General features: G+C 63.7%; 45 protein-coding genes (2 of these 45 only partly in view). 30 read left to right on the plus strand and 15 right to left on the minus strand.

What is annotated here, in order from left to right:
* Together AUL39_RS07630 and AUL39_RS07635 are read left to right on the plus strand one after the other, a co-directional pair.
* Positions 1-1,916 carry the 3' portion of an excinuclease ABC subunit UvrA gene (locus tag AUL39_RS07630; RefSeq protein WP_153001592.1) on the plus strand. Its footprint begins 628 nt before the window's first position, so 1,916 of the gene's 2,544 nt are visible here — the last part of the coding sequence; the start codon falls outside the window, past its left edge; its stop codon occupies positions 1,914-1,916.
* Positions 1,917-2,208: 292 nt separating this feature from the next.
* Positions 2,209-4,035, plus strand: coding sequence for a glycoside hydrolase family 2 protein (locus tag AUL39_RS07635; protein WP_059055004.1), 1,827 nt, complete (start codon positions 2,209-2,211; stop codon positions 4,033-4,035).
* A 179-nt stretch (positions 4,036-4,214) separates the two neighbouring features.
* On the opposite strand, the gene pflB is transcribed toward AUL39_RS07635, so the two are convergent.
* The 5 genes from pflB to AUL39_RS07660 form a co-directional block, all read right to left on the minus strand.
* Positions 4,215-6,485: a formate C-acetyltransferase gene (pflB, locus tag AUL39_RS07640; protein ID WP_059055005.1), complete on the minus strand. Its 2,271-nt coding sequence runs from the start codon at positions 6,483-6,485 to the stop codon at positions 4,215-4,217.
* Positions 6,486-6,503: 18 nt separating this feature from the next.
* Entirely contained in the window at positions 6,504-7,250 is a 747-nt protein-coding gene (gene pflA / locus AUL39_RS07645) for a pyruvate formate-lyase-activating protein (RefSeq protein WP_059055006.1), read from the minus strand.
* A gap of 499 nt (positions 7,251-7,749) precedes the next feature.
* Positions 7,750-8,460 carry a Crp/Fnr family transcriptional regulator gene (locus AUL39_RS07650; RefSeq protein WP_235810802.1) on the minus strand — a complete coding sequence of 237 codons (711 nt, stop codon included), beginning with the start codon at positions 8,458-8,460 and terminating at the stop codon, positions 7,750-7,752.
* Positions 8,461-8,471: 11 nt separating this feature from the next.
* Positions 8,472-8,951 (minus strand): cupin domain-containing protein, encoded by a 480-nt coding sequence (locus AUL39_RS07655; protein WP_059055007.1) that lies wholly within the window; start codon positions 8,949-8,951, stop codon positions 8,472-8,474.
* Positions 8,938-9,840, minus strand: coding sequence for a helix-turn-helix transcriptional regulator (locus AUL39_RS07660; RefSeq protein ID WP_059055008.1), 903 nt, complete (start codon positions 9,838-9,840; stop codon positions 8,938-8,940). The genes AUL39_RS07655 and AUL39_RS07660 overlap by 14 nt, the downstream gene beginning before the upstream one ends.
* Before the next feature lie 215 nt (positions 9,841-10,055).
* On the opposite strand from AUL39_RS07660, the gene AUL39_RS07665 reads away from it, so the two are divergent.
* Together AUL39_RS07665 and AUL39_RS07670 are read left to right on the plus strand one after the other, a co-directional pair.
* The gene (locus AUL39_RS07665; protein WP_059055009.1) at positions 10,056-11,801 is read left to right on the plus strand and encodes an ABC transporter ATP-binding protein; all 1,746 of its coding nucleotides are present in this window, start codon (positions 10,056-10,058) and stop codon (positions 11,799-11,801) included.
* 217 nt (positions 11,802-12,018) lie between these two features.
* Positions 12,019-12,927: a CPBP family intramembrane glutamic endopeptidase gene (locus AUL39_RS07670; protein ID WP_160327052.1), complete on the plus strand. Its 909-nt coding sequence runs from the start codon at positions 12,019-12,021 to the stop codon at positions 12,925-12,927.
* Here AUL39_RS07670 and AUL39_RS07675 read toward each other — a convergent pair.
* Entirely contained in the window at positions 12,920-13,276 is a 357-nt protein-coding gene (locus AUL39_RS07675; RefSeq protein ID WP_059055011.1) for a DUF1304 domain-containing protein, read from the minus strand. The two genes, AUL39_RS07670 and AUL39_RS07675, sit on opposite strands and share 8 nt — an antisense overlap.
* Positions 13,277-13,608: 332 nt before the next feature.
* On the opposite strand from AUL39_RS07675, the gene AUL39_RS07680 reads away from it, so the two are divergent.
* Complete coding sequence (locus tag AUL39_RS07680; RefSeq protein WP_059055012.1) at positions 13,609-14,358, plus strand: nitroreductase family protein; 750 nt, start codon at positions 13,609-13,611, stop codon at positions 14,356-14,358.
* A gap of 49 nt (positions 14,359-14,407) precedes the next feature.
* Here the strand turns inward: AUL39_RS07680 and AUL39_RS07685 are convergent, their stop codons facing one another.
* Both AUL39_RS07685 and AUL39_RS07690 read right to left on the minus strand, forming a co-directional pair.
* Positions 14,408-14,887 (minus strand): GNAT family N-acetyltransferase, encoded by a 480-nt coding sequence (locus tag AUL39_RS07685; RefSeq protein WP_059055013.1) that lies wholly within the window; start codon positions 14,885-14,887, stop codon positions 14,408-14,410.
* Positions 14,888-14,897: 10 nt separating this feature from the next.
* Entirely contained in the window at positions 14,898-16,157 is a 1,260-nt protein-coding gene (locus AUL39_RS07690) for an ATP-grasp domain-containing protein (RefSeq protein ID WP_059055014.1), read from the minus strand.
* Positions 16,158-16,702: 545 nt separating this feature from the next.
* Between AUL39_RS07690 and AUL39_RS07695 the strand changes: the two genes are divergently transcribed.
* The 8 genes from AUL39_RS07695 to AUL39_RS07730 all read left to right on the plus strand — a co-directional run bounded on the left by AUL39_RS07695 (position 16,703) and on the right by AUL39_RS07730 (position 27,208).
* Positions 16,703-18,250, plus strand: a complete 1,548-nt coding sequence (locus AUL39_RS07695; protein WP_235810803.1) for an MBOAT family O-acyltransferase — start codon at positions 16,703-16,705, stop codon at positions 18,248-18,250.
* Positions 18,237-19,718: a hypothetical protein gene (locus AUL39_RS07700; RefSeq protein ID WP_059055016.1), complete on the plus strand. Its 1,482-nt coding sequence runs from the start codon at positions 18,237-18,239 to the stop codon at positions 19,716-19,718. Before AUL39_RS07695 ends, AUL39_RS07700 begins: the two co-directional genes overlap by 14 nt.
* Positions 19,719-19,745: 27 nt before the next feature.
* Positions 19,746-21,257 carry an amino acid adenylation domain-containing protein gene (locus tag AUL39_RS07705; RefSeq protein WP_059055017.1) on the plus strand — a complete coding sequence of 504 codons (1,512 nt, stop codon included), beginning with the start codon at positions 19,746-19,748 and terminating at the stop codon, positions 21,255-21,257.
* Positions 21,258-21,259: 2 nt separating this feature from the next.
* The gene (locus AUL39_RS07710; protein ID WP_059055018.1) at positions 21,260-22,447 is read left to right on the plus strand and encodes a diaminopimelate decarboxylase family protein; all 1,188 of its coding nucleotides are present in this window, start codon (positions 21,260-21,262) and stop codon (positions 22,445-22,447) included.
* 74 nt (positions 22,448-22,521) lie between these two features.
* Positions 22,522-22,773 carry a hypothetical protein gene (locus AUL39_RS07715; RefSeq protein ID WP_059055019.1) on the plus strand — a complete coding sequence of 84 codons (252 nt, stop codon included), beginning with the start codon at positions 22,522-22,524 and terminating at the stop codon, positions 22,771-22,773.
* 11 nt (positions 22,774-22,784) lie between these two features.
* Positions 22,785-24,368: an MBOAT family O-acyltransferase gene (locus tag AUL39_RS07720; RefSeq protein ID WP_059055020.1), complete on the plus strand. Its 1,584-nt coding sequence runs from the start codon at positions 22,785-22,787 to the stop codon at positions 24,366-24,368.
* Complete coding sequence (locus tag AUL39_RS07725) at positions 24,355-25,758, plus strand: hypothetical protein (protein ID WP_059055021.1); 1,404 nt, start codon at positions 24,355-24,357, stop codon at positions 25,756-25,758. Before AUL39_RS07720 ends, AUL39_RS07725 begins: the two co-directional genes overlap by 14 nt.
* 52 nt (positions 25,759-25,810) lie before the next feature.
* Positions 25,811-27,208, plus strand: coding sequence for a hypothetical protein (locus AUL39_RS07730; protein WP_059055022.1), 1,398 nt, complete (start codon positions 25,811-25,813; stop codon positions 27,206-27,208).
* 511 nt (positions 27,209-27,719) lie between these two features.
* Here AUL39_RS07730 and AUL39_RS10785 read toward each other — a convergent pair.
* The gene (locus AUL39_RS10785; protein WP_070807592.1) at positions 27,720-29,030 is read right to left on the minus strand and encodes an esterase family protein; all 1,311 of its coding nucleotides are present in this window, start codon (positions 29,028-29,030) and stop codon (positions 27,720-27,722) included.
* Between the two features lie 290 nt (positions 29,031-29,320).
* Between AUL39_RS10785 and AUL39_RS07740 the strand changes: the two genes are divergently transcribed.
* From AUL39_RS07740 to AUL39_RS07775, 8 genes are all read left to right on the plus strand, one after another.
* The gene (locus AUL39_RS07740) at positions 29,321-30,763 is read left to right on the plus strand and encodes a CHAD domain-containing protein (protein ID WP_059055023.1); all 1,443 of its coding nucleotides are present in this window, start codon (positions 29,321-29,323) and stop codon (positions 30,761-30,763) included.
* A gap of 12 nt (positions 30,764-30,775) precedes the next feature.
* Positions 30,776-32,140, plus strand: a complete 1,365-nt coding sequence (fumC, locus tag AUL39_RS07745) for a class II fumarate hydratase (RefSeq protein ID WP_059055024.1) — start codon at positions 30,776-30,778, stop codon at positions 32,138-32,140.
* A gap of 40 nt (positions 32,141-32,180) precedes the next feature.
* Complete coding sequence (locus AUL39_RS07750; RefSeq protein WP_059055025.1) at positions 32,181-33,464, plus strand: O-acetylhomoserine aminocarboxypropyltransferase/cysteine synthase family protein; 1,284 nt, start codon at positions 32,181-32,183, stop codon at positions 33,462-33,464.
* Between the two features lie 214 nt (positions 33,465-33,678).
* Positions 33,679-35,499 carry an NAD(P)-binding protein gene (locus AUL39_RS07755; RefSeq protein WP_059055026.1) on the plus strand — a complete coding sequence of 607 codons (1,821 nt, stop codon included), beginning with the start codon at positions 33,679-33,681 and terminating at the stop codon, positions 35,497-35,499.
* On the plus strand, positions 35,493-37,226 hold the full coding sequence (locus AUL39_RS07760; protein ID WP_059055027.1) for a [FeFe] hydrogenase, group A: 1,734 nt from the start codon (positions 35,493-35,495) through the stop codon (positions 37,224-37,226). Before AUL39_RS07755 ends, AUL39_RS07760 begins: the two co-directional genes overlap by 7 nt.
* A gap of 333 nt (positions 37,227-37,559) precedes the next feature.
* Positions 37,560-38,582 carry a FecCD family ABC transporter permease gene (locus AUL39_RS07765; RefSeq protein ID WP_059055028.1) on the plus strand — a complete coding sequence of 341 codons (1,023 nt, stop codon included), beginning with the start codon at positions 37,560-37,562 and terminating at the stop codon, positions 38,580-38,582.
* Positions 38,583-38,589: 7 nt separating this feature from the next.
* Positions 38,590-39,426, plus strand: a complete 837-nt coding sequence (locus AUL39_RS07770; protein WP_059055029.1) for an ABC transporter ATP-binding protein — start codon at positions 38,590-38,592, stop codon at positions 39,424-39,426.
* 5 nt (positions 39,427-39,431) lie between these two features.
* The gene (locus tag AUL39_RS07775; RefSeq protein ID WP_059055349.1) at positions 39,432-40,556 is read left to right on the plus strand and encodes an ABC transporter substrate-binding protein; all 1,125 of its coding nucleotides are present in this window, start codon (positions 39,432-39,434) and stop codon (positions 40,554-40,556) included.
* A 797-nt stretch (positions 40,557-41,353) separates the two neighbouring features.
* Here the strand turns inward: AUL39_RS07775 and AUL39_RS07785 are convergent.
* Complete coding sequence (locus AUL39_RS07785) at positions 41,354-41,782, minus strand: FKBP-type peptidyl-prolyl cis-trans isomerase (RefSeq protein ID WP_059055031.1); 429 nt, start codon at positions 41,780-41,782, stop codon at positions 41,354-41,356.
* A 122-nt stretch (positions 41,783-41,904) separates the two neighbouring features.
* On the opposite strand from AUL39_RS07785, the gene murI reads away from it, so the two are divergent.
* Positions 41,905-42,684 carry a glutamate racemase gene (murI, locus tag AUL39_RS07790; RefSeq protein ID WP_059055032.1) on the plus strand — a complete coding sequence of 260 codons (780 nt, stop codon included), beginning with the start codon at positions 41,905-41,907 and terminating at the stop codon, positions 42,682-42,684.
* A 726-nt stretch (positions 42,685-43,410) separates the two neighbouring features.
* Here the strand turns inward: murI and larD are convergent.
* From larD to AUL39_RS07805, 3 genes are all read right to left on the minus strand, one after another.
* The gene (larD, locus tag AUL39_RS07795) at positions 43,411-44,136 is read right to left on the minus strand and encodes a D/L-lactic acid transporter LarD (RefSeq protein ID WP_059055033.1); all 726 of its coding nucleotides are present in this window, start codon (positions 44,134-44,136) and stop codon (positions 43,411-43,413) included.
* 248 nt (positions 44,137-44,384) lie between these two features.
* On the minus strand, positions 44,385-45,401 hold the full coding sequence (locus AUL39_RS07800) for a GGGtGRT protein (RefSeq protein WP_032110298.1): 1,017 nt from the start codon (positions 45,399-45,401) through the stop codon (positions 44,385-44,387).
* 29 nt (positions 45,402-45,430) lie between these two features.
* Entirely contained in the window at positions 45,431-46,165 is a 735-nt protein-coding gene (locus AUL39_RS07805) for an iron-sulfur cluster assembly scaffold protein (RefSeq protein ID WP_032110297.1), read from the minus strand.
* A 198-nt stretch (positions 46,166-46,363) separates the two neighbouring features.
* On the opposite strand from AUL39_RS07805, the gene AUL39_RS07810 reads away from it, so the two are divergent.
* Positions 46,364-47,287, plus strand: coding sequence for a DMT family transporter (locus AUL39_RS07810; RefSeq protein WP_082667321.1), 924 nt, complete (start codon positions 46,364-46,366; stop codon positions 47,285-47,287).
* 44 nt (positions 47,288-47,331) lie between these two features.
* On the opposite strand, the gene AUL39_RS07815 is transcribed toward AUL39_RS07810, so the two are convergent.
* A complete protein-coding gene (locus tag AUL39_RS07815) occupies positions 47,332-48,192 on the minus strand; it encodes a DegV family protein (protein ID WP_059055035.1) in 861 nt (286 codons plus the stop codon).
* A gap of 162 nt (positions 48,193-48,354) precedes the next feature.
* Here AUL39_RS07815 and nudC point away from each other — a divergent pair, with 162 nt between their 5' ends.
* The 5 genes from nudC (at position 48,355) to leuB (ending at position 54,830) form a co-directional block, all read left to right on the plus strand.
* Positions 48,355-49,233, plus strand: a complete 879-nt coding sequence (gene nudC / locus AUL39_RS07820; protein WP_059055036.1) for an NAD(+) diphosphatase — start codon at positions 48,355-48,357, stop codon at positions 49,231-49,233.
* Positions 49,234-50,044: 811 nt separating this feature from the next.
* Positions 50,045-51,580 carry a 2-isopropylmalate synthase gene (locus AUL39_RS07825; RefSeq protein ID WP_059055037.1) on the plus strand — a complete coding sequence of 512 codons (1,536 nt, stop codon included), beginning with the start codon at positions 50,045-50,047 and terminating at the stop codon, positions 51,578-51,580.
* Positions 51,581-52,843 (plus strand): 3-isopropylmalate dehydratase large subunit, encoded by a 1,263-nt coding sequence (gene leuC / locus AUL39_RS07830; protein ID WP_059055038.1) that lies wholly within the window; start codon positions 51,581-51,583, stop codon positions 52,841-52,843. It abuts the gene before it with no gap.
* A gap of 365 nt (positions 52,844-53,208) precedes the next feature.
* Positions 53,209-53,715 carry a 3-isopropylmalate dehydratase small subunit gene (leuD, locus tag AUL39_RS07835; protein ID WP_059055039.1) on the plus strand — a complete coding sequence of 169 codons (507 nt, stop codon included), beginning with the start codon at positions 53,209-53,211 and terminating at the stop codon, positions 53,713-53,715.
* Positions 53,716-53,717: 2 nt separating this feature from the next.
* Positions 53,718-54,830, plus strand: a complete 1,113-nt coding sequence (gene leuB / locus AUL39_RS07840; protein ID WP_059055040.1) for a 3-isopropylmalate dehydrogenase — start codon at positions 53,718-53,720, stop codon at positions 54,828-54,830.
* Positions 54,831-54,958: 128 nt separating this feature from the next.
* Here leuB and ilvA read toward each other — a convergent pair whose 3' ends face one another.
* Positions 54,959-56,179, minus strand: a complete 1,221-nt coding sequence (ilvA, locus tag AUL39_RS07845; RefSeq protein WP_059055041.1) for a threonine ammonia-lyase — start codon at positions 56,177-56,179, stop codon at positions 54,959-54,961.
* 154 nt (positions 56,180-56,333) lie between these two features.
* Here ilvA and AUL39_RS07850 point away from each other — a divergent pair, with 154 nt between their 5' ends.
* Both AUL39_RS07850 and AUL39_RS07855 read left to right on the plus strand, forming a co-directional pair.
* Positions 56,334-57,152: an ABC transporter ATP-binding protein gene (locus AUL39_RS07850; RefSeq protein WP_059055042.1), complete on the plus strand. Its 819-nt coding sequence runs from the start codon at positions 56,334-56,336 to the stop codon at positions 57,150-57,152.
* A 6-nt stretch (positions 57,153-57,158) separates the two neighbouring features.
* On the plus strand, positions 57,159-57,671 hold the 5' portion of the coding sequence (locus AUL39_RS07855) for a class I SAM-dependent methyltransferase (RefSeq protein ID WP_235810804.1). It continues 234 nt past the right edge of the window; the window shows 513 of its 747 coding nt (coding positions 1-513); the start codon lies at positions 57,159-57,161; the stop codon falls past the right edge of the window.

Below are 57,671 nucleotides of genomic sequence, written 5' to 3' on the forward strand. Positions count from 1 at the left end.
TCATGGCGGACATCGCTCGGGACTCGGGGGTTCGCACGGACGTCCCCTTCCGCGACCTCACGCCCAAGGAGCGCGAGTTTGTCCTGCATGGCCCCGCCGAGAAGCACCACCTTCTCTACCACAACGAGAAGACCAATACCGCAGGCGAGATGGACTTCACCTACTACAGTGCCGTCTACTCCGTGGAGAACGCGCTCGCCCGCGTGAAGGACGAGAAGGGCATGAAGCGCGTTGCCAAGTTCCTGCGCGAGGGGCCGTGCCCGGACTGCCATGGTACGCGCCTCTCGGCCGCGGCGAGAGACCCGCAGGTACGTGGCATCAACCTGGCCGAGGCCACGGCGATGACGCTGGACGAGCTTGCGGCATGGCTGCCCGGCGTGGCCGCTACGCTGCCGGCCGAGGTCGCGCCCATGGCCGAGCAGATCGTGGCATCCATGGCCGAGCCCATCGCGCGCCTGCGCCAGCTGGGCCTGGGCTACCTGGCACTCGACCGCGCCAGCTCCACGCTCTCCAACGGCGAGCGCCAGCGCGTGCAGCTTGCCCGTGCCGTGCGCAACCGCACGACGGGCGTGCTCTACGTGCTTGACGAGCCATCCATCGGCCTGCATCCCTCGAACGTCGAGGGGCTTCTCGGCGTGGTGGACGACCTTCTCGCCGACGGTAACTCCGTTGTGGTGGTCGACCACGACGTGCGGGTGCTGCGCCATGCGGACCACCTCATCGAGGTGGGGCCGGGCTCGGGCAAGAACGGCGGCACCATCATCTGCCAGGGAAGCGTCTGCGAGGTCGAGAAGGACGGGGCCTCTCGCATAGCGCCTTTCCTCTCTGGCGATCGCGTGATTCGCACCCGGCAGCGCGCCGAGAGTAGCACCATGTTTGACCTGGGGCGCATTCACCTTGAGACCGGGCAGATCCACACCGTGCGGCCGCTCTCCGTGGACGTGCCGCAGGGTCGGATGGTGGCTGTGACCGGCGTCTCTGGCTCCGGCAAGACGACGATGGTGCTCGAGAGCCTGGTGCCGGCGCTTAGGGCGGGCATCGAGGGCGAGGCTCTGCCCGCGCACGTGCGCACCTGCGAGGCGCCCGGCATCCGGCGCGTGTGCCTCATCGACTCCACGCCCATCGGCGCAAACGTTCGCTCGACGGTGGCCACGTACTCCGGCGTGATGGATGACCTGCGGCGCGCCTTTGCGCAGACCACCGACGCCAAGGCCCGCGGCCTTCATGCGGGGGACTTCTCGTACAACACGGGGTCGTTGAGGTGCCCCACCTGCGACGGAACCGGAACCATATCGCTCGACGTGCAGTTTCTCCCCGATGTCGAGATTGACTGCCCAGACTGCCACGGCTCTCGCTATGCGCAGGCGGCATGGGAGGTCCGCCGGCACACCACGCGGGGTGCAAGTGGCGAGAAGGGCGACTATGTGAGCCTGCCGCAGCTCATGGAGATGACCGTGGACGAGGCGCTGGGGCGGCTTGGTCGGCTGCACCGCGTGGCAGCCAAGCTGCAGACGCTCTCGGACATTGGCCTGGGCTACCTCACGCTGGGCGAGGCCACGCCGGCGCTCTCCGGCGGCGAGGCGCAGCGCCTCAAGCTCTCGAGCGAGATTGACCGCAGCCAGGAGGGCACGCTCTTCGTCTTTGACGAGCCCACGATTGGTCTGCATCCGCTGGACGTGGAGGTGCTTCTCGGCGTGCTGCAGGGGTTGGTGGAGCATGGCGCCACCGTGGTGGTGATCGAGCACGACCTGGACATGATCGCCAACGCCGACTACGTGATCGACATGGGGCCGGGTGGCGGTGAGGCTGGCGGGCGCATCGTGTGCGCCGGCACGCCGGAGGACGTGGCCGTGTGCGAGGCCTCGGTGACGGGGCGGTACCTGGCCGAGGAGCTGGGGGCGTCTTCTCGTAGTTGAGTGCGCACCCGCACGATACACATTCGAGACGCGATTGTGTATCGACCTGCGCGCGATACACGTTCGCACCCGAATCTGTAGCGGGGTTGGCCTGCCGCGGATACACGTTCGCGCCCGAATCTGTGACGCGCGCAGGATGCAACACATTCGGGCAACGAATCTGTAGCGGCCGCCGGCGAGAAGCGCGTGCTGTCGCCGGTCGCGGAGGCGCTACGGACGTAAGCGGCATTGCTGCTAAACTCTCCGCAGGTATAGGGCACCCGGTACGTGGCCAACCCAGGACGGAGGGGCTATGGACATCCGGCGCATGCTTGCGGGCAGGCTTCGCACGCACGAGCGGCAAGACCCGCTGCCCCTCTGGACACCTTGGGGAGAAGAACTGCGCGCTGGCGACAAAGACGCGCCGACCACCCACCCACACCCCCAGTTTGCCCGCGATGCGTGGGGGAGCCTCAACGGCTGGTGGGAGTGCGCGTTTGCCTCCAACCCCGGCGGGTCCACGCCGGAGCGCACTGCTGCCGTTCCCGCGGCGTTCCCCCTGCGCATCCGCGTGCCCTTCTCGCCGGAGGCCCCGCTCTCTGGCGTGGGACGCCAGCTCAAGCCGGACGAGCTGTTGTGGTATCGGCGCACGTTCGAAGCTCCTGCGCTTGGGGCCGGCGAGCGGCTGCTTCTCCACTTTGACGCCGTGGACTACGCCTGCGTCTGCTACGTGAACGGACGCCTGGCAGGCTCGCATGCCGGCGGCTACCTGCCCTTCTCGTTCGACGTGACAGACCTTCTACTGCCTGGCGAGAAAAACGAGCTTGCCCTATGCGTTCGCGACCCCAGCGACACCGAGCCGCATCCGCGCGGCAAGCAGCTGCTTCAGTGCGGGACCATCTGGTACACCGCGCAGAGCGGCATCTGGCAGGACGTGTGGTGGGAGTGCGTGCCTGAGAACCGTGTGGAGGAGCTGCTTGTCGACGCCAGCCCGGATGCCGGCGACGTCACGGTGTGCGCGCGAGTTGTGCGGCCGGGCGAGGAGCTGCGCGTGTCGCTCCTCTCGGCAGAGGGTGCGCTGCTTGCTCGCGGTGCGGCGGTGACGGCCGAGAAGAGCGTGGCCGTGCACATTCCCGTCGAGGCGCCGCACCTGTGGAGCCCGGAAGACCCCTATCTTTACGGTCTGCGCATCGAGTACGGTGCGGACGTGGTGACGAGCTACTGCGCCTTTCGTGCTGTTTCCGTAGAGCCGGACGCCGAAGGCGTGCCGCGCTTCTGCCTCAACCACCAGCCGCTCTTCCTGCGAGGCCTTCTGGACCAAGGCTACTGGTCGGATGGCCTTCTCACGGCGCCCTCGGCAGGCGCGCTGGAAGCAGACATCAAGGCTGCAAGGGACCTTGGCTTTAACATGCTGCGCAAGCACATCAAAGTTGAGCAGGACCGCTGGTATTGGCTCTGCGACCGCTTGGGCATGCTTGTCTGGCAGGATATGGTGAGCGGGGGCACGGCTCCCTACAACATGTGGCAGGTCAACCAGAAGCCCACGATTTCACGCTTTGCCTGCGGACACTTCCGCGACGATACCGCCGCACACCAGGTACGCCTCTCCTCGGCAGACCCTGTCTTCCAAGAGGAGTGGACGCGAGACTGCGAGGGCACGGTTCGCTACCTGCGCAATCACCCCAGCATTGTGACGTGGGTCCTCTTCAACGAGGGCTGGGGGCAGTTCAACGCGCGCGATGCCGTTTGCCGCGTGCGTGCGATCGACCCCACGAGGCCCATAGACGCCACCAGCGGTTGGTTTGACCAGGGCTGCGGTGACTTTGCAAGCGAGCACAACTACTTCCGTAAGCTTCGCGTGCACCTGTCGCGCGGCTCCTCTCGCGCCTTTGTGATCTCTGAGTTTGGCGGGCTTACCTGGTACGTTGAGGGTCACAGCTCTTTTCTGGAGCCGTATGGCTACGCCGGGTTTGCTAGCCAGGGGGAGTGGCGTCGCGCGGTGCGGGCGCTTCTCGACGAGGCAAACGCGCTCGAGGCAAAGGGGCTTGCCGGCTACGTGTACACGCAGCTCTCGGACGTGGAGGAGGAGACCAACGGCCTTCTCAGCTTTGATCGCCAGGTGAACAAGCTGCTGCCGTAGACGGCAGGTTGCCTCACGCGCGTTGTTGAGAAGAAATTCGCCAGAATGGCGCCCCCAGGCGGCCAAAAACATCGTATTAGTTCTCAACAGCACCCAATGAGGCCCGGACCGCTCGATATAGAAAGAGGGACGGCCGCCAGGCAGCCGTCCCCCGTACGTGCGTCTTTCTTGCAAGCACCCTACATGTGGTCGTGGCAGGTGCGCGCAATGACGTCGAGCTGCTGCTCGCGCGTGAGGTCGATGAACTTCACGGCATAGCCGGAGACGCGAATCGTGAAGTTGGCATACTCGGGCTTCTCGGGATGCTCCATCGCGTCCTTGAGCTTCTCGACGCCAAACACGTTGACGTTCAAGTGGTGCGCGCCGTTGGCAAAGTAGCCGTCAAGCACGTTGACCAGGTTGCTCACGCGCTGCGTCTCGTCGGTGCCAAGCGCGCCGGGGTTGATGGTCTGCGTGTTGGAGATGCCGTCCAGGGCGTACTCGTAGGGCAGCTTCGCCACGGAGTTAAGGCTTGCGAGCAGGCCGTTCTTCTCGGCGCCGTAGCTGGGGTTTGCGCCGGGCGAGAAGGGCGTGTAGGCCGGGCGGCCGTCAGGCAGGGCGCCGGTGGCCTTGCCGTACACCACGTTGGACGTGATGGTGAGGATGGACGTCGTGGCCTCGGAGTTGCGGTAGGTGTGGTGCTTCTTGATCTTGGTCATGAAGGTCTTGAGCAGCCACACGGCGATGTCGTCGGCGCGGTCGTCGTCGTTGCCGTAGCGGGGGAAGTCCCCCTCGGGCACGTAGTCGACTACCAGGCCAGACTCGTCGCGCACGGTGCGAACGCGGGCGTACTTGATGGCCGAGAGCGAGTCGACCACGTGGCTGAAGCCCGCGATGCCGGTGGCGAAGGTGCGGCGCACGTCAGTGTCGATGAGGGCCATCTCGGCGGCCTCGTAGTAGTACTTGTCGTGCATGTACTGGATGAGGTCGAGGATGTTCACGTACAGGCCTGCCAGCCAGTCCATCATGATGTCGAACTTGTGCATGACCTCGTCGTAGTCGAGGTACTCGCTCGTGATGGGGGCGAGCTCGGGGCCAACCTGCATGTGGTTGCCCTGCTTGTCGGTGTACTTGAGGTCCTTGCCGCCGTTGATGGCGTAGTTCAGGCACTTGGCGAGGTTCGCGCGGGCGCCAAAGAACTGCATCTCCTTGCCGGTCTGGGTGGCCGAGACGCAGCAGCAGATGCTGTAGTCGTCGCCCCACACCGGGCGCATGACGTCGTCGTTCTCGTACTGGATCGAGCTGGTGGTGATGGAGATCTTGGCCGCGTAGCGACGGAAGGCCTCGGGCAGGCGCTTGGAGTAGAGTACCGTGAGGTTGGGCTCGGGCGCGGGGCCCATGTTCTCAAGCGTGTGCAGGAAGCGGAAATCGTTTTTGGTCACCATGTGGCGGCCGTCCTGGCCGAGACCCGCCATCTCGAGCGTTGCCCACACGGGATCGCCGGAGAACAGCTCGTTGTAGCTGGGGATGCGTGCGAACTTGACCATGCGGAACTTGAGGACCAGGTGGTCGATGAGCTCCTGCGCCTGCGTCTCGTCGAGCTTGCCGGCCTCGAGGTCGCGCTGGATGTAGATGTCCAGGAACGTGGAGATGCGGCCCACGGACATGGCGGCGCCGTTCTGAGTCTTGATGGCGGCCAGGTAGCCAAAGTAGAGCCACTGCACGGCCTCGTGCGCGTCGCGAGCGGGTTGCGAGATGTCGTAGCCGTAGAGCTTGGCCATCTCCTTCATGCCCTTGAGCGCGCGGATCTGCTCGGCAATCTCCTCGCGCAGGCGGATGACGTCGTCGGTCATGGTGCCGTCGCCGCAGTTGAGGAGGTCTTCCTGCTTCTTGGCGATGAGGAAGTCGATGCCGTAGAGCGCAACGCGGCGGTAGTCGCCCACAATCCGGCCGCGGCCGTAGGTGTCGGGCAGGCCGGTGATTACGTGGCTGTGGCGGGCAGCGCGCATCTCGGGGGTGTAGGCGTCAAAGACGGCCTGGTTGTGGGTCTTGCGATACTCGTTGAAGATCTGGTTGTACTTGGGGTTGATCTTGTAGCCGTAGCTCTCGGCCGCCTGCTGAGCCATCTTGATGCCGCCGTAGGGCATGAATGCGCGCTTGAGGGGCTTGTCGGTCTGCAGGCCAACGACCTTCTCCAGGTCCTTGAGCTCGGGGTCGATGTAGCCGGGGCCGTACGCAGTGAGGCCCGAGACGACCTCGGTCTCGCAGTCGAGAACACCGCCGTTTGCGCGCTCCTGCTTCTGGAGTTCCTGGACCTTGCCCCAGAGCTTGTCAGTGGCCTCGGTGGGGCCGGCGAGGAACGACTCGTCGCCGTCGTACTGGGTGTAGTTGCGCTGGATAAAGTCGCGGACGTTCACGTCGTCCGTCCAGTGACCCGCCGAGAAGCCCTGCCATTCCTCACGTAGTGCCATGCGTTCCTCCTGTAGTTGCTATGCCTGCGGAAGCCCCGACACGGCTGCGCCGAGGATTCGTTCCGCGTTTTCCACGCGTTCCTTGCTGGGTGGCTGGGTGTCGCGCAGCGTGTAAGGTATCCCGAGCTCGTCCCACTTGTAGACGCCCAGGCTGTGGTAGGGGAGCACGTCGACGCGGCGGACGTTCGAGAGCGTCTTGATGAAGTCCGCGGTGCGACGGAGGTGCTCGTCGTTGTCGGTGATGCCGGGGACCAGCACGTGGCGGATCCACACGGGAAAGCCTGCGTCAGAGAGCCAGCGCAGGGCGTCGAGGATGTTCTCGTTGGAGTGGCCGGTGAGGGCGCGGTGCTCGGCGGGGTCGATGTGCTTGATGTCCGCGAGGACCAGGTCACAGGCCGCCATGATGCGCTCCCATGCCTGATAGAAGGGCTGCTGGCGGGTGAAGGGCGCAAGCGAGGTGTCCAAGCACGTGTTGATGCCGCGGGCATGGGCGGCCTCGAAGAGCTCTGCCACAAACTCCGGCTGGAGCAGCGCCTCCCCACCAGAGACGGTGATGCCACCCTCACGCCCCCAGTAGCTGCGATAACGCTCCGCTTGGTCAAGCAGCTCGGCCGGCTCCATGAGGGTGCCTCGGTCGAGAGCCCAGGTATCGGGGTTGTGGCAGTAGCGGCAGCGCATGGGGCATCCCTGGAGGAAGACAATGAAGCGCACGCCCGGGCCATCCGCCGACCCAAACGACTCCGTCGAGTGAACGCGTCCCTGCATGGCTTGCCTCCGCCCCTGAGCTAGTCCCAACCGACTCTGCGCGCTTAAATGTAAGGTGGCTGTGCAGATGTTTCCTTGATTGAAATCAAGTAAATGAGAAATCACGTGATTTGAACAGCCGCATGGAGCCGGCGGCGGCACGACGAGAGAGAGGACGGGGAGCCCTGGCGCATCGAAGTGCCCCTCGTTACACAGAAATGCCTGCGGCTGCGCCGAAGTGCCCTTCGTTACACCTGCTTTTCGTGCCTGATCGGACTTTTAATTATAGTTAAAGAGTTGATAACGCTCCTACCTGCGCTTTTTCAGCCTCGCAATGGTTCGCTACTTTAGGTGAATCATCAACTACGTGTAACGAAGGGCACTTCAGCGCAGCGGAGAAAAAATTGTGTAACGAAGGGCACTTCGATGCACCGCTGGCGCCTGAAGGGGCCTTTCGGCAGCCTCAAAGGCCTGTGGTGCTCGAATTAGCGTGCAAATGCCGGCTTGTCTGCTTGTCCGTTTATCTGAGACAGCGCATCCTGTTCCGGTTGACAATGCGTAGCCGTCCGCGACCCACGCGCTCGACCAGCCCCTCCTTGGCCAACGAGGAAATGGCGCGAGAGACGGTCTCGGGCCGCAGCCCTACCGAAGCAGCGATGTCCTCCAGCCCCAGGTGAATCTCTGCGCCAATGCAGCGCTCGTCTCGAAGCAGCAGGTACTGTGCCACGCGTCGCCGTGGGTCGCGAATGCCCAGCATCATGGCCTTCTCCTCCGCGTCATCTAGCTCGGTGCACACCATGCGGATGAGCCCCATGGCGGCGTCGGGGTGCTCCGAGAGCATGGCCTCGAAGTCCGTACGGTGAATGGAGCACAGCTCAACGCGGGTAAGGCAGCCCACGGAGTAGTGGTAGACGTTGTCCTCGAGGAACATCCCATGCCAGATTGCCTGCCCGTCGTGCAGCACGTCGAGCACGTACTCCACACCATCTGGGTCGATGCGGAAGGTCTTGATTCGTCCAGACCGCACGATGAGGACCGAGTCGATGGGGTCGCCTTCGTGCACCAGGATGTCACCGCGCCGGTGGGTGGAGCGCACGGAGCGGGCGAGAAGATCGTGCTTCGCGTTGTCGGGCAGGCCCGCGAACAGGCGAATCCTGTTTACGCAGGTACCGTTTGCTGCCTTGAAGCTGCAGTCCTCGCACTGCTGGCAGGGGATGTCATCCTCGCGCACCACGTATGCCCCTAGTCCTGAGACGCCAGCTTGAAGCCGTCGAAGGTAAAGCCCGGGCTCACCACGCAGGAGACAAGCGCATCCTCGCTGGAGGGTATCGTGCGCTGCCAGACCCCGGCGGGAACGATCAGCTCGCCACAGGCACCGTGCTTGTCTACGCGCAGCGTCACGCGCCGGGCGTCGTGCTCGTTGGGCTTCTCGCCGTTACCGCCCAGCTCGAGCGTTACGGCACCGGGGCCGTGCCAGAGCCATAGCTCGTCCGCGTCGACAACGTGCCACGCACTGGCATCGCCTGCCGGCAGCAGAAAGTAGATGCACGACGCAAGCGGGCGATCTTGGCCAGCATCTACCGCCAGCGCCGACTGCCACGTGCGGCGATACCAACCGCCCTCGGGATGCGGCGCCAGCCCAAGCTCGGCAATAACGTGCCGCGCGTAGTCGCTGAGCTGCGGCGTGCCATCTGCCGCCGCACTGCTGTCATCCTTGGTCATCGCGCGCCTCCTGTGGGTGGTCGTTACGAGCACGGGTCTCCATCATAGCCGCGTCGTGTGCCCCACGCCCGGCTCGCACCTGCGCGGGAGTCTCGCCAAAGCGCTCGCGAAACAGCCGATGAAAGTTGCTGGTTCCTTCATACCCAACCATTGCCGCGACCTTTACCACCGGAAGCCCCGTGTCCGTAAGCAGCTGATGCGCACGAAGCATACGCTGCTCGCGAACGAGCTGCGAGAAGGTCCGACCGCACTGCTCGTGAAGCAACCCAGAGAGGTAGGTTGGGTTGTACGAGAAGCGCTCGGCCAACCCCTGAAGCGTGACGCTCTCGGGATGCGCGGCAATTTCGGTGAGAAGCAGGGCGACAAGGTCGTCGGGGCTTCGGCGTCCGGGAGCCCGGCGAATCGCGGGACTTGCCAGCGCGATCGCCGCCGAGGCCAAGCCATCTAGTGCCAGCTCCCACTCCTCCCGGCGTTCGGCGTAGGCAACCACCATGAGCGAGAAGATATCCTGCAGTATGGCGGGGTCAACTTCGTCCGCCTTCGATATCTCCGTGGTGCCTGGCTGCTCTTGGCCAAGGTTGTCAACCAGCACCTGGAAGAAGTTGGACGAGGAGGGCGCGAGGGCCATGAGCACCCGGTCAAGCCGCTGCTTGCCAAGAATGGCGTAGACCATGATGTCGTCTGGCCTGGGGCGGCGGTCCAGTAGCAGGTGGGCCGGATGCTCCGCGTCGTAGATGGTCCTCAGAATGTGGCAGGGCACTGAGGCGGGGATGGTTGGCCTGTCGCGCAGCCGGTACGCCACGAGGAGCGTGCCCGACCCCGGCTCCAGGTGCTCCCGCCGCTCTGCGAGTAAGGTGTCTAGCGCGCGCTTGAGCCTAGCTTCGTTCACGGGTCCCTCCCCAACGACACCATAGTCTGACTGCGTCCCTATGGTACGCCAGAATTTCTGGTACTCAACGCTAGGGATTTAGGTATGGCGTTGTGGCATAGCCGGAACATTCTCCCTGTTTTAGCGTGAATTACAGCAAGGATTCAGAACTCATGTCGCATAGCGTCCACATCACGAGAGCGACAAAACCTCAGGCATAGGTATGGTGGTGCCCAATGGGTGCGCAGAGAAGAACGTCCACGGCAGGTAGGGAGGACGGTGCGCGCGAGCTGTGGGCCAGCATGTTTCGCGGGAACTGGCTGCTCTTCTCGGCAAACGTTGTGCTGTATCTGGCGCAGGCCATCATCACGCTTGCCTTTGCCTACATACTCAAGCAGACCTTCGATGCCGTGGCAGCAGGGTCTCTCGACCTTCTCGCCCAGACGGGTCAAGCGGTTGCCCTGCTGATGGCGGCCGAGCTTGCAACAGAGCTGGCCATGCGTGCCTCGCTGCCGGCGTTTCTGCGCCGCGCGGTGAGTGGGTATCGCCGTGCCGTCTTCGACCGGCTGCTAGGCAAGGGCATTGGCGCCTTCGACGGCGGCGGGGCAAGCCGCTACGAGTCTGCGCTCACCAACGACGTGACCACCATAGAGACGACCTACCTCGAGAAGATTTTTACGATGGTTACCGAGGTTGTCTCGCTGGCAGGCTCCGTTGCCATGCTTCTGGCCCAAAGCGTTCCGCTGGCCGTGGTGGCAATTGTGTCTGCGCTGGTACCGCTGGTGATTGGCCTTGCGTCCGGCGGCCGGCTTGCCGCGCGCCAGCGCGTGGTCTCCGATGCCACGGGGCGCTTTGTGGGCACGGTCCATGACCTCGCCTGCGGCTTCCCTCTCATCAAGAGTTTTAGCGCCGAGGACGCTGCGCGCGAGCGCTTTGAGGCCGCTAACGGCACGCTTGAGGCAGACAAGCGCCTCCGCCGCCGTACGGAGCTGGGAATACGTGCGCTGGCCATGACTGCGCAGGGCATCTCTCAGCTTTCTGTCATGTTCTTTGGCGCGTGGCTCGCGCTTTCTGGCCGCGGGATGACAGTGGGTGGGATTCTCATGGCAACGCAGCTCATGAACAGCATCGCCCAGCCAATCCAGGATCTGCCGTCCATCTTTGCCGCGCGCCGGGCGTCGCTGGGGCTGGTAGGAAAGCTTGCCCAGATGCTCGGCGAGAACCGCGAGCGTATGGGCGGTGTGACGCTGCCTGCTACGCTTACCAAAGGCATATCGCTTTCAAACGTGACCTTTGACTATGACGAGAACCTCCCTGTTCTTTCTGGCCTGAGTGCGGAGTTTGCTGCGGGCGGTTGCTACGCCGTGGTGGGGGCGTCGGGCAGCGGCAAGTCGACGCTCCTCTCGCTGCTCATGGGTGCGCACTCCAACTACGGTGGCCAGATTGCCTTCGATGGGTGCGAACTGCGCGACGCGAGCCTTGAGTCGCTCTGGGCCACGGTGTCGCTGGTGCGGCAGGATACGTTCCTTTTTGATGCCACGCTGCGGGAGAACGTCACCATGTTCACCCATGTTGATGCCGCTGAACTGGAGTCTGCCGTGCGGCGGGCGGGCCTTGCCAGCTTTGTGGCGGCGCACGGTATGGACTACCCGTGCGGCGAGGGAGGCTCCAACCTCTCTGGCGGCGAGCGGCAGCGGGTGTGCATCGCGCGGAGCCTGCTGCATGGATCGGGAGTGCTGCTCCTCGACGAGGCTACGTCGGCCCTGGACCAGGAGACTGCCGACCAGGTTACCCGCTCGGTGGTGGCGCTTGAGGGGACTACGCGCATCATGGTGACGCACCGCTTGGACGCCGGGCAGCTGCGGCTCTTTGACGGCATCGTGGTGCTGCGCGACGGCCGCGTGTGCGAGCAGGGCACCTTTGACGAGCTCATGGCCACGCCGAACGGCTACTTCCGGGCGCTCTATACCGTGGGGGAGTAGGGTGCCGGGGGGGCGGGGTGGCACCCCCGGCCGGCGTGCCGGCTGCGCGGCGCTGCGGCTGGCGCTCCCGGGTAGCGCGCCGCAACCGGCACTCCCGGGCTGTTTTCAGACGTTTTTCTCTCTAAGAACGGTACAATGTGTCGAGTATTAGCCCCACAGCGTTTGCGTGTTGGGGCCAATGCCGCTGACAGCTTCAATCTGGGGGATGGTGTCTGCAATGGATTCGGATGAATCGGTCAGGTCTGCGAGAGGGACCGTCATCCTCTTCCTTGTGGTTACGTTTGCGCTGGACTGGGTGAGCTGGATTTTCACTGGTGCCCAATCGGGATGGGCCATCGACGAGTCGAACGGCGTGTGGGGCCCGTTGCTTGCCATCTCGATGTTTGGGCCACTTGCTGCTGCAATTATCGTCCGTGTGACGAGAAAAACCACCGTCGACGCTGGCTGGCGGCCTCGTATCAAGGGCGGGCTGCGCTGGTATCTGCTGGCGCTGGCAATCCCGCCCGCCCTTACGCTTGCCGGCGCCTTGGTCTACTTTCTTTTCCTCTCCGGTGACTTTGACCCGGAGGCATCGCGCTTCTCCGCTGCCGCCATCGCCCAGCTTGGCGTAGGCGCCGACCAGGTTCCGGCAATCTTCGCCGTCCAGGTTGCCTATGCCGTGATTTTCGCCCCGTTCATCAACATGCTGCTGGCCATTGGCGAGGAAGCGGGCTGGCGCGGGTTTCTCTATCCCGCGCTGAGGGAGCGGATGCCGCGCAGCCGCGCTGCAATTATCACCGGAGTTGTGTGGGGCCTCTGGCATGCGCCCGTCATTGCCATGGGGTATAACTACGGCACCGATTACCTGGGGTTTCCCGTGCTTGGCATTGTTGCCATGACCATCTTCTGCATGGCATTCGGGACGTTTCTCTGCTTTCTCCGCGAGCGCTCGGGAAGCGTCTGGCCTTGCGCGCTTGCCCATGGGTCACTCAACGCCGTAGCAGGGCTGGGCATGTGGTTTAGCCGCAGTGCAGGCGGCATTCTGGGGCCAATGCCGCTGGGACTTCTCGGCTGCATTCCGGTGGTGCTGCTGGCGGTCTGGCAGTTGGGGCGCCTTGGCGCCCCGGACGCGGGCGCCGCTAGATAAGGCAGCTCACCAGGAGAATCGCAGGCAGAAGGCCTTGCTTGAGGATGATCTTGGGGTCGCTAGTGGCAGCTCCATATGCCGCGACGACGACCATCGACGCGCTCAGGGCAATCACCGCCGCCTTGCTGGGAACGACCAGCGCGGCCACGAGCAGCAGAATCGCAAGGACGCCGTTGTAGACGCCCTGGTTCTTGAAGAGCGTGCTCACGGAGGGGCGCGACAGCTCGTCGACGGTCATGTTGAACGTTTGCGCCGTGCGCGCCGACGTGGTCGCAAGGGTCTCGAGGTAGAAGATGAAGAGGAACTCCGCCGCAACCAGCACGGCGAGGACAGTGGTGATGATGGACATGGTAACTCCTATCGCTGATGTAGCAATTTTTTGTCGGTGTCTAGTCTAAGGGCGTTCGATTTTCCTGATGGCGTGCTGGCGAGAAAAATAAATTGCACACAATTGAAATTTGGGTTTGGATGGGGCGAGTCGTGTTTGGGAGGCCGTGTGCTTCTCGCCGTCCCCAGAGCTCCGAACTACGCACGGCTGAGTCTATCGTCCAGAAAAGCCCAGCAACACACAAACCTGAATCACGGCCGTGCGTAATTCCGGCGTATCGGCTGCTGCGACAGGAGTTGGCGCTGGCGGTGAAAAGAACGTCGACGAGAGCGGAACCCCGCGGGAACGCTACCATGGGGCGTACTGAATCCAACGGAAAGGGCAACGAGATGAACTACCGCATGAGCATCGACGAGGCCGTTGAGTCGCGGCATGCCGTCAGGAGCTACACCGAGGAGCCCATCTCGGCGGAGGAGCGGGCGGCGCTGGAGGAGGCCGTTGCCACGGCGAACACCGACGGCGCGCTCCACCTTCACCTGGCCTACGACGACCCGGAGGTGTTCTCGAGCACGCTTGCTCGCCGCGCAGGCTTCACCAATGCCAACAACTACCTGGTCGTGGCTGGCCATGAGAGCAACAACCTCGACATGCGTGCAGGCTACTTTGCCGAGAAGGTCGTGCTTGAGGCACAGCGGCTGGGCCTCAACAGCTGCTGGGTTGCCGGTACCGCCAAGCGCCGAGCCGTTCGCCAGACGCTCGCCCAGAAGGACAAGCTCGTGGCCATTGTGGCGCTGGGCCACGGCGCCACGCAGGGAGAGCCGCACCGCTCGCGCACGATCGCGCAGGTATCGCGTCCGGTCAACAACGTTCCCGAGTGGTTTGCGCGCGGCGTTCGCTATGCGTTGCTCGCTCCGACGGCCTTGAACCAGCAGACCTTCTGGGTGCAGATGCTGAAAAAGACCAACTCCGACGGGCTGCCGCTGGTGGGTCTGAGTACCAACGGAGGCCCCTGCGCTCGCGTTGACCTGGGCATTGTGAAGCTGCACTTTGAGCTGGGCGCCGGCATGGAGAACTTTGCCTGGGCAGACCCGGTGGTGCACTAGCGCCGCGCGGCGCTCCGCCCGCCCGCGTGCTGCTCGCCGCGCGGCGCCGCTACAGCACCTGCTCCATGCAGGTCTTCTGGATGCCCATGCCCATTGCCTCGTAGAACTTGCGTGCGCCGGGGTTGCACTCCCACACGTTGAGAGTCACGTTGTGGAACCCACCCTCGCGTGCGAAGGCAATGATGTGCTGGTAAACGGCGGTTGCCACGCCGTGACCGCGCGCGGCCTCGTCCACGCAGATGTCGTCGATGTAGAGGGTGCGAATGGGCTGCAGGTTGTTTGAGTGCGTGTGGTCCTCCACCACGCAGAAGCCGTAGCCTAGGATCTCGCCGGGCTTGGCGTCCTCGTTCACGGCGACAAAGACGGGCCGGTTGTCGTCAGCGATGATCTGGCGCAGCTCGTCGTCGGTGTACTTGCGCGTCCCGGAGCGAAAGAGGTCCGGCCTCCCCTGCGCGTGCACCTCGAGCACCTGCGAGAGGCAGTTGTCGATTCCGGGAATGTCTGCGTCGATGGCCCTTCTCACCTGCATGTATGCGGCCCTACCCTTCCTGTGTGTCGTTGTTCTCGGCGGCATCTGCTTCGGAGAAGCCCTCGGGCGCACGCTCCTGCACGAAAGAGATGAACTCCTCGCGCTCCTCTTCGGTGCGCACGCGCGCCACGTACATGTGGTTGCCCATGTCATCCGAGAGAACCCCAGGCACGCGCCTCTCCATCATGATGCTTCCGCCCCAGCGCGCAAGAATCTCGCGATGGCTGTGCGCGTAGGTATGGTTGTCTCGCCGGCTGGCGTACACGGCGAACCAGTTGTCGTGCGCGTCGTGCAGGCGGCGCTCGCCAAAGCACACCATCTCCGCCCAGATGCGATAGACGTCGGTGGAGTGCGCAAAGTTCATCATGTCTGGCGTGTAGCCGCCGGTCGGGCGACAGTTGACTTCGAGGCCCACGTAGTCGCCAGCGTGCCCCAGACCCTCGCGGTCCTCGGCGAGACGGAAGAACTCAAGGTGGACGAAGCGTGCCCGAATCCCAAAGGCGTGCACCGCTGCATGGCCCAGGTCGCGCAGGCGGGGATCGATGCCGGGGCAGCAGTAGTACGAGAGGTCAAGGCCCTGCCGCGCGACGTCGGACATCGACGGCGGGAACTCCTCCTGGTTCTCGAAGACCGGCTTGCCCCAGGGGTCGATGATCGCGTCGTAGGCGGCGATGCCGCTGGCGGGGACAAACTCCTCGAGCACGTAGGGCGCGGCCCCCTGCCACGAGCAGCGGCCGACAAGGTCTCTGAGCTGGTCGTCGTTGTCGATGCGCATGGCGCCGCCGGCACCCACGCCGTACTCGGGCTTGGCGAAGGCCGGAAACCCGCCCCATTCCCACACGGCGCGGCGGGCATCGTCGAGCGAACCCACGCGGACTTGCCTGGCGGTGGGCACGTTTCCCGCCGCGTAGAGCGGCTTCATTTGGGCCTTTGACTGCCACTGGTCGATGGTGGCTAGGCTGGCGCCGGTGGTGACGTGGAAGTCATCGCGAAGCCGAGCGTCAAGCGGCAGCCAGTGCTCGTTCATCGACTCGATCCAGTCCATGTGGCCGTGCTTCCAGGAGAGGTACGCGACGGCACGAAACACCCGGTCGTAGTTCTCAAGGGAATCAACGTGGACGTACTCGTCAAGCGCGCGGTGCAGCTCCGGCGAGATTGCCTCCGCAGGAGTGTCGCCAATGCCGTAGACCGAGGCACCGCACGAGCGCAGGCGGTCGCACCACAGCCAGTAGGTCTCGGGGAACTGAGGCGAGATGAAGACGAAGTTCATGTTGCCCTCCCTGCTGCTGGTGGGGTTGCGGTTGGGCCCGTGTCTCTGGCCGTGTGTCTAGGGCCAATGATAAGGCCATCTGGATTTTCTCGGCGCACCCAGAGTTTCTTCTTGGTTCATCTGCAGCTTCTCAGGGCGTCTTGGGGCTTCTCTGCAGGCAATTATTGAACGAAAATGCTGGAAGTAGCTACTAACAACTGGCAAAACTTATAGTTTGGTCGAAAGATCGCGCAATAATTTGAGCGACACTGGGAGAAATGCGCTGCACTCGCCTCCTGCTAAACGCTCCTTCGGGCGAGAAAATGGCGCCCGAGAGACCCTTTCGTACGTAATCCCTGCGGTAATGCGGCTTCGGGCGAGAATGCGGGTTGCGCGCGAGACGCCCGCCCGTACGGATTAGGTCGCGTTTCGTGTTTCTTGTGTCGGATATCCTGCAAGGCTGTGAGAGTTAGATACAGTGAGCGCATCTGTACATGTGCGAAAAGTACCTAAAGCCGGGAGACTGCATTTTGGAACTGTTCTCGTTGCATTTCCTGCTGTTCCTTGTGGCATCTCTTGCTGCCTACCACGCGGTGGGCCATCTTGCGCGCAACTACGCCTGGCTGGTCCTCCTCGCCGCGAGCCTGGCCTTCTACTGCCTGGTGGGCAGGTGGCAGACGCTCGCGTACATGCTGGCCTGCGCCGCCGTCACCTGGGCGGCCCCCCTCGCGCTCGCGCGCATGGACGCCCGCTGCAAGGAGGAGCGCGCCGCCGCCCCCGACCGCGCCGCGCGCAGGGCCGCGAAGGCCGCCTGGGCGGGCCGCCGCCGGGCGGTGCTCGTCGCGGCGCTCCTCGCCTGCTTCGGGATACTGGCCTACCTCAAGTACTGGAACGTGCTCCTCTACGAGGTGGGGCTGGCCGCCTCGCCCGCCAGCCTTGGGCTGCTCCTGCCCCTGGGCATCTCCTTCTACACCTTCCAGTCCGTCTCCTACCTGGTGGACGCCTACAACGGCCGCTTCGAGCCGCAGCGGAACTTCCTCAAGCACCTGCTCTTCGTCTCCTGGTTCCCGCAGGTCATCCAGGGGCCCATCAACAGGTACGAGCAGCTCTCCCCGCAGCTCCTCGAGTACCACGAGGCGCGCTCGGTCCGCTATGACCGTGCCATCCTGCGCTTTTGCTACGGCGCCCTGAAGAAGATCGCCATTGCGAACATGCTGGTGGGGGTCATCGAGGCCATCTTCTCAAACGTCACCACGGGCATACCCGGCAGCGTCGTGGTCTTCGGCATCCTCCTCTACTCGGCCCAGCAGTACGGCGACTTCTCGGGCGGCATAGACATGGTGGAGGCGGCCTCCTCGCTCTTCGGCGTGGGCATGGCCGAGAACTTCCGCCGCCCGTACTTCTCGGTCTCCCTGGCCGACTTCTGGCGCCGCTGGCACATCACGCTCGGCACCTGGATGCGCGACTACGTGTTCTTCCCGTTCGCGGTCTCGCGCCCCATGCGGGCGCTGGGCGCCAGGGCCTCGCGCCTCGGCGAGCACCTGGGCCGCACCCTGCCCGCCTGCGTGGCGAACCTCCTCGTGTTCCTGATCGTGGGCCTCTGGCACGGCGCGGAGCCCCACTACGTGGCCTGGGGCCTCTACAACGGCCTGGTCATCGCGCTGGCCGACCTCCTCGCCCCGGCCTTCCGCCGCGCGAACGAGGCGCTGCGCGTGGACACGGGCTCGTGCGCCCACCGCGTGTTCTGCGTGGTGCGCACCTTCCTCGTGGTCAACGTGGGCTGGTACTTCGACCGCATCTACGACTTCGGCGACAGCCTGCTCTGCCTGCGCAACACCTTCACCAACTTCGACGCCAGCGCGTTTCTCGTCACGCTGCACGAGGACGGCCTTGCGACGCTCGACCTGCAGTTCCTGGCGTTTGCCGCGCTCGCCTGCATCATCGTCTTTATCGTGAGCCTCGCCCAGGAGCGCGGCGTGGACGTGCCCGAGCGCATCCTTGGCTGGAACTGCGTGGCGCGCGCCGCCCTCTACTTCCTCGTCCTTGGCCTCATCGTCATCACGAGCTTCCTCACCCAGAACGTCGCCGGGGGGTTCATGTATGCCAACTTCTAGCGAGAAAGTCGAGAAGGCCGAGGTGCCCGAGAAGGCCATGGCCACCGTGCCTGCCGGCACGCCCGCGACCAACGGCACCCCCGCGCCCCGCAAACCCCGCGCCCCGCGCCACGGGTGGCACCGCGCGCTCGAGGTCATCGTTATTGTCGCGCTCATCATTGGCGCAAACGTCCTCATTACCCTGGGCTTCGAGCTCTACAGCTCGCTGGCAAACGTGATGTGGGACGAGTACCGCGCGGCGGCAAACGAGAACATCGACACCGTAATCGTGGGCTCGTCGACCGGACAGCGCTCCTTCGACCCGTCGGTCCTCGACGCTACCCTGGGCACTACCACCTTCAACATGGCCACCCCCGCACAGGAGCTGGACGACTCCTACACCGCGGCCAAGCAGGCCATCGAGGACCACCACGTGAAGCGCGTTATTCTCGCCCTTGACTACGAGTCGGTCTCCACGGTCAAGTGGCCAGGCTCGCACGTGGCCTTCGCCCGCGCCAAGATGGCGGGGGAGTCCTTCCCCCAGGCGGTTGCCGACTACTGGAAGCTTCTCACCAGCTCCTCGTTCTTTGACGGGGCAGACTCCATCTGCGCGCTCTTCCCGTGGGGCTACAACCACGTGGAGCTTGACGCCGAGCACATTGCGACCAACTTCAACGACCGCGTGAGCGACACGACACCCGTCGAGGCCGCCGAGCGCGTTATGGACGGCTGGACCTACTACGGCAACGGCTACGGCAACTACGATGGCGTACTCGACTACTCCACGGCGCGCGACCACCTTTCGGTCTCTGTAGATGGCCCGGCGGACTTTGACCAGCAGGGCCTCGACTGGATCCAGAACATCTGCGACCTCTGCCGAGAGAACGGCGTGCAGCTTGTGGTTGTGGTGACGCCTCGCCCCGCCTACAACGTGCTTGCCTACGGCGAGAAGTACCCCGAGCAGATGTCGCGCCTCCAGCAGGTGGTCGAGCAGGCCGGGGGCACCTTCCTCGACGCCAACCTTGCCAGGGGCGGCTGGTACGAGCCCCGCGACACCGACTTCTACGACGGCGAGCACCTCAACCACGATGGCGCCGCGCGCTTCTCGCAGGCGTTCGTGGGTGCGCTCCAGGTGCTGGACGCGGGCGGCTCAACCTCAGACCTCACGTACTCCTACGACCAGTGGGACAACTACCTAGCTTCCATAGACGAAATCTCGGCGGTCATATCAACGTCGTATTTGGAGGACAATAACACCGTCGTGTCTGCCATGGCCTACACGGGTTCCAATGTGCAGGTGGAGTATCGTTTCTCGCTTGTGGCAGAGGACGGTAGCACGACGGTCATCCAGGACTGGAGCGCGAGCGATACCTGCGCCATCCCGGAAGACGAGATCCCCGAGGGCTCGTCGCAGGTGGAGGTCTGCGTTCGCCAGGTTGGCTCGACTGTGGGATACGACCGCTACTGCATGCAGGACATTTCGGGCTAGGGATCTGGCCCAGGGAGGGAAGCGGACATGAGAAACGTAATCGAGTGGCTCGAGGCCACGGCCGTGGCGACGCCGGAGCGCGTTGCCGTGGCAGACCCGGACTCAAGCCTCACCTATGGCGAGCTGCACCGAGAGGCCCAGGCCGCAGGCACATGGCTTGCGGCGCGCACGCAGCCCCGCCAGGCGGTGGCGCTCTTTCTCGAGAAGAGCTGCGGGGCGCTTGCCTGCATGCTGGGCGCCGTCTACGCGGGCGGGTTCTACTCGGTGATCGACATCCGCCAGCCGGAGGGCCGCGTCCATGCCATCGTCGACGCGCTGGCACCCTCCTGCGTGCTCACCGATGCTGCGAACGCCGCGCAGGCGCAGGAGCTTCTGGGCGCCACGGGCATCGAGATCGCTCGCATCGAGGACATCGTGGGCGGCTCCATTGACGAGGGGCTTCTCGCACGCAGGCGTGCCCAGGCGCTGGACGTGGACCCGCTCTACGTGAACTTCACGAGCGGCAGCACAGGCACGCCCAAGGGTGTGGTTGTCTCGCACCGCTCGGTCATCGACTTCATCCCCACCTTTGACCAGCTCTTTGGCATTGGCGAGAGCGACGTGATCGCCAACCAGGCGCCCTTTGACTTTGACGTCTCGGTGAAGGACATCTACTCCGCGCTGCGCTGCGGCGCCCGGCTGCAGCTGGTGCCGCGCGAGTACTTCACGCAGCCCACCAAGCTCATGGACTACCTGGCAGACTCCCAGGTCACAACCCTCATCTGGGCGGTCTCTGCCATGTGCTTTGTCTCGATCATGAACGGCTTCGACTACCGCGTGCCCACCACGGTGCGCCGCGTGCTCTTCTCGGGTGAGGTCATGCCGCCCAAGCAGCTGGCCGTGTGGCGCCGCTACCTGCCAGACGCCACCTACGTGAACCTCTATGGCCCCACCGAGATCACCTGCAACTGCACGTACTACGTGGTGGAGCGCGAGTTTGGCAAGCACGAGGTCATCCCCATGGGCAAGGCCTTCCCCAACGAGCGAGTCTTCCTTCTGGACGAGAACAACCAGGAGGTCACGGCACCGGGCGTCGAGGGCGAGGTCTGCGTCTCGGGCACGGCGCTGGGGCTGGGCTACCTGGGAGACCCCGAGCGCACCGCCGCGGCGTTTACGCAGAACCCGCTCAATGGCCGCTGGCTCGAGCCGATCTACCGCACCGGAGACCTGGCGACGTACGACCAGGATGGCAACCTGGTGTACTCGTCGCGCAAGGACTTCCAGATCAAGCACATGGGCCAGCGCATCGAGCTGGGAGACATCGAGGCGGCCGCGCAGGCAACGGACGGCGTGGAGCGCGCCTGCTGCACCTACGACCAGCGCCGCAAGCGCATCCGCCTCTACTACGTGGGCACCATTGACGAGAAGGGCCTGGCAGACGCCCTCGCGTCGGCACTTCCGCCCTACATGGAGCCCAACCACGTGCGCCGCGTGGACCAGATGCCGCTCACCAAGAACGGCAAGATCGACCGCAAGGCCCTCGACGGAATGGGGAGGTAGCCATGACCAACGAAGAGCTTCTCGCCTGCGCCAAAGAGCTGGGCACGCCCACCTACGTCTTTGACACCCAGACCTTTGGCGCGCGCCTTGACGCCGTGCGAGAGATCTGGGGCCCCAAGGTCGACCTCTGCTACTCGATCAAGGCGAACCCCTTCCTGGCACCCACGGCACGGGCGCACGGCTACGCGCTCGAGGTCTGCAGCCCCGGCGAGCTGGCCATCTGCGAGCGCGACGGCGTTGACCCCGCGCGCATCGTCTACTCCGGCGTGTGCAAGCAGGCGGCGGACGTGCGCGAGGCCCTGCGCTATGGCGCAGGCACCTTCACGGCCGAGTCGCTGGGACAGCTGACACTTGTGGACGCCGAGGCCGCGGCTGCAGGCGTGCGCGTGCCCACGCTGCTGCGCTTGAATGGCGGCAGCCAGTTTGGCATGAGCCGAGAGGACCTCATCTACGCGGTTGACCACCGAGACGAGCTTGCCGGGTGCGAACTGGTGGGCATCCACTACTTTGTGGGCACCCAGCGCGCCAAGCTCAAGTGGCAGCAGCGGGAGCTTGCAATGCTCGCCGACCTCATTGACGAGCTGGAGCGTGACCATGACTGGCGCGCGCAGCGCCTCGAGTACGGGCCCGGACTTGCAGTGCCGCTCTTCGAGGGGCAGGACTTCTCGGACACGCTCGCCCCTGCGCGCGACATTGCTCCGGAGCTTGCTGCCATAGCCGAGCGCGTTGAGCTGCAGGTGGAGATGGGCCGCTTCCTGGCAACCGAGTGCGGCTACTACCTGGCACGCATAGTTGACGAGAAGGACAACGAGGGCACGAGCTACGCGTTCATCGATGGCGGCATGAACCATGTGACCTACTTTGGCCAGATGATGGGCATGAAGGAGCCGCGCATCCGCAACCTCTCGCACGACGAGCGCGTGCGGGCGGGGGAGGCGGCGGATGAGGCCCGAGACTGGGCGCTCTGCGGAAGCCTCTGCACCACGGCCGACGTGCTGGTTCGCAAGGCGCCCTTCGAGGACCTGCGCGTGGGTGACCTTCTCGCCTTCGAGAACATCGGCGCGTACTCGGTGACCGAGGGCATCTACCTGTTCTTGAGCCGGACGATGCCCACTGTTGCCCTGCGTGACGGCCGTGGTGTTCGCGTGGTCCGCGAGTCCATGGAGACTTGGCCCAACAACTGCTGCTAGGGATTCCCCACGCGCATACTGCGATAGACTTTCAGCGTGACGAAGAAATGTGTTGGACATTATTGGAGGCAAGCATGGATGACGATCTGACGCTCGACCACATGATTGAGCTGCTTGAGGATGTTAAGGGCAACGTGGACTACGAGAACTGCACAACGCTCGTGGACGACCGCGTGCTGGATTCCTTCGACATCCTTTCCATCATCAGCTCCATCAACGACGAGTTTGATGTCTCGGTGCCCGCCAAGGACATTGTCCCTGACAACTTCAACAGCGCCCAGGCTATGCTCGACATGGTGAAGCGCCTGGTGGACGAAGAGGGCTAGGAGCCGGACCATTGGATCTGCTCTCACTCTCGTTTGTTCTGTTTCTCGCGGTATCGCTTGCGGCCTACTACCTGGTAGGCCGCTTCTCTCAGCGGGCACAGTGGGTTGTCCTGCTCGCCGCGAGCCTGGCCTTCTACTGCCTGGTGGGCAGGTGGCAGACGCTGGCCTACATGCTGGCCTGCGCCGCCGTCACCTGGGCGGCGCCCCTCGCGCTCGCGCGCATGGACGCCCGCTGCAAGGAGGAGCGCGCCGCCGCCCCGGGCCGCGCCGCGCGCAGGGCCGCGAAGGCCGCCTGGGCGGGCCGCCGCCGGGCGGTGCTCGTCGCGGCGCTCCTCGCCTGCTTCGGGATACTGGCCTACCTCAAGTACTGGAACGTGCTCCTCTACGAGGTGGGGCTGGCCGCCTCGCCCGCCAGCCTGGGGCTGCTCCTGCCCCTGGGCATCTCCTTCTACACCTTCCAGTCCGTCTCCTACCTGGTGGACGCCTACAACGGCCGCTTCGAGCCGCAGCGCAACTTCCTGAAGCACCTGCTCTTCGTCTCCTGGTTCCCGCAGGTGATCCAGGGGCCCATCAACCGCTATGCCGACCTTGGGCCTCAGCTGCTTGAAGGGCACTCTGCCAAGGACGTGCCCGTGCGTCGGTCTCTTTTGCGCTTTGGCTATGGCGCGCTCAAGAAGTATGCGATTGCCAACATGCTTGTTGGCACCATCGACCAGATCTTCTCTAACGTGACGCCCGACATCCCCGGCAGCGTCGTGGTCTTCGGCATACTCCTCTACTCGGCCCAGCAGTACGGCGACTTCTCCGGCGGCATAGACATGGTGGAGGCGGCCTCCTCGCTCTTCGGCGTCAGGATGGCCGAGAACTTCCGCCGCCCGTACTTCTCGGTCTCCCTCGCGGACTTCTGGCGCCGCTGGCACATCACCCTCGGCACCTGGATGCGCGACTACGTGTTCTTCCCGTTCGCGGTCTCGCGCCCCATGCGGGCGCTGGGCGCCAGGGCCTCGCGCCTGGGGGAGCACCTGGGCCGCACCCTGCCCGCCTGCGTGGCGAACCTCCTCGTGTTCCTGATCGTGGGCCTCTGGCACGGCGCCGAGCCCCACTACGTCGCCTGGGGACTCTACAACGGCCTGGTGATCGCGCTGGCCGACCTCCTCGCCCCGGCCTTCCGCCGCGCGAACGAGGCGCTGCGCGTGGACACGGGCTCGCGCGCCCACCGCGTGTTCTGCGTCGTGCGCACCTTCCTCGTGGTCAACGTGGGCTGGTACTTCGACCGCATCTACGACTTCGGCGACAGCCTGCTCTGCCTGCGCAACACCTTCACCAACTTTGCGCCCCAGCAGTTCTCCCTGTGGCTCTCGCAGGCGGGCGTTCACGGCTCGGCGATCAAGTTCATGGGCTTTACGGCCGTGGCATGTCTCATCGTCTTTATCGTGAGCCTCGCCCAGGAGCGCGGCGTGGACGTTGATGGACGCATCCTCGGCTGGAACTGCGTGCTGCGTGGACTGTTCTACTGCATGGTAATCGGGCTCATCGTCGTGACGAGTTATATTACCCAGAACGCCGCCGGGGGGTTCATGTATGCGAACTTCTAAGGAGAGGCGCGCAGACGCCGCCTCTGGTGGCGCCCCCCGCAGCTGGCGCAGGCGGATCGTCGAGACAATCGTCGTGATCGGCATCATTGTGGCGTTCGACGTGGTCTGCTCGTTTGCCCTCGAACAGTACGGTTCGCTCTCAAGTGTCATGTGGAGCGAGTACCGTGCGTCGGCGGGGGAGAACATCGACACCGTGGTCGTTGGCTCCTCCACGGCGCAGCGCTCATTTGACCCGTCCGTCCTCGATAACGCCCTGGGTACAAGCACCTTCTCGATGGCCACGCCGGCGCAGCCGCTCGATGACTCCTACACGGCGGTCGAGCAGGCCATCAAGGACCACCACGTGCGCCGGGTGATCCTGGGGGTGGACTACGAGTCGCTCTCGTATGAGAACTGGTCGGGCTCGCACGTGGCCTTCGCGCGCGCCAAGATGGACGGGGAGCCCTTCTCGCAGGCCGTTGCCGACTACTGGAAGCTCCTGGTGAGCCCCTCCTTCATGCGCAGGGCAGATTCGCTGTGCGCGCTCTTCCCTTGGGGCTACAACCACGTGAAGCTTAACCGTGAGAGCATCGTCGCAAACGTGCGCGAGCGGATGAGCGGGGACAACGTCCTTGAGGCGGCTAAGGTCGTGAACGGTGGCTGGACCTACTACGGCCGCGGCTACGGCAACTACGACAGCGTCATCGACTACTCGCGGGCGCGAGAGGACACGTCTGTCTCCATCCACGGCCTGGACGACTTCAAGCAGACCCTACTCGACCAGATGACGGCAATCGCTCAACTTTGCAACGAGAACGGCGTGCAGCTCGTCGTGGTGGTGACGCCGCGGCCGGCGTTCAACGTGCTGGTCTACGGCGAGAAGTACCCCGAGCAGATGTCGCGCCTGCAGCAGATGGTCGAGGCAGAGGGTGCCACCTTCGTGGACGCCAACATGCTGCATGCAGAGACGTACAGTCCTCAGGACGGGGACTTTGCGGATGGCGAGCACCTCAACTACGCCGGCGCCACGCGCTTCTCGCAGGCGTTTGCGGGTGTCCTGCAGGCGCTTGATGCTGGCCAGGATGTGGAGTCTTTCTCGTACTCCTACAACGACTGGGACCAGTATCTGGCCTCGATTCACCAGATTTCGGCCGTGGTGTCGCGGGTCGACAAGGCTGACAATGGCGATGCTGTTGTCTCTGCCCAGGCATACACCGGCACGGACGTCCAGGTGGAGTACCGGTTCCTGCTGGTTGGCAAGGACCACAGCACGACGGTCATCCAGGACTGGAGCAGCTCGGATAGCTGCGACGTGCCCCGAGGGTCACATGGCGATGTCATGGTGTGCACTCGACAGGTGGGCTCCACGGCGGACTACGATCGCTTCTGCATGCAAGGGCTGCCTCACTAGTGCGGGTATCGGCGCGTTTGTTCTGTTTGCGTTTGCCTGAGGAGGGCTTCTAGTGTCACCGAGAAATGCGGAGGGCCGCGCCTCCAAGGGGCCGCGAAGCCTCCTGCGTTGTGTTGTCGAGACCCTGGTGATTCTCGCCATCGTTGTTGGTGTGGACGTCCTTCTCGTCTTCGCGCTCTATCCGTATGGCTCCACGAGCGAGGTCGTGTGGTCCGAGTACTTCTCGGCGGCAGATCAGAACATCGACACCGTGGTGGTGGGCTCCTCGACGGCACAGCGCGCGATTGACCCCAATGTGCTTGATAACACGCTTGGTACCAGCAGCTTTACACTTGCGACGCCCGCTCAGCCACTCGAGGATAGCTACCTGGCGGTGAGCGAGGCCATTTCGGGGCATGGCGTGAAGCGGGTGATCTTGGGCCTAGACTACGAGACCATGTCGCTTGGTAGCTGGGACAAGGCCAACATCACCTACGTTCAGACCAAGGCTGCCTACGAGTCACTGCCCAAGGCGATTGGTGACTATGCGGGGCTGCTCACCAGCTCGGGATTTTTTACCGGCTCGAAGTTCCTGCAGGTTCTCTTTCCCTGGACCATTGCGCACGAGAAAGGTGGGGTTCAGAGCGTAGAGAACAACCTGCGGATGCGCCTGGGCGGAACGACGCCCATTGAGGCGGCCAAGGTGCGCGAGCCCGGATGGACCTATGTTGGCAAGGGGTATGGCAACTACAACTACCTGCTGGACACAAGCAATGCTAAGGCAGCCATGTCCACAACAAGCCATGCGATTACAGACTTCACCGACCAGAACATGGCAACGCTGCAGAAGATTATTGATCTTTGCAACGAGAATGACGTGCAGCTTGTGGTTGTGGTGACGCCGAGGCCTGCCTTCAACGTGCTCTGCTACGGGGATGAGTATTCCCAGCAGATGGCAAGGATACGTGACTTGGTTGAGTCCGCGGGCGGTGTGTTCCTCGACGCGAACCTGTTGAAGGATGACTATTATGCCCCGACTGCCGAGAACTTTGCAGACGGGGAGCACCTTAACGCCACAGGCGCGGAGGGCTTCTCGGCAGTGCTTGCGGAGTACCTTGAACGGCTTGATGCCGGTGAGGACGTTTCGGGGATGTCCTACTCGTATGAGGGGTGGTCGGACTACCTGGCGTCGATTGACTACATCTCGGCGGTGACGCTTAACGGAAGCGTCGAGGATGGGACTGCGACGCTTACGGCAACGCCGTATGCGGGCCCAAACGTGCAGGTGGAGTACCAGTTCTGTCTGTGCGACGTAGACGGCAACGTGACCGGCGTGCTGCGTGATTGGAGCAGCGATGCCACGGTGACCTGCGCGGTGCCGGCAGACGGCAGCCTTTCGGTGCGTGTGAACGCGCGGCAGGTGGAGTCTGGCGCGGACTTCGAGCGCTACTGCATGTGGAGCTTGTCGTAAAAGGGGCGCCGCGGGCGCGCCTGGTGACGCCGGAGGGGCCGTTATCGCAGCGATTCCGTACGAGAAGCGCCCATCGGCGCCAGGGTGACGCCTTAAGAGTCGTTATCGCAGCGATTCCGTATGAGATGGCCCTTCCGGCGCCCGATTCTCGCCCGAAGGCGCATTCCCGCAGGCTCTCTTGCCAGAGAATAGCTCCTTTTCTTAAACGTCGGCCGCATTTCCGCAGGTCATCGCAATCGGTTTTAAGAAATGGAGCTATTCTCTGCAAGAAGGGAGACGTGTACGGTTTGAGTTGCCGGAATGGAGCCCCTTCTCCGTCTCTCCGCTGCCCTCTCTCCGTTCTTTAGCGGAATCTGAGAATTGCACTGGCTGCCAACTGGGCAAACGCGAGGCCCGTTTCACAAAAACCGATAAAGAACGAAGGGCAGGGGCGAGAACAGCGATACGTACGAGAAAGGCGAGACAGGAGAAGTTCCTGCCTCGCCTTTTGGTTGCGTGGGATGTCGGGGGTTTAGCGGGCCGACTTACGGGTGCGCGTCGTCTTCTTGGCCGCGGGCTTTGTAGCCGCGGCCTTCTTTGCGGGTGCCTTGGCGGCAGCGGTGGACTTGGCAGCGGGCTTCGCGGCGGGCTCGGCCTTGGGTGCGGGGGCCGCCTTCTTGGCGGGAGCAGGCTTCGCGGCGGCAGCAGGCTTCTTGGCGGGCTCAGCCTTGGCTGCGGGGGCCGCCTTCTTGGCGGGAGCAGGCTTTGCTGAAGTTGCCTTGGGGGCCGCCTTCTTGGCGGGAGCGGGCTTGGCCGCAGCGGCCTTTGGCTCCGCCTTGGTAGCTGGCGCGGCCTTGGGCTCGGCCTTCTCAGACGTCTTCGCCGCAGGTGCTGCCTTGGCTGCGGGTGCAACCTTCGCCGCAGGTGCCGCCTTGGCGGCAGGAGCGGCCTTCTTCACTGCCGGCTCCGCCTTCTTTGCCGGTGCCGCCTTGGTACGAGACGTGCGCGTGGCCTTGGTGCCAGCGGCCTTCTTTGCGGTCACGGGCTTGGCCGGCGCGTTCTTCGCTGCCTCGGCAACCTCCTCGGCGTGGTACTTCTCGGCCTCGTCCAACACGTAGGGGAGGAAGTACTGGACCTGCTTCTGCCACCAGGGCCAGTCGTGGTCCACGTCGGTTCCCCAGTAGTCGCACCAGGCGTTCACGCCCAGCGCACGGAAGGCGTCGTCCACGATGTGCTCGGTGCGCAGGCCCTCTTCCTCCCAAGCGCCCTGGCCGCAGCACAGGACGATCTCGCGCCTGTTGTAGAGGTCGATGTAGGGGTGGTCGTGCGGGGTGTTGGGCAGGAAGTGAACGGGGGAGTTGAAGTACAGGGTGGTGTTCATCCAGTCGCCAAAGAAGAACTGCGCGTCGTAGCCGCCGGAGAGCGCGATGACGCCCTGGAAGAGGTCCGGGCGGCGCAGGAAGGCGACAAGGGCGTGCGTGGCACCAAGCGAGCAGCCCATCGTGAGCGGACGCAGGTCAGAGCTGTTGCGCTCGTGCACGAAGGGAACGACCTCCTCGCACACGTAGTTGTAGAACGCCTCGATTACCTTGACGCGCAGGACGTTGTCGCCACCGCGGTCAGACCAACCCTCGGCGTCGACGGAGTCGAGGACAAAGAGCTGGATCTTGCCGCCATCGATGTAGTCTTTCATGGCGTCGACCATGCCGAACTGCTCATAGCAGTCACTCATCGCATCCTGGATAGGAAAAGCGATGACAGGCCACCCGGACTCACCATAGACGCGGATGCTCATGTCCTTGCCGAGGTTCTTGCTGTGCGCGGTTACCGTTTCCCGATTCATATGACCGCTCCCCTCATTTACTGGCTCAAGGTTGCATCTTTATGGTAGCAAAACTGCGTTTCGGGTGGTTTTCTAATCTGAAGAATGCAGGACCGCCGTTATGTTATCCATTCATGCGCTGCGCGCCAAGGTGACGTAACCGCGTCCACCCAACTTGGCCAACCGCCGGGGCGCGCAGTTAACGTGGCTGTCACGGGGTACTGCTATGCTAAAACCTCATGCGAGTATCGCTCGCATGTGTGCGTTGGGGTTCAGGTAGGGGTAAGCGTTGCGTTTGCGGAGGTTGTCTCATGGTCAGGACCCTTGTTCTCGTGCGGCACGGCAAGGCCGAGAAGGCACCGGACGGCTCGTCGGATCTATATCGCGAGCTCACGCCAGACGGCAGGCATGCCCTAGAGATTGCGTATCCGCGCACCTTCTCGCTGCTTGAGGACTACGACGACGTAAACGTGTGGTCAAGCCCCGCAATCCGCGCCATGCAGACGGCGCAGGTGGTCGCAAACGTGCTGGGCGTTGACGGCATCGAGGTCGACCAGACCCTCTACGACCAGAACGTGGACGCCATTCTCGCGCAGATTTCCACCACGTCCGAGGACACCGTGGTCATTGTTGGCCATGTGCCCTCGCTTGATGCCATCGCGTCGCGCCTGTTGGGCATGACCATCAGACTGAACAAGGGTGCCGCGCTGGCGCTCGAGCTGCCACAGCCCGAAGCTGCGGCGGAGGGCGAGGTGGCCACCCCGGCACCCGCGTCGCTTCTCTGGTTTGTGGATGGCCCCAAGCCCAGCGTTTGGGGGTCGCTCGTCTCCATCGAGGGCGAGGTCACCGCATCTGCCGGTGAGCTTGCGGCCAGCGCCGAGCGCTTCTTCAACAACCCCGATGACACTGACGCCCTCTGTGACTTTCGCATGGCCGTCCGCAGGCTCCGCTCTCTTGTCTCGTTCCTCTCCCCCTGGGAGTCCAAGAAGCAGGCCGAGCGTGCCGACAAGATCCTGCGAAACCTGCTTGACGCCACCGCGCGCCTGCGTGGGATAGACATCTTCTCCCAGACGGTCGACGACCTTGTCGAGGCAGGCGAGCTGGGCGAGAACAGCCTGCTTCCCGTTGCGTGCGCCCACGAGCGCAAGCTCGAGCGGAGCTCGTTCATGGAGCTGGTGCGCAAGAAGAGCCTCGTCAAGAAGCTCGACGCGTTGGTGGAGGAGCTCTCGGGCTTTCGCTGGAAGAAGTCCGTGCTTGTGCGTGGCCTTAGCGAGGAGGACCTCAGGTCTCGCTTTGACGAGGAGCTCGATGCCCTTGACCAGGCACTCTTTGGCCTTGACCTTTCTAGTGCCAATGCGGTCTACGACGCCCGTCGCGACGCGAAGGAGCTGCACTACGTGGCTAACCGCCTGGGCGTGGTGCTGGGCGACGAGCGCGCGCAGATGAGCCAGTACATGGACGAGATTCAGCGCGACCTGGGTGCGCTCTGCAACGCGCGCACCAACGCTACGCTGGCAGACGAGTTTCGCCACAGCCCGCGCTTCCGCGGCGTGCGCGCAGACCTTGGTGTTGCCGGGCGCGACCAGAGCGAGGTCGTCTCGGCGATTGTCTCGGGCATGAAGCGTCGCGAGGCAAGCGACGGGGCCGCGGAGGAGGAGGGTGCGCTGTCCGAGGAGGCGCCTGCCGCGGACGCCGCTGAGGTCGAGAGCACCGCCCCCACCGAGAACGCCACGCCCGAGACCTCTGCGGAATAGGAGGGCAAGCGCATGGAGTATCGCCGCGAGCACGACTCGATGGGGGAGGTCCTTGTCCCCGCGGATGCTCTCTGGGGCGCCCAGACCCAGAGAAGCCACGAGAACTTCCCCATAGGCACCGAGCGTATGCCCAAAGAGATCATCCGTGCGTTTGCGGTGCTCAAGAAGGCCGCCGCGCTGGCAAACGCTTCGCTTGGCCGCATGGACGAGAAGGACGCCGGGCTCATTGCCCAGGTGGCGGACGAGATCCTTGCCGGCAAGCTTGACGGGCAGTTCCCGCTGGTGGTGTGGCAGACGGGGTCAGGCACGCAGTCCAACATGAACGTCAACGAGGTCATCGCCAACCGCGGCAATGCCCTTGCCGGCGAGCGGCGCCTGCACCCCAACGACACCGTGAACATGAGCCAGAGTTCCAACGACACCTTCCCCACGGCCCTGCACATCGCGGCCGCCACGGCCATCACGCAGGACCTTCTCCCCGCAATTGACCAGCTCGTGGCAACGCTGCGACAGCTTGAGGAGAGAAGCGCCGGCATCGTGAAGTGCGGGCGCACGCACCTGCAGGACGCCGTGCCCATTGCCTTCTCGCAGGAGGTCTCTGGCTGGCGCGGCCTGCTGGAGGACTCGCGCGAGCAGCTCGAGGCAACGCTACTGGGGCTCTATCGCCTGGCGCTTGGCGGCACCGCCGTAGGGACCGGCCTCAACGCGCCGGCGGGCTTTGACACGTCCGTCGCCGCCGAGGTGGCCCGTCTCACGGGCATGCCGTTTGTCTCGGCTCCTAACAAGTTTGCGGCGCTCTCGGGTAAGGACGCCGTCGCATTTGCGCACGGCGCGGTGCGAACGCTGGCCGCCAACATGATGAAGATCGCCAACGACGTGCGCTGGCTGGCGTCTGGCCCGCGCTGCGGCTTGGGCGAGATTCGCATCCCCGCCAACGAGCCGGGCAGCTCCATCATGCCGGGCAAGGTCAACCCCACGCAGTGCGAGGCCGTGACCATGGTAGCGGTGCAGGTCATGGGCAACGATGCCACCATTGGCTTTGCCGCCAGCCAGGGCAACTTCGAGCTCAACGTGTTCATGCCGGTCATCGCCTACAACTTCCTGCAGTCCACGCGGCTCTTGGCGGATGCCATCCGCTCCTTCGACGAGCGCTGCGCAACCGGCATCGAGCCCATCCGGGAGCGCATGGACGAGAACCTCCACCGCTCTCTCATGCTGGTGACCTGCCTCAGCCCCTACATTGGGTATGAGAACGCGGCCAAGGTTGCGCACAAGGCCTTCGACGAGGGCACGAGCCTGCGCGATGCATGCATTGAGCTGGGCTTTCTCACCCCGGAGCGCTTCGACGAGGTGTTTCACCCAGAAGAGATGGTGTGAGCGCGGGCGACCCTCGCGCGCACGGCAGAAAGGAGTTCTCATGAGCGAACAGAGCATCGAGACCCGCTGTGTGCAGGCGGGCTACACGCCGGGTAACGGCGAGCCGCGCCAGGTGCCCATCGTCCAGTCCACCACCTTCAAGTACGACACCTCCGATGCCATGGGGCGCCTCTTCGACCTGGAGGACACGGGCTACTTCTACACGCGTCTCCAGAACCCCACGAACGATCACGTGGCGGCCAAGATCGCCTCGCTCGAGGGTGGCACCGCGGCCATGCTCACCAGCTCTGGCCAGGCGGCCAATTTCTTTGCCGTCTTCAACATCTGCGAGGCAGGCGGCCACGTGGTGGCAAGCTCTGCCATCTACGGAGGCACCTTCAACCTCCTTGCCCACACGCTGGGCAAGATGGGTATCGAGTGCACCTTCGTTGACCCCAACTGCACGCCGGAGGAGCTAGACGCCGCGTTCCGCCCCAACACCAAGTGCGTCTTTGGCGAGACCATCGCCAACCCGGCGCTGGCGGTTCTCGACATCGAGAAGTTCGCTACGGCGGCCCATGCCCACGGCGTGCCCCTCATCGTGGACAACACCTTCCCCACGCCCATCAACTGCCGTCCCATCGAGTGGGGTGCGGATATTGTGACCCACTCCACCACCAAGTACATGGACGGGCACGGCGCGTGCGTGGGTGGCGCCATTGTGGACTCCGGCAAGTTCGACTGGATGGCCAACGCGGAGCGCTTCCCCGGCCTCACGACTCCGGACGAGTCCTACCACGGCATTGTCTATGCCGAGAAGTTCGGGCAGGCCAGCGCCTACATCACCAAGGCAACGTCGCAGCTCATGCGCGACTTTGGCAGCATCCAGAGCCCGCAGAACGCCTTCTATCTGAACCTTGGCCTCGAGAGCCTGCACGTGCGCGTGCCGCAGCACTGCAAGAACGCCCGAGCCGTGGCAGAGTTCCTCTCCACGAGCGACAAGGTGGCGTCCGTGCGCTACCCGGACCTCCCTGGGGACCCGTACCGCAAGCTTGCCGAGAAGTACCTGCCCAACGGTAGCTGCGGCGTGGTGAGCTTCGAGGTTGCCGGCGGTCGCGAGGCGGCGGAGCGCTTCATGGCTGGGCTGCGCGTCTTTGCGATCGAGACGCACGTGGCCGACGCGCGCAGCTGCTGTTTGCACCCGGCGTCCTCGACGCACCGCCAGATGACCAACGACGAGCTGGTAGCGGCCGGCATCTCTCCCGCAATGGTGCGCATGAGCTGCGGCATCGAGGGCACCGATGACCTTGTGGCAGACGTGGAGCAGGCGCTGGCCCGCGTGTAGGGGCGCCCGCGTTCCTCTCGCCACTGGTATCTAATACATCCACACGGCGACAAGAAAACACCATTCAGAGGGGTGGGCATGAGCGCCCGCCCCTCTCTTCCTACCGTTTGCGGATTGACGGTTGGCGTGGGTCCGTCAGCCGGGAAACTTGAAATGTTATGCGTCCTCCTGGGTGGGGACCCAGGCCGGGCGACCAAGACAAGGAGAGGACCTTATGGCTAGGCTTCATGTGATGCAGCGTAGCGAGGCCCAGGCTGTCATGGACAGCCTGCACGAGGCGCTTAGCAGGCGCCTTGCGGTAAGCTCGCTCGCCCCCTGCCCGGTGGAGTTCACCGCGGCTTACGTAAACATGTGCGCCACGCAGAGCTGCGGCAAGTGCACGCCCTGCCGCGTTGGCCTGCGCGCTCTCTCGGACCTTTTGAACGACGTCCTGGAGAACCGCGCGGACGAGCACACGCTCGACCTTATCGAGCGCACGGCGCGCACAATCTACCTCTCGGCCGACTGCGCCATTGGCTACGAGGCCGGCGACATGGCGCTCACGGCCATCCGCGGCTTCCGCGACGACTTCGAGCACCACGTCCAGAAGCACGCCTGCGGCTTCACGCAGAGCCAGCTCGTGCCCTGCGTCTCGGGCTGCCCGGCGGGCGTGGACATCCCCGGCTACATCAGCCTGGTGGAGGCGAGCCGCTACACGGACGCTGTCCGCCTCATCCGCAAGGACAACCCGCTGCCCCTGGTCTGCGGCTACGTCTGCGAGCACCCCTGCGAGATGAACTGCCGTCGCGGCATGGTCGATGACCCCATGAACATCCGTGGCCTCAAGCGCTATGCCGTGGACCACATGGAGACGGACTACCGTCCCAACATGGCCGAGAAGACCGGCAAGCGCGTGGCCGTGGTGGGTGGTGGCCCCGCGGGCCTCTCGTGCGCGTACTATCTCTCGGTCATGGGCCACGACGTCACCATCTATGAGGCGCGCCACAAGCTGGGCGGCATGCTGCGTTATGGCATCCCAAACTACCGTCTGCCCCACGAGCGCCTGGACGCCGAGATCCAGTGGATTCTCGACTGCGGCATCCAGGTGAAGTGCGACACCAAGGTCGAGGACCTCGCTGCGCTGCGCAAAGACTACGATGCCGTCTACCTGGCCATCGGTGCCCACCTCGACCGCAAGCTGGGCCTTCCCGGGGAGGACTCGGTGGGCGTGCTCTCTGCCGTCGAGATGCTGCGTGCCCTGGGTGACGAGGTCCGCCCGGACTTCTCGCACGAGCGCGTCTGCGTGATTGGCGGCGGCAACGTGGCCATGGACGTGGCACGCTCCGCCATTCGCCTGGGCGCCAAGAAGGTCACCATCGTTTACCGCCGCCGCGTGGCCGACATGACGGCCCAGGACGAGGAGATCGCGGGCGCCAAGGCCGAGGGGTGCGAGCTTCTCGAGCTTCACGCGCCCATCGCCATCGAGTCTCAGGACGGCTACGTGACCGGCCTGCGGGTACAGCGGCAGATTATTGGCGGGCTCTCCCGCGGGCGCTTTGCCCCGCGGCAGGCGGACGCCCCCGAGGAGGTCATTCCCTGCGAGCGCGTGGTGGTGGCCATTGGCCAGGCCATCGAGTCTGGTCCCTTCGAGGAGCAGGGCGTGCCTTGCAAGCGCGGGCGCATCGAGGTGGGGGAGGATTCCGCCGTGCCCGGCATGGAGGGCGTCTTCTCCGGCGGCGACTGCCAGAGTGGCCCCGCCACGGTCATCCGTGCCGTCAACGCCGGCAAGGTAGCCGCGGGCAACATCGACAACTACCTGGGCTTCAACCATCAGGTCGCGCTCGACGTGGACCTGCCTCCCGTGCAGTTCAAGGGCAAGACGAGCTGCGCCAGGTGCGAGATGACGCTGCGCGAGGCCGAGGACCGCAAGCGCGACTTTGACCTCATCGAGAACGGGCTCACCGAGGAAGAGGCCCACCAGGAGGCATCGAGGTGCCTGAGGTGCGATCACTTTGGCTTTGGTGCGTTCCGCGGGGGGAGGATCGAGCAGTGGTAACCCTTACTATCGACGGCAAGCAGGTCGCGGTCCCGGAGCACACATCCATCCTGGATGCGGCCAGGTCCGTGAACATCAACATTCCAACCTTGTGCTTTCTGCGCGACATCAACGAGATAGGCGCGTGCAGGGCGTGCGTGGTCGAGATCGAGGGCATCGACCAGCTGGTGGCCGCCTGCAACAACACCGTGCTAGACGGCATGGTGGTGCGTACAAATAGCCCCAAGGTGCGCATGGCGCGCAAGGCCAACGTGGAGTTTCTCCTCTCGCAGCACGATTCCGAGTGCACGAGCTGTGTGCGCTCCGGCAACTGCACGCTGCAGACGGTCGCCAACGACCTTGGCATCACCAGCCTACCCTACACCAAACATCTGCCGCACCAGCCCTGGAACCAGGACTTCCCGCTCATCCGCAACAACGACAAGTGCATCAACTGCCTGCGCTGCATCCAGGTGTGCGAGAAGGTCCAGGCGGAGGGCATCTGGGACCTCACCAACCGCTCGAGCCACACCTGCGTGGGCGTGCGTGGCGGCGGCCTCATCGAGGACTCCGACTGCGCACTCTGCGGCCAGTGCATCACCCACTGTCCCACCGGCGCGCTGCGCGAGCGCGACGACACCGACCGCGTCTTCGATGCTTTGGCGGACCCCGATAAGATCGTTGTGGTGCAGGTGGCACCCGCCGTGCGCACAGCCTGGGGCGAGCCCTTTGGCCTGCCGCGCGAGAAGGCCACGGCCCAGCGCCTAGTAACCGCGCTCAAGGGCATGGGCTTCGACTACGTGTTTGACACGGACTTCTCGGCAGACCTCACCATCATGGAGGAGGGCTCCGAGCTGGTGGAGCACCTCAAGCATCCCGAGGGCGTGAAGTTCCCCATGTTCACGAGCTGCTGCCCCGGCTGGGTGCGCTACTGCAAGGCGCGCCACCCGCGCTTCACCGACCAGCTCTCCACCTCAAAGTCGCCCGGCCAGATGTTTGGCGCCATCGCCAAGAGCTACTATGCCGAGCTTCTGGGCGTGGACCCGCACCGCATCTTCTGCGTGGAGATCATGCCTTGCCTGGCCAAGAAGGCCGAGGTCGACATCCCCGTGATGAACGATGCCTGCGGCGATCCCGACGTGGACGTGTCGCTCACAGTGCGCGAGGTGGACCGCATGATTCGCGCCGAGCACATCGACGTCTTCTCGCTTGCTGAGACGGACTTTGACCAGCCGCTTGGCACGGCCACGGGTGCCGGCGTGATCTTTGGCGCCACCGGCGGCGTCATGGAGGCAGCCCTGCGCACGGCGTACTACCTGGTCACAGGCGAGAACTGCGACGCCGACGCGTTCAAGGGCGTGCGCGGCCTTGACGGCTGGAAGGAGGCTAGCTTCGACATTGCCGGCACCACGCTGCACGTGGCCGTGGCGAGCGGCCTGGGCAACGCCAACCGCCTGCTCAACGCGCTCGAGGCTGGCGAGGTCTCCTACGACTTCGTTGAGGTCATGGCGTGCCCCGGCGGCTGCTCTGGCGGCGGCGGGCTGCCCATCCACGACGGCGAGGAGCTTGCGGGCGTTCGCGGCGACGTGCTGTGGGGCCTTGACCGCGCGGCCAAGCTGCGCCGCAGCCACGAGAACCCCGCAATCCAGGCGGTCTACCGCGACTACCTGGGTGCGCCGCTCTCCGAGCGCGCGGAGGAGCTGCTCCACACCAACCAGCACGCGTGGAAGATGCCGAGAGAGGCATAGGCGCTGCGGCTAGGCTGCAGGGTACTTCTCGGCGGGCTCTTCGGACTTGACGGAAATCGGCCCTCCGGCGACATTTTGAACCGCCGGAGGGCGCGTTTTGGCAGCAAGTGCGTACAAGAACCCGGCTCCGGCGCCAGAGTGACGCCGGAGCTTACGGTATTTCGGGACTCTCGTCCAAAAGGGGTTCTCCGGCAGCGCTAGGCGCTGGACGGCATTCCAAAACATTATTCTGTCAGCCAGACGTGTTGTTTGGTTGGAGTATTATACCAATGAAATATCAAACTAACCTTTGGGTGCAGGACGTTCTTTCGAGCGGGATGGGGGCACCGGCTCATGCGTGAGGGAATTGCGCGCAACCACCCTGCTGTGGTGTTTGGGATGCTTGTCGTTATTACCCTGGTAATCGCGCTTGCCTCTCTTGTCCTTGGCCGCTTTTACATTCCCATTGACAGCGTACTGGGCATGTTGGGCAACCGAGTATTCTCTATTCCCGCCGCCTGGACTGGACAGCAGGAGACACTTTTCTTTAATGTGCGGCTTCCCCGTGTCGTCATGACGCTCGCGGTGGGCTGTTCTCTTGCTGCTGCGGGCGCAGCATTTCAGGGCATATTTCAGAATCCGCTTGTCTCCCCCGATTTCTTGGGCGCTTCGCAGGGTGCGGCTTTTGGGGCATGTCTTGCCATTCTGCTCTCATTGGGAACGCTGGGCGTCTCGCTCATGGCTTTCGCCTTCTCGATACTCTCGGTAGTAATCGTCCTGACGGTGAGTCACCTGGCCAAGGGCAACAGGGTGCTTGTAACCGTATTGGCTGGCGTTATGGTAAGTTCCCTCTTTCAGGCGGGGGTTTCATTCACAAAGCTGGTTGCCGACCCATCCGTTCAGTTACAGGCAATTACGTTTTGGCTCATGGGTTCACTTGCGAGTACGCGCAGCTCCGATTTTGCGCTCGTTGCGGCCCCCATGCTTGTTGGCAACCTTGGCCTCTTCGCAATTCGCTGGAAAATAACGATCCTGACCATGGGCGATGAAGAGGCGATATCCATGGGCGTTGATGCGCCGCGAGTCCGGACTTTGGTCATCATTCTCGCCACTATTATTACGGCGGCTAGTGTGTCCGTCTCTGGAATTGTTGGCTGGGTAGGCCTTGTGATACCGCATGTCGCCAGAGCCCTCGTTGGAGCGGACTACCGGCGGCTCTTGCCGGCAAGCATGCTACTGGGGGCCTCGTTCCTGCTGGTTGTTGATGATATCGCGCGCCTTGCCACTTCGGCAGAGATACCCATTGGCATCCTTACCGCATTTGTCGGTGCGCCCTTCTTTCTGTGGCTCATAACCAAGAGTCGCAGTCAGAGGTAGTGACGACATGAGCTTTGAAGTATCGCATCTCTCTTTCTCGTATGGCAAGCGCGAAGTGCTCCATGACGTCTCTTTTAGCCTACCCAATGGCTCGCTAGGCGCGGTGCTCGGACCAAACGGTTCGGGAAAGACCACGCTGTTTAGGTGCATCCTCGGTCTTTGCAGCCCATCTTCCGGAAACGTTTGCGCTAACGGCCATGATGTCGCAGGTCTTTCGGTGAGGCGTAGGGCAAAGGAGATGGCATATATCCCACAAGCTCATGCTATTGTCTTCGACTACGAGGTTGTGGACGTTGTCCTCATGGCATGCGGGACAGACCTAGGGATGCTGCGCTCTCCCCTTCGACAGCATGAGGAGCGGGCGATGGCTGCGCTTGAGCGCGTGGGAATCGCGGACTTGGCGCACCGGTCAATGAGGCAGCTTTCCGGAGGACAACAGCAACTGGTTCTTGTAGCGCGTGCCATTGCGCAGGATGCTCGCTCCATTGTGATGGATGAGCCTACCAGCGCCCTTGACTTTGGCAATACCGTTCGGGTGCTTGAGCAGGTGCGTGCACTCGTCGACGAAGGTCGCTCGATTTTGCTGTCAACGCATCAGCCCGAGCAGGCATACCTCTACGCAGACCGCGTGATTGCGCTTTCCGACGGACGGGTGATATCCGTGGGATCGCCGGCGGATGTGGTTACCTCCAGAGGTGTTAGCGATCTCTACGGCATGGATGTGCTGGTGAGCCCTCTCTTTGATGATCGGGCTCGCGCATGCGTTCCGGCGTCTATTGTTATGCCATCAAAATTGACATCACGAAAACAGGATAGTCGGGTGTCAGGGGAAGGGGAGGATTGAGAAAGGTGAAGAGAATTCAGACGACGAGAAGGGGTTTTGTCTCGGCCATGTCGTGTGCTCTTGGTTTGGGCGCACTTGGCGGGCTTGCTGGTTGTGGGGGAGCTCATGCACCTGCAACAACGGAGGGGGATTCTTCGCAGGCTTCGTCTACACGGAAGTTCACCGATTCCTGTGGCCGAGAAGTGGAGCTTCCCGACGAGATTACCAAGGTAGTCCCGTCGGGCCCAACCACTCAGCAGATTCTGCTTACTATTAAACCTTCACTTGTATGCGGACTTGCTACCAAACTTGCGGACGCCCAGATAAAGGTGCTCGGCGACAGCGTTGCTGCCTTGCCCGTGTTTGGGCAGATTTACGGTGGCAAGGGCGATTTCAACAAGGAGTCCGTTGCGTCCGCAGAGCCACAGCTCATCATCGATGTGGGTGAGGCCAAGGACACTATCGTCCAGGACATGGATGATTTGCAAGAGCGGCTCGGAGTTCCCTGCGTGCACATCGAGTCCTCGCTGGACAGTTATGACAAGATTTATGAACAGCTTGGCGAGCTCCTCGGCCAAGAGGCTCGCTGCTCTGACCTTGCCGGCTATTGCCGTGACGTATATGACGAGGTAACGGGCGCCGTTTCCACCATTCCGGAAGAGGACCGTCCGCGTGTTGCGTACCTTCTGGGTGACTCGGGTCTCAATGCTGTTGCGCGGGGCAGTTTCCAGGCTGGAGTTATCGACATGATTGCACAGAACGCGATTGTCGTTGAGAAGCCATCTCCTTCTGGCATGGGGCAGGAGGTCAGCCTCGAGCAGATTGCCAGCGATGACCCCGAGATGATCGTTTTTGGGCCGGGCAGCATATACGGCACGGTGGGGGACGACCCCGCCTGGGCAGATATCACCGCCATTCGAGAGAAGAACTACTACCAGGTTCCTGGCATGCCGTACAACTGGGTTTCCAGCCCAGCGGCAACAAACCAGGTGATTGGCATGCAATGGTTTGCTCGCATTTGCTATCCCGAGAAGTTCGAGACTACCGTTCAAGACGTTGCGGTTGCCTACTTCAAGACATTCTATGACTATGACCTCTCCGAGGAGGAATGCGCATCTGTTATGGAAGGGGCTCTTCCAAAGGGCGAGTAGATCAAAGCCCTCGGGGGTTACGAGCATTCCCTTCCGTTGGGTACAAGGCGGGCTAGGACGAGTGCTCTACTTTCCGGTGTGGGGGCGATGCACCTCGGGGTGCCCCACGCTGGGGAGAATCGCTCGATTGCCGTTTCGGCAAGCTCGGGGCGAACGACCACTATTGCGTGGGGCCAAGCATGCGTTGGCCCCACGCTTGCAATCTTGAGTGCCTGCGTAAGACCGATATTGCGGCGCAGCTCCAGCGGTCCAAGCTCATCGATGACGAGAAGTCCGGGATGCGCTGTGGCGGAATTCGCGTAGATTTTGGCGAGATGGGCGTTTACCTGGGAGATGGAGTCAGCAGAGAAAGTCCAGCCAGATGTTGCCACGGGTTCCCTGCTGGCGGGGCTTCCTTGTAAGCTGGCGGCATTCGTGGTCCCAGTCTGCTTGTCTGTGTTTGGTGCGGCAAATGGGACAAGGGTGCCCTGGGGGAGAAGGACATTGTCAATTCCGAGCTTCTTGAAACTGCCATCGGGAAGAGCGCGCCAGCGACCTGGAGCGAGCACGCCATAGCAGGGGATATCAACTGCACGAAGCGCTGCAGTGAGCGTTTCCAGCCAGCGCGTCTTGCCTGATTTACGTGGCGCAGTGAGAATGAATAGCACAACGTCCCCCTCTCTAAAGCTTCTTGATTCTGTCGCCGAAACGAAGCAAGCGCTCCGGCGCCAATACGACGCCGGAGCGTTTGTTATCGCGGGGTTCTCGTCCAAAAGGTGCCTTTGGGCGTCACGGCGCGCTGCCGGTTACGGCGAGAACTACTCCTCCACCTCGAGGAGCTCGATCTCGAAGTTGAGGTCCTTGCCGGCCATCTCGTGGTTGAGGTCGAACGTGATGTTGGTGTCGTCCTTGGCCGCGACCAGGGCGGGGAAGGGCTGGCCAGAGGGGGTTGCCAGCGTCACGCGGTCGCCCACCGAGAGCTTCTCGGCGCCGGGCATCATGGCGATGGGCAGCGTCTGGACGAGGTCCTCGCGCCTCTCGCCATAGGCCTCGGCGGCGGGGATGTGGACGTTTCTCGTCTCGCCAACTGCCATCTGGTCGACGGCGGCGTCAAAGCCCTTGATCATCTGGCCGGCCATGCACGTGAAGGCCAGCGGCTCGTTGCGGTCGCGGGACGAGTCGAACTTGGTACCGTCGTCGAGGGTGCCAACGTAGTGCACCTTGACCTTCTTGCCTGCGTTGCTCATGGGTCCTCCTTGGGGCGGCCGCGCACGGCCGCTTGTGGCTGCAATGGCAACAACTCTACGCCACAACGCCATCGGCCGCGAGTGGCATACTGGTTCCATGCAGGTATCGTGGGGAGGAACGCATGGCAGAGAAGGACAGAGGTTTTGTGGGGGTGTTCGACTCGGGGGTGGGTGGCCTCACGGTGCTGGGGTGCCTTGTCGCCGAGTTGCCGCACGAGCGCTTTGTCTTCTTTGGGGACTCCGCTCACGCCCCCTACGGCGACAAGCCCCCCGAGGAGGTCCTGGCGCTCTCGCGGCGCATTGCCGCCTCGCTTGTGAACGAGGGCGCAAAGGCGCTGGTCATCGCCTGCAATACCGCCACCTCCGTTGCCGCGCAGGCGCTGCGCACGGAGTACCCCACCATTCCCGTGATTGGCGTGGAGCCGGCACTCAAACCGGCAACGCTCGCGCCGCAGCACCGCCGCATCCTGGTGATGGCCACGGCGGCCACGCTGCGGCTGGGCAAGTTCCAGCGCCTCGAGGACCGCTGGGGCGCGGATTCCGAGGTCATCGAGGTGCCGTGCGTTGGGCTGGCCGACCTCATAGAGAAGGGCGACCCCGCCTCTCCCGCGATCCACGAGCTGCTCGAGCGCTACCTTGGCCCGTGGTGCGGCAAGGTCGACTCGGTGGTTCTCGGCTGCACGCACTATCCGCTTGTCCGCGAGCAGATTCGCGAGGTCATGGGCGACGTGCCGCTCTTTGATGGCGGCGAGGGCACGGCGCGAGAGACGCGCCGCCGACTTGAGGCGGCGGGACTTCTCGCCTCTAGCGCCCAGGTGGGGAGCGTGGAACTTCGCTCGAGCATCGATACCCCGGACGAACTGGCGCTCTACCAGCGGATCTTCGAGCTGGCGCAGCGCTAGGGGCCTGCCGACGGCGAGGACGCCTCTCCCAACGTCCCTTTCTACACCTTGCCCAACGTCCTTCTCTGCAGAGAATAGCTCCTTTTCTTAAGCTGCCGTTGCGTTTCCGCAGGTAACGAGCACCGGTTTTAAGAAAGGGAGCTAAACTTTGCGGCTGGCAGTTATGCCCGGAGCAAGTTTTGGCCGCCGCTCGTTGTTATTGCGCGATATTCCTCGTCAATAGGACGTTCGCCCAGTTGGCAATCACTACATCAAGGAATTTCGCGCAATAATCTTGGAAGACGAAGCAAGGCACCCCGAGAACAAACCGCAGGTGGAGCAGAGGGATTCGCCTCATCTGGTCTCCTGTTTGAGGTTCTTATCGGCTTAGCACCTTGGCTGTCCCTTCGTTATTGCGCGATATTTCTCATGACTCAAGTATTCGCCCAGTTGAGCATCTCAATATCAAGAAATATCGCGCAATAATTTCTGCCGAGAAGGTCCGATGCCCCGAGGCGAGGCCACGGACGAAGCTGAGGGGGCCTCACCTACCCATCCGCCCAGTCGTTCTTCAGCGGTTTCTGTGAAACGGGGGCAACGTTCCCGCAGGTCGCGCCAATCATCATTCTCAAAAACCGCTAAAGAAGGTAAGGGGGAAGCGGAAGGGGAGAAGGAAGAGGGGGCTACGGCAAAGAAAAAGGCCGGCACCCAGAGGGGCCGGCCGTGGTTCTCGCTATGTTCTGGCTCCTAGAAGATGCCGAGGAACCCGTGCACAAAGAGCGCTGCCACCGTCGCGCCCACAAACGGCGCGAGGCCCGGGACGGTGAGGCCGTACTTCCAGTTGTTGTCGGCCTTGTTCTTGATGGGAAGCACCTGGTAGGCCATGCGGGGGCCAAGGTCGCGCGCCTGGTTCATGGCAAAGCCGGTGATGCCGCCCATGCCCATGCCAATGGCCCACACCAGAAGGCCAACGCAGATGGCGCACAGCAGCAGGTTGTCGCCGGCGTAGTGCGCAATGGCAAGAATGCCGGAGATGAAGAAGAACGTGCAGAACGCCTCGCAGAAGAAGTCGTGCGGGAGGTTGTTTCTGGTGGGGTTGGTCGAGAAGATGTTGCGCTGGGCAATGGGGTCAACAACACCCTCGGAGTCCTTGAACTCGTCCTTGTACATGAACCATGCGGCAACGGCGCCCACAAAGCCGCCGAGCATCTCGGCAATCACATACGGAATGAACATGCTCCAAGGCACCAGGCCAAGGATGCACTGCGCAAGCGCCATGGCGGGGTTCATGCAGATCGAGCCGCCAAAGATGAAGAGGCACACCGAGATGCCAAACGACCACGTGGTGATGGCGAACATGTGACCGGAGCCCTGGTACTTGGTCCCTTTGAGCACGGTGTCGCAGTGGACGCCAACGCCAAAGATGATCATGAGGGCTGTACTCCCAAACTCGGCAAGGATGTTGTAGGGCATGGAGGCTCCTTCTCGCTGTGCTGCCTGTGATAGATGTGGGGATGAATCTGCCGTTCGCAGCAAGAATCATACCGGTTATGGAACAAAATGAGGATATTTACTTTTTTCTGCGAGAGAAACGCATAAGTTGCACGGCTTTGGACAAGGCTCCGCCCGAGGTCCGCCGCCCGAGAAGCCCCACCTACAAAAAAGGACCGCCACCCAACGGTGACGGTCCAAAAAACCAGGCAGTGCCGAGAGGCGCGAGCCTACTTCTTGAGGGACTCCTCGACGGCGACGGCGCATGCAACGGTGCAGCCGACCATGGGGTTGTTGCCCATGCCGATGAGGCCCATCATGTCGACGTGCGCAGGCACGGAGCTGGAGCCGGCGAACTGCGCGCTGGAGTGCATGCGGCCCATGGTGTCGGTCATGCCGTAGGAGGCGGGGCCGGCAGCCATGTTGTCCGGGTGCAGGGTACGGCCGGTGCCGCCGCCCGACGCCACGGAGAAGTACTTCTTGCCGGCAAGCACGCGCTCCTTGAAGTAGGTGCCCGCGACGGGGTGCTGGAAGCGCGTGGGGTTGGTGGAGTTGCCGGTGATCGAGATGTCGACGTTCTCGTGCCACATGATGGCAACGCCCTCGCGGACGTCGTCGGCGCCGTAGCAGTTGACCTTGGCGCGCGGGCCGTCGGAGTAGGGAATCGTCTCGACGATCTTGAGCTCGCTCGTGTAGTAGTCGAACTGCGTCTTCACGTAGGTGAAGCCGTTGATGCGGGCGATGATCTGGGCGGCGTCCTTGCCGAGGCCGTTCAGGATGACGCGGAGCGGCTTCTTGCGGGCCTTGTTGGCGTTGTTGGCAATGCCGATGGCGCCCTCGGCGGCAGCGAAGGACTCGTGGCCAGCCAGGAATGCGAAGCACTCGGTGTCCTCACCGAGGAGCATGGCGCCCAGGTTGCCGTGGCCAAGGCCGACCTTGCGGTCGTCGGCGACGGAGCCGGGGACGCAGAAGGCCTGCAGGCCCTCGCCGATGGCGGCGGCAGCCTCGGAGGCCGTGGTGACCTCGCCCTTCTCAGCCTTCTTCAGCGCGATGGCGCAGCCCAGGGTGTAGGCCCACTTTGCGTTCTCGAACGCGATGGACTGGATGCCAGTGGTGATGTCATAGGGGTTGAAGCCACGGTCGGTGCAGAGCTTGAGGGCCTCCTCGAGGTCCTTGATGCCGTACTGCTCGCACGCCTTGTTGATCTGGGCGATGCGGCGCTCGTAGCCTTCGAACGTGATGGCCATGTGCTGTACCTCCTTCTCTCTACTCGGAGTTACTCGTGGACGGGGAACGTGGACTCGGTGCTGTGGGTCTCCTCATCGGTACGAGGATCGATGAACTTCACAGCCTGATCCCACTGGCCGTAGTGACCCATGGCCTTCTGGACGGCCTCTGCGGGGTCGACGCCGGCCTTGACCGCGTCGGTGAACTTGCCGAGGTTGAGGAACTCAAAGCCCACGATCTCGTCGTTCTTGTTGATGGCCATGCGGGTGACGTAGCCCTGGGTGAGCTCGAGGTAGCGGGCGCCCTTGGCGGCGGTGCCGTACATGGTGCCCACCATGGAGCGCAGGCCCTTGCCGAGGTCGTCGAGGCCGGTGCCGATGGGCAGGCCGTCTTCGGAGAATGCGGTCTGGCTGCGGCCGTAGACGATCTGCAGGAACAGCTCACGCATGGCGACGTTGATGGCGTCGCACACAAGGTCGGTGTTCAGGGCCTCGAGGATGGTCTTCTTGGGGAGAATCTCGGCGGCCATGGCGGCGGAGTGGGTCATGCCCGAGCAGCCGATGGTCTCGATGAGGCACTCCTCGATGACGCCGTTCTTGACGTTGAGGCTGAGCTTGCAGGCACCCTGCTGCGGGGCGCACCAACCAACACCGTGGGTGTAGCCGGAGATGTCAGTGATCTCCTTGGCCTGAACCCACTTGCCCTCCTCGGGGATGGGCGCCGGTCCGTGGTATGCACCCTTGGCAACTGGGCACATGCGCTCCACTTCTGCCGAATACTGCATGTGTTCTCCTCTCCGAACTCCCTCGCCGATGCCCCTTGCACCGACGCGATCGTTGCCGGCAATGCCGGTTAGAGCTCTGGTGCCGGAAATCCTCCAGCGCTTTCAAGTTTACGGCATGCACGGGGCTGCGGAGACGAGCGTGAGAAAAATCCCTGCGCTCGCTATGTGAGACCGTTCTCGGGTCGTATAATCGCCCGCATGCCAAACACGCGTGACATACGAACCGCTCCTATGTGGGCATGGAAGATCGGGATGCTGTCCTGCGCCATCATCTGGGGCGCATCGTTTGTCATCATCAAAGACACGCTGGACGTTGCCCCCGCATGTTGGCTCATGGCCGTCCGCTTCCTTATCGCCACTGTGCTCATGGCGGTTATCTTCTGGAAGCGTCTGCGTGACAACTTTGATTGGAGCCACGTTCTTGCGGGAGGGGTCCTGGGCGTTCTGTATGGTGCGGGGTTTGCCGTCCAGAATCTTGGCCTTGCCTACACCACGCCGGGGAGAAGTGCCTTTCTCACTGCCATCTATTGTGTGCTGGTGCCGTTCATCAACTGGGCGGTGATCCGACGGCGCCCCGGTGCGTCGAGCCTGGTTGCGGCACTCCTGAGCATTGTGGGCATCGCGCTCATCTCGCTGGGGGACGACATGCGCCCGTCGTTGGGGACTGGCGAGTGTCTCACGCTCCTCTCGGCGGTGTTCTTTGCCATCCAGATTGTGTTTGTCGACAGGCTCTCCAGCTCGCACGACATGACCACCATCTCTGTGGTGCAGCTGGGCTTCATGTCTTTGACCTGCGCCGTGTTCTCGCTGGTTCTGGGCGAGCAGGCACCGGCGCTATCCGGGCTTGGCACCTCGTTCTGGCTTTCCCTTGCCTACCTGGTGATTCTCTCGTCCTGCGTGACAACGCTCATCCAGAACGTGGGACAGACCGTTGTGCCGCCGGCTCAGTCTGCGCTGCTCCTCTCGCTTGAGAGCGTGTTTGCGGTCATCGCGAGCGTGATCTTCTACCACGAGCAGCTCACGCCCCAGCTGGTCCTGGGGTTCTCGCTGGTGTTTCTCGGCGTGCTCGCGAGCGAGCTTGGGCCCATGCTTCTGAGAAGGGCCACGGCCCAGCGGGCGTGAATGGCGTGCGGGTGCGGTGGCTTCGCGGTCCCCGCGTGCCGGCCTTACTCGGCGGCCACGGCCGCGATGCCAAAGGCGCCTGGACCGGAGTGGCTTGCAATCACGCAGCCGGACTTGACCCACTCGATCTCCTGTGCACCGTGGTCGCGCAGGATCTTCTCGACCAGCGCGCGGATGATGGGGTCGGGCGCGTTGCCCACCGTATACGTGAGGTTCACGCGCGAGAGGTCCATGGGCTCGCGAGTTACGAACTCCTCGACGAGCTGGCCCACGCACTTGACCATGGCGCCACGGCGCTTCTTGGTAGCCACGAGCTTGCCGTCGAGCACCTCGACCGTGGGCTTGATGCGCAGGAGCGTCGCGCCGAGAAACGCCACGTTGGAGAGGCGGCCGCCCGCGCGCAGGTACTCGAGGTCACCGGGGATGAAGGCAAAGCGGATGCGGCGAACCTGGCTCTCGACAAATGCCTTGACCTCGTCTTCCGTGGCGTCGGGGTTGACCTCCATCATGCGGGCGACGTTGGTGACCACCAGGCGCAGCGCGCAGGAGACGGACTTAGTGTCCATCATGGTCACGTAGTCGCGGCCCTCCGCGGCGAGGTGCGCGCTGCGGTAGGAGACCGTGGTTGCGGCGGAGTAGGCCAGGTAGAGGATCTTGGCCGTGGGGTACTTCTCGTGGATGCGGTCGAATGCTGCGGAGAAGTCCGCAGGTGTGCAGCCCGAGGTCTGTGGCAGCTTGCCCGTGGTCTTGTAGTACTCGTAGAGCTCCTCGGGCGGGAAGGAGTCGTCGTTGCGGGAGACCTCGCCAAAGTTCACGTGCATGGGAGCAACCACAATGCCGTGGCGGCGTGCGGTCTCCTCGTGGATGTCGGAGCCGGTCTCGGTGACAAGGATGTAGTCTGCCATGGTTGCCTCCGCAGCCCTGGTGGTGATATTTCAACGCATCTCATAGCTATTGTACGGATATGTTGGCGCGCTACGGGCATTCGTCGGCGCGCGTGGGGATAATGCACACGAATACAAGGAGACAAAGGGAGTTTCCCTTTGTCTCATCGGGGAGGAGCTGACGTGATCCAGGAGACGGGCAAGGCGTACGACAACCACTTCGAGCCCAAGGAGGCAAAGGCCGAGAGCTACGTGCTGCACTACCGTGACCGCTCGGCGCTCGTGCGCGTGGTGGCCGTAGGCGAGCGCGGCGCGGACGAGTTTTCGTCGGGCGAGATGATCGAGCTGCCGCGTCTTGCGGACTATCCCACGCCGCCGGAGCGCACCGTGTTCGCGTTCCGCATTGGCGAGGATGACTTCTTCCTTGCACTGGACGACGAGGTTGCAACGCCGGCGGGATTCACTTACGAGCGCGTGGGGTGGCTGCGCGGGGTGGGCCCGGCCGACCTCGCGTTTGCCGCGGCTGTTGGGTCCCAGCTTGCCTCGTGGTATCGCGACAACAGGTTCTGCTCGCGCTGCGGACACGCCATGGAGCTTGCGCCGCGCAGCCGCGAGATTGTGTGCCCCAACTGCGCAAAGATCGTCTACCCCAAAATCCAGCCGGGCGTGATTGCCGCCGTGACGGATGGCGAGAGGATCGTGCTCACGCGCTACCAGGGACGCGCGCTCAAGCTGTGGGCGCTTGTCGCCGGGTTCACAGAGATTGGCGAGTCAGTGGAGGACACCGTGCGCCGCGAGGTCATGGAGGAGGTGGGGCTGCGCGTGCGCGACCTGCGTTTCTACAAGAGCCAGCCCTGGCCCTTCTCGGACACGCTGCTCATGGGGTTCTGGTGCCATGTGGACGGGAGCCGGCGCATCCGCACCGACCACCAGGAGCTTGCGGAGGCACGCTGGTTTTCCCCGGAGGAGATTCCGCTGGAGCGCGCGAACGACCACGCCAGCCTTACGGGCGAGATGATTGAGCTGTTCCGCACGAAGGGTGCAGCCGGGCTGGGGCTGTAGAGGTGGCGCGATAAAGGCCATTTTTACTATCACAGCCCCTTCCTGCTGTCCCCCTTAGATTTAGAAGCGGCTTGCTGCATAAAAATGCTCTATCGAACTGTGAAATCAAAGTTGCTGCATAAAAATGCTCTATCGAACGGTGCTGTCGGAGAGCAAGCATCAAACTCTAAATTATATTTGCATGAATTTCGATAACGCCTTTGAAATATGCAAAATAATGCAACTATTGTTAAACTTTTGATGTAGCGGAAGCGGACGGGCCGTTCGATAGGGCGTTTTCATGCAGAGATATTGGATTCCCTGTTCGATGGAGCCTTTTTGTGCAGAGTTCCTTCTCAGTATGGCTGTGCAATTCGCGGGACGCACCTTCGCGCAGGGAAAGACACCGAGAGACGCCAGGCTGCGCTGATAAAAACGCTTCTTCCGGCACGTAACCCCGGTGTCCGTGTGCGACACACATCGCCGCAATGTTTCCGTTCGGCTACCGCTCGCAAAACTCCGGCGCCCGTTCCATGTCGCTGTGCCAAAGTAAACAACACCGGCTGCAGCCAGCAGCCTCGGCCAAGATGGGAGGGAACATGCGCATGAATCACCAGGAGCTGCCCATGGACCTTCTCGCTCTTGATCTACTCGGCCTAGAGCTTACGTGCGCGAGCGCACGCTAGGTCCGAGGTCCAGCAGGTATCATTAGACCCAGCTTGCGTTCGCGTCCCGCCTTGGGACAGCGGCAGCTGGGTCTTGTCGTGTGTCATGCCACCATCCCAAGGCAACCTGGCACCAGTCACTGGGTCCATATCCAATGGAGGTAGCAATGACTCGCAAGATCGCCATCTTCGACACCACCCTTCGCGACGGCGAGCAGTCGCCCGGCGCGTCCATGAACACCGAGGAGAAGCTCGTCATCGCCCAGCAGCTGCTGCGCCTGCACGTGGACGTCATCGAGGCAGGCTTCCCCATCTCCTCCCCGGGCGACTTCCGCTCGGTGCAAGAGATCGGACGCCTCGCCGGCGACGACGCCGTAGTGGTTGGCCTCACGCGCGCCGTTGACAAAGACATCGACCGCGCGGCCGAGGCGTTGAAGACCGCCAAGCGTCCGCGCATCCACACCGGCCTGGGCGTCTCGCCGCAGCACCTGCGCGAGAAGCTCCGCATCTCCGAGGACGAGTGCGTCGAGCGCGCCATCCACTGCGTGAAGTACGCCAAGCAGTACGTCGAGGACGTGGAGTTCTACGCCGAGGACGCCGGCAGAGCGGACCAGAAGTTCCTTGAGCGCGTGATTCAGGCCGCCGTCGACGCCGGCGCGACCGTGGTGAACATCCCGGACACCACCGGCTACCAGATGCCGGATGACTTTGGCGCCCGCATCAAGGGCCTGGCAGACAACGTCCGCGGCATCGAGAACGTCACCATCAGCGTCCACACCCACAACGACCTGGGCATGGCAACCGCGCTTGCGCTGGCCGGCGTCAAGAACGGCGCCACGCAGATCGAGTGCACCATCAACGGCCTGGGCGAGCGCGCCGGCAACACCGCGCTCGAGGAGGTCGTGATGGCCATCAAGATGCACGGCGATGAGCTGGATGCCTACACCGACGTCAACACCCGCGAGCTCACGCGCGCAAGCCACCTGGTGAGCCGCATCACCGGCATGAACGTGCAGGCAAACAAGGCCATCGTGGGCGCCAACGCCTTTGCCCACAGCTCCGGCATCCACCAGGACGGCGTGCTCAAGGCGCGCGACACGTACGAGATCATCGACCCCGCGGACGTTGGCGCCGCCGGCTCGGAGATCATCCTCTCCGCGCGTTCTGGCCACGCCGCGCTGCGCCACCGTCTTGCCGAGCTGGGCTACTCCTTCAAGGACGACGAGTTCGACGAGATCTACAACCGCTTCCTCGAGATTGCGGACCAGAAGAAGGAGGTCTACGACGAGGACCTCGAGTCCATTGTCCAGGAGCGCCAGCGCGAGGTCGCGGCCGTCTACACCCTTGACGCCCTGCAGGTCTCCTGCGGTGACCCGCTGGTGCCCACCGCAACGGCAACCATCACGGACGAGCTGGGTGTGAAGCACGTTGTGTGCGCCACCGGCACCGGCCCCGTCGACGCGGCCTACAAGGCCGTCGACCAGGTCGTTGCCGTTCATGGCGACCTCGCGGAGTTCTCCGTGAAGGCCATCACTCGCGGCATCGATGCCATTGGCGAGGTCACGGTGCGCATTACGGCAGAGGACGGCAAGGTCTTCACCGGCCGCGGCGCCGACAACGACATCGTGGTCTCCAGCGCAAAGGCCTACATCAACGCCATCAACCGCATGATTCAGACTGCACGTTCCAAGGAGGGCAAGTAAATGGCACGTCCCATGACCATGGCCGAGAAGATCCTCGCCGCCCACGCAGGGCTCGACGAGGTCGTGCCCGGCCAGCTCGTAGAATGCGACCTCGACCTCGTGCTCGCCAACGACATCACGGCGCCCATTGCTATCAAGACCGTGCGCGAGATTGGCGCGGGCGTCTTCGACCGCGACAGGATTTGCCTGGTGCCCGATCACTACAGCCCCAACAAGGACATCAAGAGCGCCGAGCAGACCAAGGTCACGCGCGACTTCGCTCACGAGATGGGCATCACGCACTACTTCGAGCAGGGCTGCATGGGCATCGAGCACGCGCTCCTTCCCGAGCGCGGCATCGTGGGCCCCGGCGACCTGGTCATTGGCGCCGATTCCCACACCTGCACCTACGGCGGCATCGGCGCGTTCTCCACGGGCGTGGGCTCCACTGACGCCGGCGTGGGCATGGCCACCGGTCGCGCCTGGTTCAAGGTGCCCGAGACCATCCGCTTCGAGATTGACGGAAAGCTGCCGGCAGGCGCCTGCGCCAAGGACATCATCCTCTACGTGATCGGCAAGATCGGCGTTGACGGCGCGCTCTACCGCGCCATGGAGTTTGCCGGCTCGACCATCCGCGACCTCTCCGTGGAGGGGCGTCTCACCATTGCCAACATGGCTATCGAGGCCGGCGGCAAGGCGGGTCTCTTCGAGGTGGACGACACCGCCCGTGCCTGGCTTGCCGGCCGCACCGAGCGTCCCTACACCGAGTGCCACCCCGATCCGGACGCCACGTACCTCAAGGTCATCAAGATCGATGCGGCAGACATTGTGCCGCAGGTCTCCTGGCCGCACCTTCCCTCCAACACGCATTCTGTTGCTGAGAGCCGCGACATTACCATTGACCAGGCCGTCATTGGCTCCTGCACCAACGGCCGCATTGAGGACATGCGCGCCGCTGCCGAGGTGCTGCGTGGCCGCACCGTCAACCCCAACGTGCGCTGCATTGTGATTCCCGCGACGCAGGCCGTGTGGCTGCAGTGCGTGCACGAGGGTCTCATGGACGTCTTCATCGACGCGCACTGCGTGGTATCGACGCCCACTTGCGGCCCGTGCCTGGGCGGCTACATGGGCATCCTTGCGGCAGGCGAGAGGTGCGTGAGCTCTACGAACCGTAACTTCGTCGGCCGCATGGGCGATCCCACGTCCGAAGTGTACCTGGCGAGCCCGGCCGTGTGCGCCGCGTCGGCCGTGGCCGGCCACATCGCGCTGCCGTCCGACCTGTAGGGGGGAGGGGGGCTGGTCTGTCTCTGTGCTCAAACATCCTCGCCGCATAAAGCGCGGCTGCGGAACTGCGCCAGAGACAGACCAGCCCCACCACCTGCGGATCGTGGCGGCAGGGAGCACCGCCGGCCACGGGTGCCCCACCGGCCGCGCTCTTTGCCTCTGGTTTGAAGTTTGTTTTCCCGGGGTGGAGGTTCCGTCAGGGCTCTGACGCGAAAGACGGTTCCTCTCGCCTGCGTATTTGTTTCAACTCCGGGGCAGCGGCCACCCTTGCCGCTCCGCGAGTTCCGCAGCCGCGCCTTTTGCGGCGAGGACTGTCCGAAGCGGGAGGCAAGGGTGGCCGCCGCTCCCGAGTAGAAAGGAAACCCATGCAGTTCCGAGGAACCGTCTTTCGCTACGGCAGAGACATAGACACCGACGTCATTATTCCTGCTCGCTACCTCAACACGTCGGATCCCGCCGAGCTTGCCAAGCACTGCCTTGAGGACCTCGACAAGACCTTCGTCTCTCGCGTGAAGCCGGGCGACATCATTGTGGCCGACGAGAACTTTGGCTGCGGCTCCTCGCGCGAGCACGCGCCCGTGGCAATCAAGGCGGCGGGCGTCTCGTGCGTCATTGCCAAGAGCTTCGCGCGCATCTTCTATCGCAACTCGATCAACATGGGCCTTCCCATCCTGGAGTGCCCCGAGGCCGCGGACGCCATCTCTGACGGCGACGTGGTGAGCGTTGACGCCGATACCGGCACCATCACCGACGAGACCACGGGAGCCGTCTTCCACGCCCAGCCGTTCCCGCCGTTCATTCAGGAGATTATCAACGAGGGCGGGCTTGTCGCGCGCACCAAGCGCGTGCTTGCCGAGAAGAGGGGCGAGTAGCAATGGCTAAGGCGACCTATCACGTATGCACGCTGCCGGGTGACGGAATCGGTCCCGAGATCATGGCGGAGGGCAAGAAGGTCCTTGCGGCCGTGGGCGAGAAGGCCAATGTCGACTTTGTCTGCGAGGACCACCTCATTGGCGGCGCTGCCATCGATGCCTGCGGAAGTCCCCTGCCCGACGAGACGCTCAACGCTGCCAAGGCCTCGGACGCCGTCCTTCTCGCCTCGGTGGGCGGGCCCAAGTGGGACTCCACCGACCCCAACGCACCTCGCCCGGAGCAGGGGCTTCTGGGCATCCGCAAGGGCCTTGGCCTCTACACCAACCTGCGTCCCGTGAAGATCTACGACGCCCTGGCAGGGGCCTCGACGCTGCGTCCGGAGGTCATCAAGGGCGTTGACCTCGTGATTGTTCGCGAGCTTACGGGCGGCCTGTACTTTGGGCGTCGCGAGCGTTTCTATGACGAGGAGGGCGCGGGCGCCAACGGCGGCCGCGGCCAGCGCGCCTACGACACCATGGAGTACCGCGAGTACGAGGTCGAGCGCATTGCGCGCAAGGCCTTCGAGGCCGCGCGCAAGCGTCGCAACAAGGTCACGAGCGTTGACAAGCGCAACGTGCTGGAGACCTCCCGAATGTGGCGCGAGGTGGTGCACCGGGTCCATGACGAGGAGTTCCCCGAGGTCGAGCTTGAGGACCTGCTCGTTGACAACACCGCCATGCAGCTCATAAACAGGCCAGCGGACTTTGACGTCATCGTGACAGAGAACATGTTTGGCGACATCCTCTCCGACGAGGCCGCGCAGATCACGGGCTCGCTTGGCATGCTCGCGAGCGCGAGTCTGGGCGACGGCGTCTCGCTCTTTGAGCCTTCCGCCGGCTCCGCGCCCGACATCGCCGGCAAGGGCATCGCCAACCCGCTAGCGCAGATTCTCTCGGCGGGCATGATGCTCACCTACGCCTTCGACATGACCGAGGAGGCCGGCTGGGTCGAGTCTGCCGTGGAGCGCGTCCTCGACGACGGGTGGCGCACCCGCGACATTGCCGACGACGCCACGCCGACAGACCACGTGCTTGGCACCGCCGCGATGGGCGACAAGGTCGTCGAGTACCTGTAGCGGTACCGTCGCCGCGCCTCCCGGCGCGGCTGACGCCCGCGGCCCGCAGTACCTACGTACGAACAGCCCCTCCGGCGCGCATGCTGCCGGAGGGGCTGCTTCACAGCGGAGTGGTTATTACCGCGCCCTTACAGCGACGGCTGCACCAGCGAGGGCTTGAAGCCTGCCTTGCGGAGCGCCTCCACGATCTGCGCCTTGTGCTCCTCGCCGTACGCCTCGATGGTCACGCGCAGCTCGACCGCCGCGTTCCTGTTGGTCGAGACAAACTGGTTGTGCTCGAGCTTGATCACATTGCCGTTCTGCTCGGCGATCACGCTGGCGACGCGCACCAGCATGCCCGGGCGGTCGGGGAGCAGCACGCTCACGGTGAAGATGCGGCCGCGCTGGATGAGGCCGTGCTGCACCACGCTCGACATGGTGATTACGTCCATGTTGCCGCCGGAGAGAATGCACGCCACGCGCTTGCCTTCGGCGGGCAGGTGCTTGGCGGCGGCAACCGTGAGCAGGCCGGAGTTCTCGACGATCATCTTGTGGTTCTCGACCATGTCGAGGAACGAGACAACCAGCTCGTCGTCATCCACGCAGATGACGTCGTCGAGGTTCTGCTGCAGGTAGGGGAAGACCTTGTCGCCCACCTCGAGCACGGCGGTGCCGTCGGCGATGGTGTTGGCGCTGGGGAGCTTTACCACGTGGCCGGCCTCGAGTGCCGCCGTAAGGCTTGCGGCGCCGGTGGGCTCAACGCCAATGACGCGAATCTTGGGGTTGTAGAGCTTGGCAAAGGTGGAAACGCCGCAGGCCAGGCCGCCGCCTCCCACGGGCACGAGGATGGTGTCGACGAGCGGCAGCTCCTGGACAATCTCCATGGCGATGGTGCCCTGGCCGGTTGCCACCGTGGTGTCGTTGAACGGCGGAATGTAGGTAAGGCCCTGCTCCTCGGCCAGCTCAACGGCGCGCTGCTTTGCGTCGTCGAAGACGTCGCCGTAGAGGATGACCTCGGCACCGTAGCCCTTGGTGCGCTCAACTTTGATGAGCGGCGTGGTGGTGGGCATTACGACGATGGAGCGCGCGCCCGCGTGGGTGGCGGCATATGCCACGCCCTGTGCGTGGTTGCCGGCGCTGGCAGTGATGACGCCGCGGTCGAGCTCCTCCTGCGAGAGCTTGGAGATCTTATAGTACGCCCCGCGAAGCTTGTAGGCGCCAGTGCGCTGCATGTTCTCTGGCTTGAGCCACATGCGGTTACCCGTTGCCGCCGAGAGGTAGGGGCTCTCGATGAGCTTGGTCTCGAGCGTGACCTCCTTGACCTTCTCTGAGGCCTCCTCGAACGCTTCGAGCGTGAGCATCTCTGGCATGGGAACCCCTATCTGCGCAAATGAGGTGTGGGTATGTTTCTGCGCGTCGCCAACCTCGCGCGTGCGCGCACGTATTGCCTATAGTAGGTCTACGGGACGCACGTAATGGTGGTGCGTTTGTGTGAAGTTACACCAAGGAAAACCGGGAGACCGCATGCAGGGCGAGAACAACGCCGGCGAGAAGACGCCGCTCTTTGCCATCCACGACGCTAGCGTGGTGAGAGCGAGCAAGACCATCCTCCACGTGGACGACTTCACGCTGCATGAGGGCGAGCACGTGGCGCTTCTCGGCCCCAACGGCGCGGGCAAGTCTACCTTCATACAGCTCCTCACCAGGGAGGTCTTCCCGCTCTACCGAGATGAGCCGCCCGTGCGCTTTCGCGGCAACCCGCGCCCGCAGCTCACCGACGTGCGCCGCGCGCTGGGCGTGGTGAGCTCCACCATGCACGAGCAGATCCGCGTGCACCTGCCGTCCGTCGACATCGTGGTGGGTGGGCTCTTTGGCACGCTAGGGCTGCCCAAGCAGGTGGAGGTCACCGAGCGCGACCGTCAGCTGGCGCTCGACGCGCTTGAGCGCCTGGGTATCCCCGAGGTGGCGGAGCGCGACGTGATGACCCTCTCGACCGGCCAGGCCCGCCGCGTCCTGGTGGCGCGCGAGCTCATCCGCGACCCCCAGGTGCTTGTCTTTGACGAGCCGTGCACCGGCCTTGACCCCGAGGGCATGTACCACGTGCGCGAGACCATGAGCACGCTTGCAGCCGAGGGCCGCTCGATCATCCTGGTCACGCACTACCCCGAGGATATCATCCCGGCCATCGGGCGCGTGATGCTCATCAAGAACGCAGCCATCTTCGCCGACGGCCCCAAGGAGCAGATCCTGTGCGATGAGGTCCTCTCCAACCTCTTCGACGTGCCCCTTGTGGTGGACGAGCACGACGGCTGGTACTCGATGCGCGGGCAGTACGGGGCGTAGGCGCTGGTGGAGGGCCTGGTTGTAGAAGTTGGTGCGGGCGGGGACGCCGTTCGGGCGCAGGAGCTTGCGGCTCGTCTCGGCGTGCCCGTGGCGCCTGTGGGCACCGCGCAGGTAGCAGGTGGGCTGTGCCTTCTTGTGGGCGAGAGGGGCCTCTCGCTCGAGGGCGACGGCATGTCGCTTGCAGCGGACCTCTCACGCATGGTGCCGCGCCTTCGCGCGGGCAACCTCAACCGCGAGCTGGTGGTGCGCGCGGCACGCATTCGCGGGGCGGCTGGGCCGCTCACGGCTGTGGACGCGACGGCCGGGATGGGGGAGGACTCGCTGCTTTTGGCTGCGGCGGGCTTCTCGGTGACGCTCTTCGAGCGCGATCCCGTGATCTGCGCGCTTCTGGGTGACGCCTTGGCGCGTGCGGCGGCGGACCCGGCGCTGGCCGAGGCAGTCTCACGCATGGAGCTTCGCGGAGAGGACTCCGTGCCGGCGCTTCCCGCGCTGGGCTTCTCGCCTGACGTGGTCCTTCTC

The organism is Tractidigestivibacter scatoligenes, assembly GCF_001494635.1.
In the GTDB taxonomy this organism is placed as follows: domain Bacteria; phylum Actinomycetota; class Coriobacteriia; order Coriobacteriales; family Atopobiaceae; genus Tractidigestivibacter; species Tractidigestivibacter scatoligenes.

Coding starts and splice junctions, on each gene's coding strand:
- pflB (WP_059055005.1), bottom strand. CDS start 6,485: ATGGCACTACGTGAGGAATGGCAGGGCTTCTCGGCGGGTCACTGGACG.
- AUL39_RS07680 (WP_059055012.1), top strand. CDS start 13,609: ATGGGGCGTACTGAATCCAACGGAAAGGGCAACGAGATGAACTACCGC.
- AUL39_RS07825 (WP_059055037.1), top strand. CDS start 50,045: ATGACTCGCAAGATCGCCATCTTCGACACCACCCTTCGCGACGGCGAG.
- AUL39_RS07670 (WP_160327052.1), top strand. CDS start 12,019: ATGGATTCGGATGAATCGGTCAGGTCTGCGAGAGGGACCGTCATCCTC.
- AUL39_RS07750 (WP_059055025.1), top strand. CDS start 32,181: ATGAGCGAACAGAGCATCGAGACCCGCTGTGTGCAGGCGGGCTACACG.
- larD (WP_059055033.1), bottom strand. CDS start 44,136: ATGCCCTACAACATCCTTGCCGAGTTTGGGAGTACAGCCCTCATGATC.
- AUL39_RS07665 (WP_059055009.1), top strand. CDS start 10,056: ATGGGTGCGCAGAGAAGAACGTCCACGGCAGGTAGGGAGGACGGTGCG.
- AUL39_RS07770 (WP_059055029.1), top strand. CDS start 38,590: ATGAGCTTTGAAGTATCGCATCTCTCTTTCTCGTATGGCAAGCGCGAA.
- AUL39_RS07635 (WP_059055004.1), top strand. CDS start 2,209: ATGGACATCCGGCGCATGCTTGCGGGCAGGCTTCGCACGCACGAGCGG.
- AUL39_RS07675 (WP_059055011.1), bottom strand. CDS start 13,276: ATGTCCATCATCACCACTGTCCTCGCCGTGCTGGTTGCGGCGGAGTTC.
- fumC (WP_059055024.1), top strand. CDS start 30,776: ATGGAGTATCGCCGCGAGCACGACTCGATGGGGGAGGTCCTTGTCCCC.
- AUL39_RS07810 (WP_082667321.1), top strand. CDS start 46,364: ATGCCAAACACGCGTGACATACGAACCGCTCCTATGTGGGCATGGAAG.
- AUL39_RS07655 (WP_059055007.1), bottom strand. CDS start 8,951: ATGACCAAGGATGACAGCAGTGCGGCGGCAGATGGCACGCCGCAGCTC.
- AUL39_RS07685 (WP_059055013.1), bottom strand. CDS start 14,887: ATGCAGGTGAGAAGGGCCATCGACGCAGACATTCCCGGAATCGACAAC.
- leuC (WP_059055038.1), top strand. CDS start 51,581: ATGGCACGTCCCATGACCATGGCCGAGAAGATCCTCGCCGCCCACGCA.
- AUL39_RS07705 (WP_059055017.1), top strand. CDS start 19,746: ATGAGAAACGTAATCGAGTGGCTCGAGGCCACGGCCGTGGCGACGCCG.
- AUL39_RS07715 (WP_059055019.1), top strand. CDS start 22,522: ATGGATGACGATCTGACGCTCGACCACATGATTGAGCTGCTTGAGGAT.
- AUL39_RS07785 (WP_059055031.1), bottom strand. CDS start 41,782: ATGAGCAACGCAGGCAAGAAGGTCAAGGTGCACTACGTTGGCACCCTC.
- leuD (WP_059055039.1), top strand. CDS start 53,209: ATGCAGTTCCGAGGAACCGTCTTTCGCTACGGCAGAGACATAGACACC.
- AUL39_RS07710 (WP_059055018.1), top strand. CDS start 21,260: ATGACCAACGAAGAGCTTCTCGCCTGCGCCAAAGAGCTGGGCACGCCC.
- AUL39_RS07800 (WP_032110298.1), bottom strand. CDS start 45,401: ATGGCCATCACGTTCGAAGGCTACGAGCGCCGCATCGCCCAGATCAAC.
- leuB (WP_059055040.1), top strand. CDS start 53,718: ATGGCTAAGGCGACCTATCACGTATGCACGCTGCCGGGTGACGGAATC.
- AUL39_RS07815 (WP_059055035.1), bottom strand. CDS start 48,192: ATGGCAGACTACATCCTTGTCACCGAGACCGGCTCCGACATCCACGAG.
- AUL39_RS10785 (WP_070807592.1), bottom strand. CDS start 29,030: ATGAATCGGGAAACGGTAACCGCGCACAGCAAGAACCTCGGCAAGGAC.
- AUL39_RS07690 (WP_059055014.1), bottom strand. CDS start 16,157: ATGAACTTCGTCTTCATCTCGCCTCAGTTCCCCGAGACCTACTGGCTG.
- AUL39_RS07740 (WP_059055023.1), top strand. CDS start 29,321: ATGGTCAGGACCCTTGTTCTCGTGCGGCACGGCAAGGCCGAGAAGGCA.
- pflA (WP_059055006.1), bottom strand. CDS start 7,250: ATGCAGGGACGCGTTCACTCGACGGAGTCGTTTGGGTCGGCGGATGGC.
- AUL39_RS07755 (WP_059055026.1), top strand. CDS start 33,679: ATGGCTAGGCTTCATGTGATGCAGCGTAGCGAGGCCCAGGCTGTCATG.
- AUL39_RS07805 (WP_032110297.1), bottom strand. CDS start 46,165: ATGCAGTATTCGGCAGAAGTGGAGCGCATGTGCCCAGTTGCCAAGGGT.
- AUL39_RS07725 (WP_059055021.1), top strand. CDS start 24,355: ATGCGAACTTCTAAGGAGAGGCGCGCAGACGCCGCCTCTGGTGGCGCC.
- AUL39_RS07765 (WP_059055028.1), top strand. CDS start 37,560: ATGCGTGAGGGAATTGCGCGCAACCACCCTGCTGTGGTGTTTGGGATG.
- ilvA (WP_059055041.1), bottom strand. CDS start 56,179: ATGCCAGAGATGCTCACGCTCGAAGCGTTCGAGGAGGCCTCAGAGAAG.
- AUL39_RS07850 (WP_059055042.1), top strand. CDS start 56,334: ATGCAGGGCGAGAACAACGCCGGCGAGAAGACGCCGCTCTTTGCCATC.
- AUL39_RS07700 (WP_059055016.1), top strand. CDS start 18,237: ATGCCAACTTCTAGCGAGAAAGTCGAGAAGGCCGAGGTGCCCGAGAAG.
- murI (WP_059055032.1), top strand. CDS start 41,905: ATGGCAGAGAAGGACAGAGGTTTTGTGGGGGTGTTCGACTCGGGGGTG.